Below are 56,490 nucleotides of genomic sequence, written 5' to 3' on the forward strand. Positions count from 1 at the left end.
GCTCTCCGGCATCACCCTGAGTGTTCCGGTCGCCGGCACCTGGCTGCACTGGCTGATCTTCGGTGGCGACTTCCCCGGCACCCTGATCATCCCGCGTCTGTACGTCGCGCACGTCCTGCTGCTGCCCGGCATCATCCTGGCCCTGATCGCCGCCCACCTGGCGCTGGTCTGGTACCAGAAGCACACGCAGTTCCCCGGCCCCGGCCGCACCGAGAAGAACGTCGTCGGCGTTCGCATCCTCCCGGTGTTCGCTCTCAAGGGTGGCGCGTTCTTCGCGTTCACGTTCGGTGTCCTGGCCCTGATGGGCGGCCTGCTGCAGATCAACCCGATCTGGAACATCGGCCCGTACAACCCGTCGCAGGTCTCCGCAGGCTCGCAGCCCGACTTCTACATGATGTGGACCGACGGTCTGGCACGTCTGTGGCCGGCATGGGAGCTGTACTTGTTCGACCGGTACACGGTCCCCGCGGTGTTCGCCGTCGCGGTGATCATGGGCCTGGTGTTCGCACTGCTGATCGCCTACCCGTGGATCGAGAAGAAGTTCACGAAGGACGACGCGCACCACAACCTGCTGCAGCGTCCGCGTGACGTCCCGGTCCGCACCGGCATCGGCGCGATGGCCATCGCGTTCTACCTGGTGCTGACGATCTCGTGCATCAACGACATCATCGCCTACCACCTGGACATCTCGCTCAACGCGATGACCTGGATCGGCCGCATAGGCATGGTGATCCTGCCTCCGGTCGCGTACTACGTCACCTACCGGTTCTGCCTGGGTCTGCAGCGCAGCGACCGCGCGGTGCTCGAGCACGGCATCGAGACGGGCATCATCAAGCGCCTGCCGCACGGTGAGTACGTCGAGATCCACCAGCCGCTCGGCCCGGTCGACGATCACGGCCACCCGATTCCGCTGGAGTACCAGGGTGCTGCGATCCCGAAGAAGATGAACAAGCTCGGCTCCGCCGGCAAGCCCGGCTCGGGTAGCTGGGTCACCCCGGACCCGGTCGAGCAGAGCCAGGCGCTCGAGGCAGCCGATCACAAGGCTGAGCACGAGCAGCTGAAGATGCTCACGGAGTACCAGGACCGCATCCGCGGAAACGGCTCCGGCAACGGCAACGGCGAAGCGCACTAGTTCGCCGAGACCGACGAGGAAGGCCCCGAACCGATATCGGTTCGGGGCCTTCCTCGTTCCGGATCCGCCCGGAAACCACCCGGGTACCCCGACGTGCCTCTACTGTCCTCGACAACGACGATGTTGCGGGGGGATTCGATGGTGGCGAGCTATGTCGACGAACGGTATGCACCGGTGCGCGCCGAGGTGACCGAGTTCGACCTTCCGGTGCGGGGCACGATCCCGGAGTGTCTCGACGGCCGCTATCTGCGCAACGGCCCCAACCCGATCGCGCAGGTGCGTCCGGACGAGTACAACTGGTTCACCGGCGACGGCATGGTGCACGGCATCCGGATCAGCGGTGGACGCGCACTGTGGTACCGCAACAGGTGGGTCGACTCGGAGGTCACGTCGAGGGCGCTGCACCGATCCGCTCCCCCGGAGCACGGTCGCTCACCCCTGCACGGGCCGTCGGCGAACACCAACGTCATCGGCTTCGCGGGGCGCACCCTCGCCCTGGTCGAGGCGGGCGTCGCCTGTGCCGAACTCTCCTACGACCTTGACACGGTCGACGTGTGCGACTTCGACGGCACGGTGCGCGGCGGCTACACCGCCCATCCGATCGAGGAACCGGGTACCGGTGAGCTCCACGCCGTCTCCTACCACTTCGGTCGGGGCGACACCGTCCTCTACACCGTCATCGGACCGGACGGCCGTCTCCGCCGCAAGCTCCCGATCCGGGTCGGGGGCAGCCCGATGATGCACGCCTTCTCGCTCACCCCTGACTTCGTGGTGATCTACGACCTGCCGGTCACGTTCGACGTTCGCAGCGCCGTCACCGCCAACATCGCCCGCCCGCTGCGTCCCTTCGCCGCGCTCGCGCTGAGTGCCACGATCGGACGCGTCCGACTGCCGCCTCCGGTCCTGAACCGCGTGCCTGCGACCCGCGCCGGGGGCTTCCCGTACCGCTGGGACCACCGCTATCCGCCCCGTGTGGGGCTCGTCCCCCGCCGCGGTGATCCGACACCGATGTGGTTGGACGTCGAGCCGTGCTACGTCTTTCACCCGGTCAACGCCGCCAGCGAGGGCGGGAAGGTGGTCGTGGATCTCGTCGTGCACGAGCGGGTGTTCGACGCCGACCGCACCGGTCCGTCCGAGGGGCGCCCGCGACTCGAGCGCTGGCATCTGGACCCGCTGGTCAGCAGCCGCGTCCGCCGCACCCGACTCGGCGACGAGAACGTCGAGTTCCCGCGGTTCGACGAGCGCCACACCGCCTCGCTCCATCACGACTGCTGGCTCGTGGTCGGCTCGGACGACCTCTCCGGCGAGCACCGCCTCGTCCGGTCCGATCGCGCCCACGGCATCCAGGCCATGCGCGATTTCGGCCCCCGATCGGCGGTGGGCGAGTTCGTGTTCCACCCGGAGGCTCCGGACTCCCCGGAGGGGCACGGCGTGGTGATGGGATTGGTGACGAATCTCGCGGAGAACTCGACCGAGCTCAGGATCCTCGATGCGCGGACGCTCGAGGATCAGGCGTCGATCGCGCTCCCCCGCCGGGTTCCCGCCGGGTTCCACGGGAACTGGGTGCCGGACGCCGCAGCGACCCTGTGACAAGCCCCGAGAACGGCGAAGGCGCCGAACCCGGCTGGGGGTTCGGCGCCTTCGGCGTCGTTCTGAGGTGAGCGCTAGTGCTTCTCGGGTCCGAGGTGGTACTCGAAGACCAGGCCGGCGGCGGCGGTGAGAACCAGCACCACGGCCACGACGATCATCCACGGCTGGAAGAACGCCAGCGAGATGGCCGCGAAGGCGGCCGCACCGGCCAGCAGGATCGGCCAGAAGCTGCCGGGGCTGAAGAAGCCCAGGTCGCCCGAGCCGTCGGAGATTTCGGCCTCTTCGTAGTCCTCGGGGCGGGTGTCGAGACGACGCGCCACGAAGCGGAAGTAGGTCCCGACGATCAGGCTCAGGCCTGCCGACAGGATGATCGCGGTGAGGCCGGCCCACTCGATTCCGGTCCGCGACATCGCGGTGAAGACACCGTAGACGATCGCGACGAGAATGAAGAACACCGTCAGGATCTCGAAGAGCTTGGCTTCGATCTTCATATCAGTTCTTGTCCTTGGTCAGTGGTTCTCGGGCGTCAGTTCCCGTTGGCCGATGCCTCGCGCACGGTGCGATCGGTGTAGAACGGGGAGGTCGAGGTCGCGGTGGGCGACTCGCCGATCGACGCCAGCGCCTCGCCGGTGTTCATGCCCTTGCCGCCCTCTTCGACCGACTTACGGGCCTGGATGTACTGCTCGAACTTCTCCGGCGTCACTGCACGGACCTCGAAGTTCATCATCGCGTGGAAGGTGCCGCACATCTCGGCGCAGCGGCCCACGAACGCGCCTTCCTTCTCGATCTCACTGATCTGGAAGACGTTGTCCGAGTGGTTCTCCTTGGGGTTCGGGTTCACGTCACGCTTGAACAGGAACTCCGGGACCCAGAAGGAGTGGATGACGTCGGAGGACGCCAGGACGAACTCGATACGCTTGCCGGTCGGCAGCACCAGGATCGGAACCTCGTTGCTGGTGCCGACGGTCTCGATCTTGTCGTACGCCAGGTAGGACAGGTCCTGCGGGTTCTTGCCGTGGATCGCGCCGATCTTCTCCTTGCCGTGCTCGTCGACGCCTTCGGGCTTCGACGCAGCCAGCGCGGCCTCGGTAGCGGCCTGGTCGATGCCGTCGTACTTGGCGGCGCCGTCACCGAGATCGATGCTGCGGTAGCCGAACTTCCAGTTCCACTGGTAGGCCGTCACGTCGACGACCACGTTCGGGTTGTCCTTCTTCTCGGTGACGTAGTTCTGCACCACGACAGTGAAGTAGAAGAGAACAGCGATGATCACGAACGGAACTGCCGTGTAGAACAGCTCCAACGGCACGTTGTATGCCGTCTGACGGGGGAACTCGGGCGAGTCCTTCTTCTTGCGGTGGAACACGACCACCCAGAAGGTGAGGCCCCACACGATGACACCCATGACGAGGGCGGCGATGACCGACCACGTCCACAGTTCGCGCATGCGTTCTGCCTGCGGGGTAACTCCCGAGGGCCACCCGAAGCGAAGCACCGAGTTGTCGATTGAACATCCCGACAACAGCATGGCAGCTATGCCCAAAGAGCCTGCCAGCCCGGCTCGCCGAAGGATCCGACCTTGCGCCACGTTCACGCCTTCCTGATCGCCGCAATTCCACTAGGGCACACCCGATGGGAAGGCCCAATTACTACGCAGCGTAGACCAAAGGCGCCGATCCTCCACTGTCGGGTCGGCGCCCGTGTTGCAGTCGGGACCAATGGCCCTCCACGCTACGCGCCCTACCTGGGATTCAGCTGAGATCGCGGCCACCTCCCGCGGTCCGGCGACGGTCCCCCTCCGGAAACTGCGGCATACTTTCCTGGGAAATCGGCGAGCCCCCGCGGACCACCGGTCTCCGCCCGACAACCGACTCTGAATCGAGGTACTGGACGCCGTGTGCGGACTGCTCGGACTACTCACCACCGACGGCACCAGCGACGACGCCGTCGCCCGCGTCGATGCGGCCATGCACTGCCTGCGCCATCGCGGCCCGGACGAGCACGGCACGTGGCACGACGACGACCTGATCTTCGGTTTCAACCGGCTGTCGATCATCGACATCGAACACTCGCACCAGCCGCTGCGGTGGGGTCCGCCGGAGAACCCCGAGCGGTACGCGCTCACGTTCAACGGTGAGATCTACAACTACCTCGAGATCCGAGCGGAGCTCGCGAAGGACCACGACGCGCAGTTCCGCACCGAGGGCGACAGCGAAGCCATCGTCGCCGCCTTCCACTACTGGGGCGCCGACGCCGTCCGCCGGCTGCGCGGGATGTTCGCGTTCGCGGTGTGGGACACCGAGACCCGCGAGCTGTTCGTGGCGCGCGACCCCTTCGGCATCAAGCCGCTGTTCATCGCGACCGGCGCCGCCGGCACCGCGTTCGGCAGCGAGAAGAAGAGTCTGCTCGAGCTGGCCGACGTCATCGGCATCGACACCGATCTCGATCCGCGCGCGACGGAGCACTACACGGTGCTCCAGTACGTCCCGGAACCCGAGACGCTGCACGCCGAGATCCGCCGACTGGAATCCGGGTGCTACGCGCGCCTGACGCCGGGCAAGGCGCCCGAGACCACGCGCTACTTCACGCCGACCTTCCCGGCGGTCCCGTTCGCGCCCGGCAGCGAGGCGTCCCGCTATCGCGAGATCGCGGAGGCCCTCGAGGACTCGGTGGCCAAGCACATGCGCGCCGACGTCACCGTGGGCTCGTTCCTGTCGGGCGGCATCGACTCCACCGCGATCGCGGCGCTCGCGATGCGGCACAACCCGAACCTGATCACCTTCACCACCGGGTTCGAGCGCGAGGGCTACTCGGAGGTGGACGTCGCGGCCGAGTCCGCGGCGGCGATCGGTGCACGGCACGTGGTCAAGGTCGTCTCCCCCGCCGAGTTCGCGGCCGCGATCCCCGAGATCATCTGGTATCTGGACGATCCGGTCGCCGACCCCGCCCTCGTTCCCCTCTGGTTCGTGGCGAAGGAGGCGCGCAAGCACGTCAAGGTGGTGCTGTCCGGCGAGGGCGCGGACGAGCTGTTCGGCGGCTACACCATCTACCGGGAACCGCTGTCGCTGAGGCCGTTCGACTATCTCCCGGCCCCGCTGCGCAAGGCGGCCGGCAAGCTGTCCGAGCGCATCCCGGACGGCACCCGCGGCAAGAGCCTGCTGAGCCGAGGCTCGATGACGCTCGAAGAGCGCTACTACGGCAACGCGCGCAGCTTCAACGACGCCCAGCTGCGGGCGGTGCTGCGCGACTTCCGCCCGGAGTGGACGCATCAGGACGTCACCGCGCCCATCTACGCGCAGTCACGGGACTGGGATCCGGTGGCGCGCATGCAGCACCTGGACCTGTTCACGTGGCTGCGCGGCGACATCCTGGTCAAGGCCGACAAGATGACGATGGCGAACTCGCTCGAGCTGCGGGTTCCGTTCCTCGACCCCGAGGTGTTCGACGTCGCTTCGCGTGTGCCGCTGGATCAGAAGATCACGAAGACCACGACGAAGTACGCGCTGCGGCAGGCGCTCGAGGGCATCGTGCCGCCGCACGTGCTGCACCGCGCGAAGCTGGGCTTCCCGGTGCCGCTGCGGCACTGGCTGGCCGGCACCGAGCTGTTCGACTGGGCGCACCAGCAGATCGCCGAGTCGGGTACCGATCACATTTTCGACAAGGCCGCCGTCACCCGGATGCTGAACGAGCACCGCGCGGGAACGTCGGATCACAGCCGCCGGCTGTGGACGGTTCTGTGCTTCATGGTGTGGCACGGGATCTTCGTCGAGAAGCGCATCGTGCCGCAGATTCAGGAGCCGGTGTACCCGGTCAGCCTGTAGGCGCTCCGCGCCCGTGCGCCTTTTCGGTAGCTGGTACTACCGAAAAGGCGCACGGGCGGCGTGGCCGCCTTACGGGAGCAGCGCCGCGATGTCGTCGGCGGCGTCGCGGCCGTACGCCTCGGTGAGGCGCTTGAGGGCGTCGTCGCGCTGGAACGTCCATTCCTGCGTGCCGACGGTCTCGAGGACGTAGACGGCGACGAGCGAGCCCAACTGCGCGGACCGCTCGATGCTCAGGCCCGCGGAGTGCGCCAGCAGGAAGCCTGCACGGAACGCGTCGCCGACGCCGGTCGGGTCGACCTTGCCGCGCTCGGGCACGACGCCGACGCGGACCCAGTTGCCGTCGGCGTCGACGATCTCGACGCCCTTGGCGCCGAGCGTGGTGACGCGCAGTCCGACCTGGGAGCGGATCTCCTCCTCCGACAGCCCGGTCTTCTGCTGCAGCAGACCCCACTCGTACTCGTTGGTGAACAGGTACTTGGCGCCCTGGATGAGCTTCTTGGCGTCGTCGCCCGACAGGCGCGCGAGCTGCTGGGACGGGTCGGCGGCGAACGGGATGCCGAGCAGTCGGCACTCGTCGGTGTGGCGCAGCATGGCGGCGGGGTCGTTGGCGCCGACGAGCACCAGGTCGAGGTCGCCGGCAGCCTTCGCGACGGCGGCGATCTCGATCTCACGAGCCTCGCTCATGGCGCCGGGATAGAACGACGCGATCTGGGCCATGTCCTCGTCGGTGGTGCACACGAAGCGGGCGGTGTACGCGCTGTCGGACACGCGAACCGCGCTGCAGTCGACACCGTTGGATTCGAGCCAGGTGCGGTACTCGGCGAAGTCGACGCCCGCCGCACCGACGAGCAGCGGCGAGCCACCCAGCACACCCATCGCGTATGCGATGTTGCCGCCGACGCCGCCGCGGCGGATCACCAGGTCGTCGACCAGGAAGCTCAGCGAGATGTGCGCGAGCTGGTCGGCGAGCAGCTGCTCGGCGAAGCGGCCCGGGAACCGCATCAGATGGTCGGTGGCGATGGATCCGGTTACCGCAATGGTCACGCGGGTGCCTTTCAGCTCGGGTGGCGCCGTCGGTCAGGACGCCAGTCGGGGGCGCAACGCAGTCTGACGCGGAGCCCGCCGGTGAGGCAGACTCCGCGTCAGAGTGCGTCGAGAAGGTTGTTCGGGACTCAGTTGAACGAGTCGCCGCAGGCGCAGGACCCCGTGGCGTTCGGGTTGTCGATCGTGAAGCCCTGCTTCTCGATGGTGTCGACGAAGTCGATGGAGGCGCCCTCGACGTAGGGGGCGCTCATGCGATCGACGGCGAGGTTGACGCCACCGAAGTCGACGACGAGGTCACCGTCGAGGCTGCGGTCGTCGAAGAACAGCTGGTACCGCAGGCCGGCACAGCCACCGGGCTGCACGGCGATGCGCAGCGCGAGGTCGTCGCGTCCCTCCTGATCGAGCAGCGCCTTCGCCTTGGAGGACGCGGCCTCGGTCATCGTGACGCCGTGCGTGGCCGTCTCGTTCTGCACAGTCATGGGCTCTCCCTGTCGCTCGTATCAAACCCGTGATCGCTTCAACGGTACTCTCCGCGCTGCTATTCCTCATGTATCGGGGCGATCCACACAGCGCTCGACGGGCCGCGCCATCGGTCGGCGACGCACGACGTCAGAGCCTCGAGCCGGCTGGCGGCCTCTGTCATGGCTCGCTCGACCGAGCCCGCGAACTCCGCCACCGAGAACGCCGCGACGATGCCGGCCTCGGCTGCGGTGTCCGGATCCACCGCGACCTGCCCCGCGAGAACCACCGTCGGCACTCCCCCGCGCCGGGCCGCGGCGGCGAGCGTGGTGACGAGTTTGCCGCGCAGGGACTGGTGGTCGAACCGGCCCTCACCGGTCAGCACGACGTCGGAATCCGCGAGCTGATCGGCCTGACCGGTGCACGCGGCCACCACCTCAGCCCCCGATTCGCGCACGGCGCCGAGCGCGAGCAGCGCCGCGCCCAGTCCGCCGGCCGCACCGGCACCGGGCAGGTCGGCGACGTCGCGCCCGCAGGCCCGCGCCAGTTCTCCTGCCCAGACGGCGTTGCGCTGCTCGAGGAGCTCGATCGCGGACGCGTCGGCGCCCTTCTGCGGGCCGAACACGTGGGCGGCCCCGTGCTCGCCGAGCAGGGGATGCTCGACGTCGGTGGCCGCGACGAGTTCCACATCCCGGAGTCGGCGCGCAGCCTCGTCCGGACCGCCGAGGGCGGCGATCATCCCGCGCCCGCCGTCGGTACAGCAGGACCCGCCGAGTCCGACAACGATCCGGCGCGCGCCGGCGTCGACCGCCGCCGCGATCAACTCGCCGACGCCGCGGCTGTGCGCCTCGAGGGACGTCGTCCGGGTGGGCGGCCCAGCGAGCAGCCCGAGCCCCACCGCCTGGGCCGATTCGATGTAGGCGGCGTCGTCGGCGAGGACCCAGCGCGCCTCGACCGCCTGCCCGAGCGGCCCTGACACGCGCGCGGATCGCATCCCCCCGGCAGTAGCCGAAATCACATCGGCGAACCCGGGGCCGCCGTCGGACTGCGGTGCGAGTACGACGGTGTCCGAGGGCCGTGCGGCCGACCATCCGGCCGCCATCGCCTCGGCCGCCTGTACCGCAGTGAGGGTTTCACCGAACGAGTCGGGGGCGATGAGCACGCGCATCAGCGCAGTGTATGGCGGCCATCCGACCTCGGCATTTCGGAAGGCGTCCTGGCGGTTCGACGGGTGGTCGGTTTCGACTGCACGGCAGTTATCCCATAGCCTGGTGACGTGAAGCTGCTACGCCGAGGCGACTCCGACAATTCCGACAAGCGCGACGTCGAGGTCATCGAGTCGACCGCGGAGACCACCACTGACGAGCCGGGAACGGCCGATGCCGCCGGCGCATCCACGCCGGGCAAGGGCCGCCCGACCCCGAAGCGGCGCGAGGCCGAGGCCAAGAAGCGCGGTCCGGTGGCGCCCGCTCCGCTCACCTCCAAGGAAGCCCGCGCCCGCCGCAAGGCCAATCGCGGCAACAAGGAGGAGCGCAAGGCCGCGGCCGCCGAGCGCCGCGCCGAGTCCGCGAATCGCCGCGCCCGAATGCTCGCGGGCGAGGAGAAGTATCTGCTCCCGCGTGACAAGGGTCCGGTCCGCGCCTACACGCGCGATCTCGTCGACAGCCGCCGCAACCTCGTCGGCCTCTTCATGCCGCTGGCCCTCGTACTGATCATGGCGATGTTCCTGAGCCCCGTCATCCAGAACTACGTGACACTGGCGATGCTCGTGATGATGCTGTTCATGGCGGGCGAGGGCTACTTCCTCGGCCGGATGATCAACAACAAGGTCCGCGAGCGGTACCCGGACAGCGTCGACGGGGGCTTCAAGCTCGGCTGGTACGCCTTCGTCCGCGCGTCACAGATCCGGAAGATGCGCGCACCGGCACCCCGGGTCAAGCCGGGCGACGCCGTCTGATCCACCTGCGTCTCGGGCCGGTCCTCGCACTGCGGGGACCGGCCCGACGCGGTTGGTAGCGTCTACCCTCGTGCCCTCCCCCGATTCGTCCCGCGCCCGGCGCACCCTCGTGCTCGGAGGCGCGCGGTCCGGCAAGTCGGCACATGCGGAGGGCCTGCTCGACGACCTCGCCCCCGGCACGCACGTCCGGTACGTGGCCACGGCACGCCGCTACGCGGACGACCGGGACTGGGACGCCCGCATCGATCAACATCGCCGACGCCGCCCCGATGCGTGGTCGACGGTCGAGACCGGGCACGACGGCAGCCTCGTCGCCGTGCTGAGCGCCCCCGGACCACACCCCCCGACGTTGGTCGACGACCTCGGGACGTGGATCACCGGGGAACTCGACGACGCCGACGCCTGGGAGGCTCCCCGCGGGACGATCGCGAGTCGCACCGACGGACTCGTCGACGCGGTCGCGTCGTACGGAGATCGGCTGCTGCTGGTGAGTCCCGAGGTGGGCATGGGCGTGATCCCCGAGCACCGCTCGGGGCGGTTGTTTCGCGACGAGCTCGGCGCCCTCAACGCCCGCCTGGCCGATGTGTGCGACGACGTGATCCTCGTGGTCGCCGGCCTCCCCCTGATCCTCAAACGACCCGCGCCGATACGAAAGGCTTAGCGTGACAAGCGAACCCGTGAGCCCGTCCGCTCCACTCTACGAGCCGCTCACCCCGCCGGACGCCGGGGTGCGGGAGCAGGCACTGGCCCGTCAGTCGATGCTGACGAAGCCGACCGGCGCCCTCGGCCGCCTCGAGGAACTGTCGGTGTGGGCCGCGGCCTGCCAGGGCGTGTGCCCCCCGCATATCTTCGCCCGTCCACGCGTGGTGGTGTTCGCCGGCGACCACGGCATCGCCCGCGGCGGGGTGTCCGCGTACCCGCCCGAGGTGACCGCGCAGATGGTCGCGAACATCCAGGGCGGCGGTGCGGCCGTGAACGTGCTCGCGGATGTCGCGGGCGCGTCGGTGCGCGTCGTCGACCTGTCCGTCGACGCCGACACCGATCCGGTCGTGTCGGCGTACAAGATCCGCCGCTCGTCGGGGTCGATCGACCGCGAGGACGCGCTCACGCACGAGGAGACGCTGCGCGCCGTCGCGGCCGGACGCGCGATCGCCGACGAGGAGATCGACTCGGGCGCGGACCTGCTCATCGCCGGCGAGATGGGCATCGGGAACACCACGCCCGCAACGGTCCTCATCGCCGCGCTCACCGACACCGAGCCCGTCGCCGCGGTCGGTCGCGGCACCGGCGTCGACGACGCCGGGTGGATGCGCAAGACCGCCGCGATCCGTGACGCGCTGCGTCGGGCGCGCCCCCACGTCCGCGACGCGGTGGGACTGCTCCGCACGGTGTCCGGCGCCGATCTGGCCGCCATGGCCGGCTTCCTGGCGCAGGCGTCGGCGCGCAGGACGCCGGTGATCGTCGACGGCCTCGTCGTCACCGCCTCCGCGGTGGTCGCGGAGGCGCTCGCCCCCGGTGCGCGCGAGTGGTGGGTGGCCGGTCACCGCTCCACCGAACCGGCACATTCGATCGCGCTGCGGCACCTGGGTCTCGATCCGATCCTCGGCCTCGACATGCGTCTCGGCGAGGGCTCGGGCGCCGTCGCGGCGCTGCCGATCCTGCAGGGCGCGGTCGCGACCCTCGCGCACATGGCCACCTTCGATTCCGCCGGGGTGAGCAACAACACCGAACTCGAGCCCGAACCCGACGGCGCTGCAGCGGAATCGAACTGATCGTGCGCGCCGCGGTCGCCGGGCTGTCGACGGCACTGTCCTGGCTCACGGTGCTACCGGTGCGCGGCCCGCGCGAGATCGGCCGCGCCGAAGGGCGGGCGGCCATCGGCGCGGCGCCGGTGGTCGGGGCGCTGCTCGGTGCGGGCGCCGCCGCCGTGCTGTGGGTGCTGGTGTGGGCCGGACTCGACCCGGCACTGGCGGGACTGCTCACGGTCGGCGCGCTGGCCGTGTCGACCCGCGGGATGCACGTCGACGGTCTCGCCGACACCGCCGACGGCCTGGGCTGTTACGGCCCGCCGGAGCGGGCGCGCGAGGTGATGCGCAGCGGGGGCGCCGGACCGTTCGGGGTGGCCGCGTTGATCGTCACCATCGGCGTGCAGGCGCTCGTGTTCGGTTCGCTGGGCGCGGGCGGCGCCTGGATCGCGGTGGCCGTCGCCGTCGCGACCGGACGCGTATCGGCCGTCTTCGCCTGTCGCCGCGGCATTCCCGCGTCGAGCCCGAGCGGTTTCGGCGCGTTGGTGGCGGATTCGCAACCGGCGTGGACGGCCGCGGTGTGGGGCGCAGCGGCAGCGGTCGCGGCGCTGTGGGCCGTCCCGGACCGGTGGTGGCAGGGCCCGCTCGTGATCGTCGTCGCCCTCACCGGGGCGATACTGCTGGTTCGGCACTGTGTCCGCCGCTTCGCGGGCGTCAACGGCGATGTGCTCGGGGCTGCGATCGAGTTCACGGTCGCCGCGACGGCCGTAGGATTCCTGATCGGTCCCTGAGCCCGGATGCACTCGGGCCCTCCCGCCGGAAGCGGAAGGGCCCGAGACGAATCGGTGTGCGGACTCAGCGCAGCTTGGTCATCCAACCGTGGGTGTCGGCGAAGGTGCCGCGTTGGATGCCGGTGAGGGTGTCGCGCAGCGCCATCGTGATCTTGCCCGGCTCGCCGTCGGCGATGGTGAACTCGCCCTCGGCGGACTTCACGCGGCCGACCGGCGTGATGACGGCGGCGGTACCGCACGCGAACACCTCGGTGATCTCCCCGGATGCGGCCTTCTCGCGCCACTCGTCGGTGCTGATCTTGCGCTCCTCGACGGCGAAGCCGGCGTCGGCGGCCAGCGCGAGCAGCGAGTCGCGGGTGATGCCCGGCAGCAGCGAGCCGGACAGCGACGGCGTCACCAGACGCGCGTCCGGGCCCGAGCCGAAGACGAAGAACAGGTTCATCCCGCCCATCTCCTCGACGTACTTGCGCTCGATCGCGTCGAGCCACACCACCTGGTCGCAGCCCTCGTCCGAGGCCTGCGCCTGCGCCAGCAGCGACGCGGCGTAGTTGCCGGCGAACTTCGCGGCGCCGGTACCACCCGGGGCCGCCCGCACGTACTCCCGCGAGAGCCACACGCTCACGGGCTTGACGCCGCGCGGGAAGTACGCGCCGGCCGGGGACGCGATCAGCAGGTAGCGGTATTCCTTGGCCGGGCGAACTCCGAGACCGGCCTCGGTGGAGAACATGAAGGGCCGCAGGTACAGCGAGTCCTCGCCACCGGCGGCGGGGACCCACGCCTCGTCGACGTCGAGCAGCGCGTCGATCGAACGGACGAACAGGTCGTCGGGCAGCTCCGGCATCGCCAGACGGCGGGCCGACTGACGCAGACGCTCCGCGTTCGCGGTGAGACGGAACGACGAGATGCCGCCGCCCGGCTGACGGTAGGCCTTCAGACCCTCGAAGATGGCCTGCCCGTAGTGCAGCACCATGCCGGCCGGGTCGAGTTCGATCGGACCGTAGGGCAGCACCTCGGCGTCGTGCCAGCCGCGGCCCTCGGTGTACATGATCGAGACCATGTGATCGGTGAAGAACCGACCGAATCCGGGCGCCTCCAGAATCTCGCGCCGCGCCTCTTCGGTCGCGGGAGAAGGATGCTGGGTGCGCGCGAATTCGAGGCCGTCTGTCATAAGCCGTAATCCTATCTAACGGAGTTTCGCCGCTTTTTCCCTGGTGCCGAGCGTTACCTGGTGTGGACCGGCACGAACGGCGGCGTGACGACCTCGCATCGGAGGCTACGCCCGCGCACGTCGACGGAGATCTCGTCGCCCGCCGCCACCCCGGAGGCAGTGTCGAGCAACGCCAGAGCGATCCCCACCTTGAGCGTCGGCGAGAAGGTGCCCGACGTGGTCTCGCCGATCGACGCACCGTCCTTCGACACGGTCTGTCCCTGCCGCAGAACGCCGCGGTCGAGCGCCTTGATGCCCCACATCCGCCGGGCCGGACCCGCGGCCTTCTCCGCGGTCAGCGCGTCGCGACCCCAGAACTGCGGCTTGGCCCAGGCGATGGCCCAGCCGCAACGCGCCTGCAAGGGCGAGATGTCGAGCGAGAGTTCGTGTCCGTGCAGCGGGTATCCGGCCTCGGTACGCAGGGTGTCGCGGGCACCGAGCCCGGCGACCTCACCGCCCTGCGCGCGCACGGCATCGATCAGTGCCCGGAACAGTGCCTCGGCGTCGGCCCAGCGCGGCAGCAACTCGAAGCCGCGCTCACCGGTGTAGCCGCTCCGGCACACCCGGACCGGGACGCCGTGCCAGTCCATGTCCGCGAAACCCATGTAGTCGATGTCGGCGATCGCGATGTCACCGCGCAGGTCCAGCGCCGCGAGGACCTCGCCCGCCTTGGGTCCCTGCACCGCGAACACCGCGTAGTCGCGGTGCTGGTCGGTGATCTCGATTCCCTCGGGCGCGGCCGCCTGCAGTCGCGCGACGACGTCGGCGGTGTTGGCCGCGTTCGGGACGAGGAACACCTCGTCGTCGGCGACGTAGTAGGCGATCAGGTCGTCGACGACGCCGCCGGTCTCCGTGCAGCACAACGTGTACTGGGCCTGGCCGGGGCCGATCTTGCCGAGGTCGGCGGTGAGTGTCGCGTTGACGAAGTCGGCGGCGCCGGCGCCCGCGACGAGCGCCTTGCCCAGGTGGCTGACGTCGAACAGGCCGACCGCCTCGCGGACCGCGGTGTGCTCGGCGACGGTGCCGGCGTACGAGACGGGCATCTCCCAGCCGCCGAACGGGGCGAAGGTGGCGCCGAGGTCGACGTGAACGGAGTGGATGGGTCCCTGCAGCAGCTGCTCGTCGCTCATGGGCGACAACGCTAGCCGACGCCGCCTGCACGTCCGTACCGCATTCCGGGCACTAACATCGGATTTCGGCAAGCCCCTTTTTCTTCCTTCCCCACCGCAGGAGATGCCCGTGCCCGCAACCTCGTCCCCCATTCGCCCCCTGGGCCCCGAACTGGCTCCGGTCGGATCGATCGGAAAGCGGGCCGACGTGCTCGTGATCGGTCTGACGGCCGGATCCGACGGACCGGAGGCGCTCGTCGGCGCCGGCGTGGACGAGGAAGTGTTGGCCGGGCTCCTCGACGACCTGCAGGCCGTCGGCGCGACCGGCAAGGCCGAGGAACTCACTCGCGTCCCCGCCCCGGCCGCACTGGCGGTGTCGAGCGTGCTCGCCGTCGGACTGGGCGCAGCCGACAAGATCGACGGCGAGCAGGTCCGCAAGTCGGCCGGCGTGGCCGCTCGTGCACTGACCGGTGTCGCAACCGCCTCCACCACGCTGTCGGCCGTCGACCTCGGTGCCGCCGCGGAGGGCTTCTACCTGGGGGCGTACAGCTACAGCGAATTCAAGGCGAAGTCGGCGCCGGGCGCCGGCGCGCAGCCGCTCGCCCGCGTCGAACTGCTCGTCGAGGCACCGCGGGCGAAGTCCACGAAGGACACGCTGGCCCGCTCGATCGCCGTCGCCGAGGCCGTCGCCACTGCGCGTGAGCTCGTCAACACCCCGCCGAGCCACCTGTTCCCGGCCGAGTTCGCCGCCCGCGCCAAGGCCCTCGGCTCCGCCGCCGGGCTGACCGTCAAGGTCCTCGACGAGAAGGCACTCGCGAAGGCCGGTTTCGGTGGCATCGTCGGTGTCGGTCAGGGCTCGTCCCGCCCGCCGCGCCTGGTGCAGATGACGTACTCGTCCGGCAAGCGCCGCGGAGTCAAGAAGGTCGCACTGGTCGGCAAGGGCGTCACGTTCGACACCGGCGGCATCTCCATCAAGCCTGCTGCCGGCATGGAGAACATGACCTCCGACATGGGCGGTGCGGCCGCCGTCGTCGCCACGGTCGTGCTGGCCGCCAAGCTGCGCCTGCCCGTCGACGTCACGGCGTGGGTGCCGATGGCGGAGAACATGCCGTCGGCGACGGCGCAACGTCCCGGCGACGTGCTCACCCAGTACGGCGGCACCACCGTCGAGGTGATCAACACCGACGCCGAGGGCCGCCTGATCCTGGCCGACGCGATCGCCCGCGCCTGCGAGGACGAGCCCGACTACCTGATCGACACCGCGACGCTGACCGGCGCGCAGATGGTGGCCCTGGGCAACCGCACCGCGGGCGTCATGGGCACCGACGACTTCCGCGACCGCGTCGCCACGATCTCGCAGGAGATCGGCGAGAACGCGTGGCCGATGCCGATGCCGTCGGAGCTGCGCGCCGACCTGAACTCGCGGGTCGCCGACCTCGCGAACGTCACCCCACACCGGTGGGGCGGCATGCTCGCCGCCGCCATCTTCCTGAAGGAGTTCGTCGCCGACGACGTGCAGTGGGCGCACATCGACGTCGCCGGACCGGCGTTCAACACCGGCGGCCCGTTCGGCTACACCGGCAAGGGCGGCACCGGTGTCCCGGTTCGGACGATGATCTCGGTGATCGAGGACATCGCTGCCAACGGCTAGGCGCTCCGCGCCCGTGCGCCCTTCTGGTAGCCGCGACTACCGAAAAGGCGCACGGGTGGCGCAGCCGCCTACAGTTCGCGCTGCCGTTCCCGCTTGCGTTCGATCCGGCGCCGGTTGTCGTAGTCGCGCATGCGCTGCGGGTATCCGGTCTTGCGCACGTCGTAGACGGGGATCTTCAGGTCCTGGCCGAGTTTGCGGGCGCCCCGCTCGCCGCCGACCTTGCGCCGCGTCCATTCGCCGTCGTACGCGACGAGCACGACGGTCAACTCGGTCACCGTGGTCTCGGGTTCGATGTAGGCCTCGACGCCGCGGTGCGAAGCCGCCCAGTCCGCCAGGTGACGCGCGTCGGACTCGACCCCCGCCCTCGGACGCGCCCCACCCCGGCGCGTGAATCGGTCGAACAACCCCACGTGAACTCTCCTCCCGGCGCTTCGCGGACGACTCCGCAGCGATCTGTCCGATTTTGCCAGCCCGTGACAGCAGCGACGAGGAAATTCACGTGACACGCCCCTCGCACGACGCGCCCAGGGCATCAATGAAAGGATGGGCGGAGGCGCCGCACGACGGGTCCGAAGCGCAGCACACCGCCGGAGTGAGGCGCCTCGGAAACGTCGTACAACGCCGCCGGAACCGTGCTTCTCGAGCACAATGGTTTTCGACCACAAGTCGACAAAACTCAACAAACCCGAACACAACCGTCGAGGAGTCAAAAGAAATGGCCTTCTCCGTCCAGATGCCAGCCCTGGGTGAATCCGTCACCGAGGGAACTGTCACGCGGTGGCTCAAGCAGGAAGGGGACACGGTCGAAGTAGACGAGCCGTTGCTCGAAGTCTCCACCGACAAGGTCGACACCGAGATCCCGTCGCCCGCTGCCGGCGTCCTGACGAAGATCGTCGCGCAGGAGGACGACGTCGTCGACATCGGTGGCGAGCTGGCCGTGATCGGTGAGGCCGGCGAGGCGCCTGCCGCCGAGGCCACTCCCGCTCCCGCCGCCGAGGAGACTCCGGCCCCCGCCGAGGAGACTCCGGCTCCCGCCGCCGAGTCTGCACCGGCTCCGGCCGCCGAGCCCGCCGCTGCTCCTTCCGACGGTTCCTCGTCCGGCACCCCGGTCACGATGCCGGAGCTGGGCGAGTCGGTCACCGAGGGCACCGTCACCCGCTGGCTCAAGGCCGTCGGTGACGAGGTTGCCGTCGACGAGCCCCTCCTCGAGGTCTCGACGGACAAGGTCGACACCGAGATCCCGTCGCCCGTCGCCGGTGTGCTGCTCGAGATCAGCGCGCAGGAGGACGACGTCGTCGACGTGGGCGGCCAGCTCGCCGTCATCGGCTCCGGGGCTCCGGCGGCCGCTGCCCCGGCCGCTCCGGCTCCCGCACCCGAGCCCACCCCGGCTCCCGCACCCGAGCCCACCCCGGCACCGGCACCCGAGCCCACCCCGGCTCCCGCCGCTGCTGCTCCGGCTCCGGCTGCCGCACCGGCCGCCCCCGCTGCTGCTCCCGCCCCGGCCGCCGCACCGACCCAGTCGACCGACAACGCGCCGTACGTCACCCCGCTCGTGCGCAAGCTCGCCGCCGACAACAACGTCGACCTGTCGAAGGTCTCGGGCACGGGCGTCGGTGGACGCATCCGCAAGCAGGACGTCCTCGCGGCCGCCGACGCAGCCAAGGCTCCCGCCGCCGCTCCGGCTGCAGCCGCCCCCGCTGCCGCTGCTCCGGCCCCCACCGCGACCGCGGGTGTGCGTCCGGAACTCGCGCACCTGCGTGGCACCACGCAGAAGGTCAACCGGATCCGTCAGATCACGGCCGTCAAGACCCGCGAATCGCTGCAGAGCACCGCTCAGCTGACCCAGACCTTCGAGGTCGACGTCACCCGGATCGCGGCGCTGCGTGCGCAGGCGAAGGCCGACTTCGCCGAGCGCGAGGGCGTCAACCTGACGTTCCTGCCGTTCTTCGCGAAGGCCGTCGTCGAGGCCCTCAAGGTTCACCCGAACGTGAACGCGAGCTACAACGAGGACGCCAAGGAGATCACGTACCACGCTGCCGAGCACCTGGGCATCGCGGTCGACACCGAGCAGGGCCTGCTCTCGCCGGTCATCCACAACGCTGGCGACCTGTCGCTGGCCGGCCTGGCCCGCGCGATCGCCGACATCGCCAAGCGTGCCCGCACCGGTGGCCTCAAGCCGGACGAGCTGTCCGGTGGCACCTTCACGATCACCAACATCGGTAGCCAGGGCGCCCTGTTCGACACCCCGATCCTGGTGCCGCCGCAGGCTGCGATGCTGGGCACCGGCGCGATCGTCAAGCGCCCGGTCGTGGTCCAGGACGAGAACGGCAACGAGTCCATCGGCGTCCGCTCGATGTGCTACTTGCCGCTCACCTACGACCACCGCCTGGTCGACGGCGCGGATGCGGGTCGTTTCCTGACCACCATCAAGCAGCGCCTCGAGGAGGCGTCGTTCGAGGCCGATCTGGGCCTGTGAGGTCCCGCGGATCGCGAACGCCACACGAATGACCGCCGAGGGGCACCACTTCCACACGAAGTGGTGCCCCTCGGCGTATCGGCAGGAGCCGTCGAAGGAGGAGAACACATGCGGATCGTCGTCGCCGGGTCGTCGGGACTGATCGGGAACGCGCTCGTCACATCGCTGCACGCGGACGGCCATGAGGTGACCCGACTGGTGCGCAGACGGCCGTCGAGTCCCGACGAGTCCCAGTGGGATCCCGGACGTGGGCAGCTCGACGACGAGGTGCTGCGCGGCACCGACGCGGTCGTCAACCTGTGCGGCGCCGGGATCGGCGACAAGCGCTGGTCGGGGGCCTACAAGCAGGAACTGCGCGACAGTCGGCTCACCACGACGGACGTGCTCGCCCACGCGGTCGCCGAGGCCGGCGTTCCGGTGCTCCTCAACGGCAGCGCGATCGGCTACTACGGCGACACCGGTGACCGGATCGTCGACGAGCGTTCACCGGCCGGCGGCGGGTTCCTCGCAGATCTCTGCCGGGACTGGGAGGCCACTGCGCGGGCGAGTGCGGCCGGTGTCCGCGTCGTGAACCTGCGGACCGCGACGGTGCTCTCCCCCACCGGGGGCATGCTCGGCAAGTTGCGTCCACTGTTCTCGCTGGGCCTCGGTGGACGTCTGGGCAGCGGCCGGCAGTACCTGTCGTGGATCTCCCTCGCCGACGAGGTGGCCGCGATCGAGTTCGCACTCACCCACGACGACGTTCGCGGGCCCGTGGACCTGTGCGCGCCCGAACCGGTCACCAACACGGCCTTCACGTCGGCGATGGGTCACGCACTGCACCGGCCGACCCCGTGGATCGTGCCGGGCTTCGCAGTGTCCGCACTGGTCGGCGAGTTCGCGCGGGAGGCCGTCCTGACCGGACAGCGGGCGGTCCCGAAAGTGCTGACGGACGCCGGTTTCGACTTCCGGCACCGCACGATCGAGGACGCTCTCGGATACGCATTCGGTCAGGCGTAACGTCTTCGATCATGAGCAGTGTCTTCGCGGCGGCCACGAGCACGGCCCGCTCCAGTTCCCAGCCGATGGTCGTCGAGCAGCTCGGGCGCATCGACTACATGGAGGCGTGGGATCGCCAGCGCGTGATCGCCACCGCGCGGGCGGACGACGAGGGTGCCGACACGCTGCTGCTGCTCGAGCATCCCGCCGTGTACACCGCGGGTAGGCGCACCGCGCCGGAGGACCGTCCCGCCGACGGCACACCCGTCATCGACGTCGACCGCGGCGGCAAGATCACGTGGCACGGTCCGGGTCAGCTGGTCGGCTATCCGATCGTCAAACTCGCCGAGCCGGTCGACGTCGTCGGGTACGTCCGCCGGATCGAGGAGGCGCTCATCGCGGTGTGCACCGACCTGGGCCTGACGTGCGGACGGGTCGAGGGCCGATCCGGGGTGTGGCTGCCCGCGGCGCTGGTCGACGGCAACTGGCTGCCCGAGCGGAAGGTGGCCGCGATCGGGGTGCGGGTGCAGCGCGGCGTCACGATGCACGGTTTCGCCCTCAACTGCAACGCCGAACTCGACGGGTTCGACAACATCGTCCCGTGCGGCATCACCGACGCCGGGGTGACGACCCTGTCGCGGGAGCTCGGGCGCGACGTGACCGTCGACGACGTCGCGCCCGCCGTGATCGCGGCAGTACAGGCGGCGCTCGACGGCGCCTTGCCGGTGACCGCCCACGACATCGAACGGGTGACCTTCGACACGGGCGCGGCGGCCCCCGAGTTCACGACCGTGCGGTTCGGTTGAGGCCTGCCGCCCAGCCCGGAGCGACGGTTCGGTCAGGCGTACGATCGACGGCGTGACTGTCGCCCCAGAAGGACGGAAGCTGCTCCGCATCGAGACCCGAAATGCGGAAACTCCGATCGAACGCAAGCCCAACTGGATTCGGACCCGCGCGAAGATGGGCCCGGAGTACACCGAGCTCAAGGGCCTGGTGAAGAACGAAGGCCTGCACACGGTCTGCGAGGAAGCCGGCTGCCCCAACATCTACGAGTGCTGGGAGGACCGGGAGGCGACGTTCCTCATCGGCGGCGAGCAGTGCACGCGCCGTTGCGATTTCTGCCAGATCGACACCGGCAAGCCGGCCGCGCTCGATCGTGACGAGCCGCGCCGGGTCGCCGAGAGCGTCAAGGCGATGGGTCTGCGCTACTCGACCATCACCGGTGTGGCCCGCGACGACCTGCCCGACGGCGGCGCCTGGCTGTACGCGGAGACCGTGCGTCAGATCCACGCGATGAACCCGGGCACCGGTGTCGAGAACCTGATCCCCGACTTCAACGGCAAGCCCGATCTGCTGGCCGAGGTGTTCGAGTCCCGTCCCGAGGTGCTCGCGCACAACCTGGAGACCGTGCCACGCATCTTCAAGCGGATCCGCCCGGCGTTCCGCTACGAGCGCTCACTCGGCGTGATCACGGCGGCCCGTGAATTCGGCCTGGTGACCAAGTCGAACCTCATCCTCGGTATGGGCGAGACCCCCGAGGAGGTCCAGCAGGCGATGGTCGACCTGCACGAGGCGGGCTGCGACATCATCACGATCACGCAGTACCTGCGCCCCTCGCCGCGGCACCATCCGGTCGAACGGTGGGTCAAGCCCGAGGAGTTCGTCGAGCACTCGCGGGCCGCCGAGGAGATCGGATTCGCCGGTGTGATGGCCGGTCCGCTGGTGCGTTCGTCGTACCGGGCCGGCCGCCTGTACGCGCAGGCGATGGCCCGCCACGGCCGCGCCCTGCCCGAAGGCCAGGCCCACCTCGCCGAGGAGGGCAGCGCTTCCCAGGAGGCGAGCTCGGTGCTCGCGAGGCTCGCCGCCCGCGCCTGACGTGTTCTCCCCCTCACCGCGCGCGCGATAGGGCACGGTGAGGGTCGTATCCTGTGAGGTATGGCGAACGGCAGTAAGTCCGGTAAAGCGGGCAAACCAAGCAAGGAAGCGAAGGCTGCGGCGAAGGCGGCCCGCAAGCAGGCGTCCAAGGAACGCCGGACTCAGCTCTGGCAGGCGTTCCAGATGCAGCGCAAGGAAGACAAGCTGCTGCTGCCGATGATGATCGGCGCACTCGTCGCGAGTGCGCTCGTGTTCTTCCTCGTCGGGCTGATCTTCGGCATCGAGTGGTTCCTGCTGCCGATCGGCGTCCTGGTGGGCGTCCTGCTGGCCTTCATCATCTTCGGCAAGCGGGTCCAGAAGACGGTGTACGGCAAGGCCGAGGGCCAGGCCGGTGCGGCCGCGTGGGCACTCGAGAACATGCAGGGCGCGTGGCGGGTGAAGAACGCCGTCACCGGCACCGCTCAGCTCGACGCGGTGCACCGGGTGATCGGCCGTCCCGGCGTCATCCTGGTCGCCGAGGGTTCGCCGCAGCGGGTCAAGGGCCTGCTCGCGCAGGAGAAGAAGAAGACGGCCCGCCTCGTCGGCGACACCCCGATCTACGACATCGTCGTCGGCAACGACGAGGGCCAGGTTCCGCTGTCGCAGCTGGTCAAGTACCTCAACAAGCTGCCGCGCAACATCGACACCAAGCGCATGGACTCCATCGAGTCGCGTCTGGCCGCGCTCGGCAGCCGCAGTGGTGCGGCCATGCCCAAGGGTCCGCTGCCGCCCGGCGCACGGATGAAGGGCATGCAGCGCACCATCCGTCGTCGCTGATCCTTCCCACGCACGAACGCCGAATGTCACATCGGTTCAGTCGGACTGAACCGATGTGACATTCGGCGTCAACGGGCTACCTGGACAGTGACGAATCAGCGCGTGCGCACCAACGCGGTGCCGGTGGCACGGTCGTGCATGCCGCGGCCGTCGACGTCGGTGATGACCGCCGGCGCGATGAAGACGATCAGGGCCTGACGGGCCAGGGCGCGCAGGAATCCGACGGGCACGGGGCCGTCGACGCGGGCCACCTGCAGTCCCATCGCGTACTGCCCCGGAGTGAACGAGAACAGGGTGACGCAGACGAGGCCGACGACGAACCACAATCCCAGCGTGTACGTCGAGACGTAGGAGTCCCACGGCGCCTGCTGCATGAACAGCATGACCACGCCGGCCGACATGAACCAGTCGATGACGAGGGCCCCGATGCGGCGGCCGGTGGTCGCGAGCGACCCGGGGCCGTCGGCCGGAAGCCCGAGAAGTTCGCCTCGGTACGCCTGCGCCTCGGTCTGGTCCTTCGGCAGCGCCGCGGACGGTCCGGAGAGCCAGGAACCCATCATTCGTGCCATAGCGTCCAGGATAGGCGTCGACGTGCGGGTTCCGACCGGCCGTGGCACCCGGGGTGCCCTCCGTCACACTGACGGAAGTTGGCCGACCGGTGGGAATGGTCACATTCACACCCGGTCCACGGGCCGAATCCCGACGTGTAACACTGGCGAAACATAGGCTTGATTAGCGGGCAACACCGGCTCTCTACCGTCTTGCCTCGACGAAGCCGCCGCAACCCGACCGGCAGGTAACCGACTTAAGGAGCACCAACGTGGCGTTCACCACGGCCGATGAGGTCATCAAGTACATCGCCGAACAGGACATCGAGTACGTCGACATCCGATTCAGCGACCTGCCGGGCGTCCAGCAGCACTTCTCCATCCCGGCCTCCGCGTTCAACCAGGACGTGTTCGAGGACGGCCTCGCGTTCGACGGCTCTTCGGTCCGCGGCTTCCAGTCGATCCACGAGTCCGACATGATGCTCCTCCCCGACGTCGCGACCGCGCGGATCGATCCGTTCCGCAAGGCCCGCACCCTGAACATGGACTTCTTCGTCCACGATCCGTTCACCCGTGAGGCCTACAGCCGCGATCCCCGTAACGTCGCCCGCAAGGCGGAGGAGTACCTGAAGTCGACCGGCATCGCCGACACCGCGTTCTTCGGTGCCGAGGCCGAGTTCTACATCTTCGACTCGGTCCGCTACGACTCGCAGATGAACGGCGCGTTCTACGAGCTGGATTCGGTCTCCGGCGCCTGGAACACCGGCAACGACGTCAACGCCGACGGCTCCCCCAACCTCGGCTACAAGGTTCGCCCCAAGGGCGGCTACTTCCCCGTCGCACCGTACGACCACTACGTCGACCTGCGTGACGCGATCTCCACGAACCTGACGAACGCGGGCTTCGAGCTCGAGCGCGGCCACCACGAGGTGGGCACCGGTGGTCAGCAGGAGATCAACTACAAGTTCAACACCCTGCTTGCCGCTGCCGACGACCTGCAGCTGTTCAAGTACATCGTGAAGAACACCTGCTGGCAGTACGGCAAGTCGGCCACCTTCATGCCGAAGCCGCTGTTCGGTGACAACGGCTCGGGCATGCACGTGCACCAGTCGCTGTGGAAGGACGGCAAGCCGCTGTTCCACGACGAGGCCGGCTACGCGGGCCTGTCGGACATCGCTCGTTGGTACATCGGCGGCATCCTGCACCACGCGCCGTCGCTGCTGGCGTTCACCAACCCGACGATCAACTCGTACCACCGGCTGGTGCCGGGTTACGAGGCCCCCATCAACCTGGTCTACAGCCAGCGCAACCGCTCCGCCGCGGTCCGCATCCCGATCACGGGCAACAACCCGAAGGCCAAGCGCATCGAGTTCCGCGCCCCGGACTCCTCGGGCAACCCGTACCTGAACTTCGCCGCGCAGATGATGGCCGGCCTGGACGGCATCAAGAACAAGATCGAGCCGATGGCTCCGGTCGACAAGGACCTCTACGAGCTCCCGCCGGAGGAGGCCCGCAACATCCCGCAGGCGCCCACCAGCCTGTCGGCCGTCATCGACCGCCTCGAGCAGGATCACGACTACCTCACCGAGGGCGGCGTGTTCACCACCGACCTGATCGAGACCTGGATCGCGATCAAGCGCGAGCAGGAGATCGCCCCGGTCAACCTGCGTCCGCACCCGTACGAGTTCTCGCTGTACTACGACTGCTGAGTCGAATGAACCGCTGACGCCGTCGCGTCGGTAGTTCGTCGAATCGACCCGCTCCCCGATCACCGAAACGATCGCGGAGCGGGTCGATTCGTTCATGTCGGCCCAGAACCGGGCGACGTCGATCCGAGTGATGTTAGATCGGAATCATGTGGTCCGATCGGTCCACATGGAGAGGATGCCGTGCCTGCCCCCATTGCCACCGCAACTCCTGCCGCGCACGCGGCCCTCCTGGGCCTCGGCGTGTACCGGCCCCGACGTGTGGTCCCGAATTCCGAGATCGTCGACCGCATCGATTCGTCCGACGAATGGATCCGGACTCGTTCCGGCATCACGGCTCGCGGCTGGGCCGAGCCCGACGAGACCATCGTCTCGATGAGCGTCGCCGCCGCCCGCGACGCGCTCGCCGCGGCGGGACTGGTCGCCGAGCAGATCGACGCCGTCGTGCTGGCCACCTCGTCACAGATGGTGCTCGGCCCGTCGGCCGGAGCGGTCGTGGCGACGGAACTCGGCATGCAGGACACCGCCGCCTTCGACGTCTCCGCAGGTTGTGCCGGCTTCTGCTACGCGCTCGGCAACGCGGCGAGCCTCGTCCGCGCAGGGCAGGCCCGGCACGTCCTGATGATCGGCGTGGAGCGGCTGTCCGACCTACTCGATCCCACCGACCGGACGTGCGCGTTCATCTTCGCCGACGGCGCCGGTGCGGTCGTCGTCGGTCCCTCCGATTCCGAGGGGATCGGTCCGGTCGCGTGGGGTTCGGACGGGAGCCAGACCAAGGCGATCAAGCAGGACAAGGACTTCATGCAGTATTTCGCCGAGGTCGCGGCCGCCGAAGCCGCGGGTGGCAGTACGGAGCGGCCGTACATCCGGATGGACGGCCAGGCCGTCTTCCGTTGGGCCATCACTTTTCTGGAGAAGGCGTGCCGCGACGCGCTGGAGAAGGCCGGGGTCACCGCGGACGACCTGGACGCGTTCGTGCCGCACCAGGCCAACAGTCGCATCACCGACGCGCTGATCCGCACTCTGGGGCTCCCCGATTCCGTCGCGGTGGCGCGGGACATCGCCGAGAGCGGCAACACCAGCGCTGCATCGATCCCCATGGCGATGGAACAGCTCCTCCGCTCCGGCGAGGCCCGCCCCGGTGACACCGCGCTGCTGCTCGGCTTCGGCGCCGGCCTGGCCTATGCCGGGCAGGTGGTCCAGCTCCCCGCGATTTCGTAGGCAGGACAGGCAACAAAACGAGCCCGTCACTCCCTCGGGAGTGACGGGCTCGTCGGTGTCGGTGCCGAGCGCTCGACTCAGTAGCGGCTCGCGCCGGAGAAGGTCATCGAGTCCAGCGGCGAGATCTTCACGTTCTCGCCCTCGGTGGGGGCGTGCACGACACTGCCGTTGCCGATGTAGATGCCGACGTGCTCGGCGCCGTAGAAGGCGACGACGTCACCGGGCTGCAGGTTGGCCTTGGACACCGAGGTGCCGCCGCCGACCTGGTCGTAGCTGGTGCGCGGGACCGACTTACCGGCCTGCTTGTAGGCCCACTGGACCAGACCGGAGCAGTCGAACGAGCTGGGGCCGGTGGCGCCCCACACGTACGGCGAGCCGACCTTCGACTGGGCGGCGTTCGCGACGGCCTGGTTCGACCCGGCGACCGGGGTGGCCTCGATGGAGCTGCTGCCCCAGCTGGGCGCCGTGAACGGCTGCGCCATGGCGGGGGCGGCGGGAATCATGACGGCGCCGGCGGCGACAGCGCCGAGCAGCAGGCCGCGGGTGGTACGGGTCAGGCGGGTGTTCTTCAGGGCCATTCGAGGGTCCTCCGAGTCTTGCTGTGGTCCGACACTTGGTCTGGCATCGGTGTTCGGGCACAACCCAGAGTTCCGTCGTTATGGATTCGATACATCCGTAGAAGTACGCGAAGGGGTACCTGTTCAGGTAACCGGGTATACGTGGTCCGCGCCGGAGCGGCGGTGGACATCCGGCGGAAATAGAGCGCTGACCAGCAAAGAGAGGCAGGAGATCAGCCGTCTCCCACAGCTCGGAGTGACTGTGCGGTTCGTGACTCACGCGACAATACGGGCAGTGTGATCCGGACCGCGATCACCCGAGACGCACCCGACAAGCGTCGAAGTAACGGCTCGAATGTCACGCTTACATCTCCGCGGCCGACGATCGTGACGGTATCTCGACGTTGTCTCAGCCCGGTAATTTGCTCGCCAGCACGTCGACCTTGGTGATGGTGGGGTGCGCGACGAACAACTCGTCCGCGCGCGCCATGAGAGCCTGCGCGACCTTACCGGCGAGGTGCGCCTGCCGCCCCGCATCGTCGGGGAACGCGTCGAAGATGCCGAACGTGGCCGGGCCGAAACGCAGCGCGAACCACGCGGTGGTGTCCGGTTCCTCCTCAACCAGCGACAGCGCACTCTCGAGGAACTCGGCGACGGCAGCCTCCTTGCCGCGTTTCGCCTCCACTCGTACCAACAGTGCTGCGCGAACCATTCGGCACCTCCGAAGATCGTTCCCGGTACCACTCACTGTTCTCGCGCGCGCAGGCCGAGTCAACGAGGAGCGGGCGCCGCGACAAGGAGGTCACGACGCCCGCTCGCGGGTTGTCTCAGTCGAGGTCGGCGAACCGCGGAATCAGGTGCTCGGCCACCTGCTTCGCCTCGTCGATCAGCGGCCAACCGGCCAGGATCAGCGACGTCAGCCCCGTCCGCTGCTTCAGCACCCGGACGTGGTCGGTGATCTCGTCGGGGGCGCCGACGTAGTACACGGCCGACGACCCCGTCGCGAAGATATCGAGCGGCGACCACGCGGTGATGCCGGCGTACAGGCCGTCCCCGAGGTAGAGATCGTTCGGTTCGGGGAGCTTTCCGGCCACGATGGTGTCGACCCACCCCTGCCGCTGGGCGTCACGCGCGGTGAAGGTCTTCAGGTCCTGTTGCCCACCGGTCCGACGCCGCACCGCCTTGTCCAGGACGTCGGTGATCTGGTCGATTCCGGCCTTCTCGAACAGCGACCGGAACCGGTCCATCGCCTCGTCCCGGGACGGGCGGACGATCACGCCGGACAGCGCGCCGAAATCGGTGAACTCGCGTCCTGCGGCGGCCGCGGCAGCCCGCGCACCGGCGAACTTGTCCTCGATGAACGACGTCTCGCGGAGCATCACCAGGTACGCATCGAGCACCTTGCCCGAGTTCGCCAGGCCGGCCGGGGAGTCGCCGGTACCCCACAGTGGAACGTCGTGGTCGGCCAGCCCGTCGATACGCAGCGGCGTGTTCGGGAAGTTCGACTCGGTGCCCTCACGGTAGTACCGCCGGAAGTCCGCCCAGTACTGTTCCCCCAGTTCGTAGCGGCGGTCGTGTTCGACGTTCATGTCGTACTTGGTGAGGATGTTGTCGCGTCCGTTCACCGAGTTGATCATGAGGCGGCCACCGGTGAAGGCGTCGAACGTGAGCGCCTTCTCGGCGAGCAGGCGCGCCGGGATCATGTTGGCGTAGATCGCGACGAGGAACTTCATCCGGCTGGTGTGCGAGGCCGCCCATGTCGCGGAGGCGAACGGATCGTTGGACCAGGTGGCGACGAGGGCGCCGTCGAAGCCGCCGTCGTCGATGGTCTTCGCGAGTTCGATCTGACGCGCCCCGTCCACCGGGTAGAGGCCGCCGGGGCTCCACGGGAAGTCGCCGTCGGCCTGCGTGAGGTACCAGAAAGTCTTGATGCTCATCGATTTCCACCCACGATCGCCGGATCGATCGACTCGACGAGGGCACGCTCGGCGAGCGTGGCCGCGTCGACCGCAGCCAAGGCGTCGAGGTACTCGACCGCGAACGAGCCGGGGCCCGAGGACTTCTCGGCGGCGATCTCCGACGCGACCGCGACGTGCGCGTGCGCGGCGGCGAGGCCGACGAGCGGGCTGGGTGCGACCGCGAGGTAGGCCGCGACCAGGCCACCGAGCGAGCACCCGGTCGAGGTGACCCGGGGCAGCAGGTCACTGCCACCGCCGATCCGGACCCCGACGACAGCGCCGTCGGCGTCGCGGCCCACCAGGTGGTCCACCGGGCCCGAGGCCGAGACGGCGTCGGCGTGCGCGAGCAGGGCGACTGCCGCGGGCACCGCCGCGGCGGGGTCGTCGGAGCTGTCGACGCCACGGGTGTCGCCGCCGAGACCGGCGAGGGCGATGATCTCGGAGGCGTTGCCACGGATCGCGGTGGGCCGGTGCTTCAGCAGATCGACCGCCAGTCCACTACGCCACGGCAGGCCGCCGACCCCGACGGGGTCGAGCACCCACGGGGTGCCGGCATCGTGCGCGGCCTCGGCCGCGAGCGTGAAGGCTGCCGCGGTGCCGTCGTCGGGCGTGCCGAGGTTCACCAGCACGCCACCGGCGATGCGGGCGAATCCTGCTGCCTCGTGGGCGTTGTCGATGTGGGCGTTGCTGGCCCCGGCAGCGAGGACCACGTTGGTGAGGAAGTTCGCGGACACGATGTTGGTGAGCGAGTGAACGAGTGGCACCTGGGTGCGCAGCGCGTCGAGGGCGCCGGCGAGATCATCGCCGGTGATGGTGCGGTTCATGGAAATCCTTGGGGAGTGGAACGATTCGGGTGGGAGGAATCAGGACCGACGACATCGGGTCACGGTTCACCGCCGGGCAGGGTCACGAGTGGCAACGCCGGGTCGGCGGTCCACTCCTCGAGGGATCCGTCGTAGATCCTGATGTCGTGGTGGCCGGCGAGGACCAGTCCGAGGGCGGACAGGCACGCCGAGATGCCGCCACCGCAGTAGAGGACCACCGGATCGTCGGCGCCGGCGAGCGCCGCTGACGCGAGGGACCGGAGTTCCTCGACCGGCCGCAGTCGGCCCGTCTCGTCGAGCAGGCTCTTCGCCGACAGGTTCCGGCTGCCGGGGATGTGTCCGCGGCGCGAGTACCGGGTCTGCTCGGCACCGGAGAACTGGGCCGGCGCAAGCGCGCAGACCAGCGTCCCCGGCGCGCTCCCCTCGACGATCGCGACCGCATCGTGCCGGTCCGCCCATGCCGGCCGGTATTCCGTCACGTCGAGCGGCGCCGCCGCCGGGCGGACCGGAGCATCGTCCCCGACCGCGACCGGCAGATCGAGTGTGCGCCAGCGGGCCAGACCACCGTCGAGGACGCGCGCGTGAAACCCGATGCTGCGGAGCAACCACCACACCCGCGCCGCCCACGTCGTCGTGCCCTGGTCGTACAGGACGACGTCGGTGTCGGCTGTGATGCCCAGCCCGGCGAGGTCCTCGACGAGTTGCCCGACGCGGGGACGGGAGAAGTGGAGGTCGCTACCGCCGTCCGAGAGCACGGCGAGCAGATCGACGTGCCGCGAGCCCGGCACATGCGCCTCTCGCCACGCCGATGCGCCCGACGCGGGCCGGTAGTCGCCGTCGAAACGGGCAGGAGCCAGGAGGACTGTGACGTCCAGCACGACGGGCGCCGACTCCTCCCCGAGTAGGGCGGCGAGTTCCTCCGCCTGGATCAGGGCCCACGCAACGCTCGACAACTTGTACATCCTCACTACGACGATCAGCGCCCACGAACCTAAATGACGACGTGCGTATACGCAAGTATCCGACCGGCGTCGATGGCATAATCAGCGAGTCCGAAGCACAAACGACAGATGGGGCACCGATGGCACACGGGGACGACCTGACGGAACTCGGCGCACTCATACCCACCGACGCCGCCGGCCGATCCGATCAGACGTCCAGGCAGTACCTCCACCTGCGCGCCGACATCCTCGCCGGCAAGTTCCCACAGGGTGCGGCACTGCACGAGACGCAGCTGAGTGAGAAGTACGGCGCGTCCCGCACGCCGATTCGCGAGGCCTTGAACTGGCTCGCACACGACGGCCTCCTCGAACGCGCCGCGCGTGGTTTCCGAGTCCGCTCCGGCACTCCCGAGGACGTGATCGAGATCTACGCGGCGCGCGTCGCCCTCGAGTCGGAAGCCGCCGGCGCTGCCGCGATCCGGCACACCGACCTGGACATGGCCCGCCTCGACCGACTGCACAACTCCTGCTGCGGAGCCAAGGACGACAACGAGATCCGCACCGACAACTTCCGTTTCCACGAGGCGCTGTGGCAGGCCGCCCACAACACGACGATCATGACGCTGCTGGTCCGACTGACGACGCAGCTGCGGATCTACGACAGCGGACCGCCGTCGAACTACGGCGAACCCGATCTCCTCAATGCCGAGCACAGCAACATCCTCGAGGCGATCCGCGCTCGGGACGAACGGTCCGCACGGGAGCACATGCGCACCCACCTCGAGCGCAGCCGCGAGCAGCGGATCCACCTCTTCGCGAACGGCTGAGGCCGGTACGCCTCCACGGGTCCGCGGACGGTTTCGTCCGCGGACCTCGTCGTTTCGAAACCAGGCGGGGTTCCAAAACCCGACAAAGGGTACTCAGGTACGCCTTACTTTATTTATTGTAGGCTTACCTGACCTTCCGATCCCGGAAGGTTGCTGCCGTTCCTCGAACGGCCACCGAGCCAACGACTTCTGCCTGCGGAGCCCCATGTCGACCCCTCCCCGTTCCTCGAACTTCACCGCCGCGATCACCCGCCGAGACCTCATGCGCTCGATGGGGGTCGCAGCGCTCGCGCTCGGCGCCCTCGGCGTCACCGCATGCTCGAGCCGCGAGACCGTCTCCGCGACGGCCGCCGACGCCGCCACCGGCGGCGGTCCCGTCACGATCGTCGACCAGTACCGGAACACCGTCACGTTCGACACCCCGGTGGGCCGGATCGCGTCCGCCATCATCCCGGTGCCGTCGATGATCATCGGGTCGGATCAGTCCACCGCCCGCAATGTCGGCGTCAATCAGGTCGCGATCTCGATGGCTTCGAAAGGCATGCTGGGCACGATGTTCCCGCAGTTCCTCGACACCCCGGTGGTGGCGGGCAACGACTTCGTGCCGAACGTCGAGCACATCCTGAGTCTGAACCCGGACGTCGTGATCCAGTGGGGCGACAAGGGCGACGACATCGTCGCGCCGCTGCGCAACGCCGGCCTGAAGGTGATCCTGCTCAAGTACGGCACGCAGGAGGATCTCGAGGCCTGGATCCGGATCTTCGGCGAACTGCTGGGCAAGAAGGCCGAGGCCGACGCGGTGCTCGCGAAGATGGCCGACGACCGCGCGCTGGTCGAGAAGACCGCCACTGCACACGCGGCCGCGGCACCGCGGGCGCTCTACCTGTACAACGCGCCGGAGATCAAGGTCGGCGCCGACAACAGCTACATGGACTTCTGGATCGACCTGGCCGGCGGCCGGAACGTGGCATCGGGCGCCGGTAGCGGCTCCAGCCTGGGGGTCACCCGCGAGCAGGTGCTCGGCTGGGACCCGGAAGTGCTGATCCTCGGCAACTTCGAGCCGACCACCCCCGCCGACGTCTACGCCGACCCCAAGTGGGCGTCGCTGTCGGCGGTGAAGAACAAGCGCGTCTACAAGGCCCCGATCGGCGGCTTCTCGTGGGACCCGCCGTGCAATGAGTCGAACCTCATGTGGCTGTGGGTGAACTCGGTGTTCTTCCCGGACGTGAACCACGGACTGCGCGAGCGCATCCGGGAGACGTACCGCGCGCTGTACGCGTACGACGTCACCGATGCGGACGTCGACCGGGTCCTCCAGATGCCGGCCAACTCGGGTAGCGCGGGCTATGACGCCTTCCGTGCTTGAGACCGCAACCGAGCAGCGGGCGCGGCGGTCGTCGCGCTTCGTGGTGCCGGTGGTCCTCACCGTCGGGATCGTCGCAGTCGGACTGATCTCGCTGTCGGTGGGCCGGTACACCGTGCCGGTCAACGAGGTGGCCCGCATCCTGATCAACGAGGTGATCTCACTCCCCCGCACGTGGACCGACGCCGAGTCCAACGTCGTTCTCGGCGTGCGCCTTCCACGAGTCCTGCTGGGGATGCTCGTCGGCGGCGGCTTGGCGCTGGGCGGTGCCGCACTGCAGGCCGCGTTCCGCAATCCACTGGTGAGCCCGCAGATCCTGGGCGTCTCCTCGGGCGCCTCGTTCGGCGGCGTACTGGCCCTGATGTTCGGCCTGGGCTCGACGTTCCTCGTCGGCGGCGCGTTCCTGTTCGGACTCGCCGCACTCGGCATGGTGCTGCTGATCGGCCGGAGCCGGGCGGGTGGCGCGATCCTCATGATCGTCCTCGGCGGCGTGGTCACCAGCGCGTTCTTCTCGGCCCTGGTGTCGTTCATCACCTACGTCGCGGATCCGTACACGACGCTGCCGTCGATCGTGTTCTGGCTCATGGGATCCCTTGCGACCGCGGACATGGCGAAGGTGCTCGTCGCGGCGGTCCCGATCCTCGCGGGATCGGCCGTGATCATCGGACTGCGCTGGCGAATCAACATTCTCTCGCTCGGTGACGACGACGCCGCCTCGCTCGGGGTGAATCCCGGACGGCTGCGTGCCCTGCTGCTGACGATGGTGGCGCTCATGACCGCGGGCGCCGTCGCCGTGGCCGGCGTCATCGGGTGGGTCGGCCTGGTGGTTCCGCACATCGCCCGGCTGTGGGTCGGACCCGATCACCGGATCTCGATGCCCACGACGTTCGTGCTCGGTGCCGCCTACCTGACGATCATCGACACCCTCTCGCGCACGGTGAGTTCCGGCGAGATTCCGCTCGGCATCCTCACCGCGATCATCGGTGCGCCGGTATTCGTTCTGCTGCTGCGGAACTCGCGTAGACAGGCCTTCATCGATGCTTGAGATTCAGGACGCAGGTTTCCACTACCCGCGCCGGGACTGGGTGTTCCGGCACGCGAACCTGCGGATCGAGGGCGGCATCACGTCGATCCTGGGGCCCAACGGCCAGGGCAAGACGACGCTGCTCCGGTGTATTGCGGGGCTCACGCCGTTGCGCGAGGGGCGGGTGGAGCGGGACACCGCGATCGGATACGTCCCACAGGCCGCGCTGTCGAGCTTTGCGTACTCGGTCTTCGACATGGTCCTGATGGGCCGGGCGAAGAAGGTCTCGGCCTTCGCGGTGCCCGGTAGGGCCGACATCGCCCGTACCCGCGAGGTCCTGGACCGGGTCGGCATCGGCAATCTCGCTCGGCGCAGCTTCGCCGAACTGTCCGGTGGCCAGAGGCAACTGGTGCTCATCGCGCGGGCGCTCGCCTCGGACGCCACGTTCATGATCCTCGACGAGCCCGTGTCGGCCCTGGACCTGCGCAACCAGGCGAGGGTGTTGGAACTGCTGCGCGACCTCGCCGCGGACGGCATGGGCGTCCTGCTCACGACGCACCATCCGGATCATGCGCTGCACCTCGGTGGGCGCGCGGTCGTGATGTGCTCGCCCGAGGACATCCGCATCGGCGCCGTCACCGATCTCGTCACCGACGACATGCTCAGCGAGCTGTACGGCATCGACGTCGTGAGCGCCACCGTCCACGACCGCGGGGCTCCGCGCACCGTCCTCTACACCCGCTACGACACATTCACGGCCGCCGACCCGGCGGCCACCCTGCAGAAGGCTTCACGATGACTCTCGACACGACTGCGCCGCAGTCACTTCCACCGGTCCTGCACCTGGTGATGGGCACCAACACCGGCATGTCCGGCGGCACCACCGCTGCCCTCCGGGTGCAGCCCGTCGACCTGTACGACCTCGACACTCTCGACCTCGTCTCGGTGCGCGGCTTGCTGGTGAACGGCAACTGCGACCAGATCTTCCTCGAGCGCCGACGCGACCTGCTCACCGGCTTCGTCACCGGCGGCGGCCGCATCGCGATCATGGGTCACCCGCTCACCGACTTCCTGCCAGGCCTCGGCCAGTGGCGCAAGCTGCAGTACTCGGGCCCCAAGGATCTGGCGATCACCGCCGGTGAACCGCACCCGGTGTGGGAGGGTGTCGACCGCGCCGACGTCAGCTTCCGGCGCGGGGTGTCCGGCTTCTACGGTCGCGGCTACAGCCAGAAGCTGCCCGACGGCGCCGTCGTGACCAACCGCATCGGACGGCACGCGCTGCCCGTGGACTACGTGTATCCGCTCGGCGCCGGCGAGGTGCTGGTGCACGGCGGCATCGATCTGGCCGTGTACCAGGAGGATCCGAACACCTCCGCCCGCATCTTCCCGCAGCTGCTCACGTGGCTGGCCCAGCAGGAGGCACAGGCATGACCACCATCGAACCCTTCGCCCGCACCGATCGAGCCCCCCGCTCCCGGCGTCGACTCGCACTGGTACACGGTGGATCGCACTTCCACCTGCAGACGCTGAAGGACCCGGCGGTGATCGCACACCAGCCCGAGTTCCTGTACCTCGCGGACCTCGCCGACGGTGACCTCGATGCGTTCGACACCGTGATCCTCGCCGACCGCCTGCACCCCGAGTTGTTGTGTCGGCACACCGCGCAGATCCTCGCGGTCGCCGAGCGCGGCGGAACGCTCGTCGTCCTCGGCGAGAACGCGGCGCACACGTGGCTGCCCGGCGTGACGTGGACGGCGCGACCCACCAACTTCTGGTGGTGGCTCGAGGGCGAGGATCCGCTGATCCGCACCCGCAGCCCCGAACACGAGGCGTGGGAATACCTTTCGACGAAGTCGGTGATCTGGCACCACCACGGGCTGCTGCACACCGACGCGGATGTCGTGCCGCTGCTGGTGTCGGAGGAGCCCGACGAGAACGGCGACCTTCGCGACGCCGGGATGATGCTGTTCGAGGACACCGTCACCACGCCGGGCCGGATCATCGCGACCACGCTCGACCCGACGTACCACCACGGCAACAACTTCATGCCGGGCTCGACGCGCTTCCTCTACGCGCTGCTGCGCTGGCTGGACAACACCGGCAGCTGAGGCAAGCCCCCCCCCCCCACACAGCTGAAGGGTCCCTTCGTGCGCTCGGAGGCACCGAAGGGACCCTTCAGCTGTCGGAGGGGAGTTTCTCAGTCGACGTCGTAGACCTCGGTGGCCGGCACCGCCAGCAACCGGTCCGTCATCTCCTGCTTCAGCACGACCAGGCGGGACTCCTCGGCGTCGTTGCGCCCACTCCTGTTCACCAGTTCGATGAACTCGTCCGCCACGAATCCGTCGCGCACCTGCAGCGTCACGGAGGAACCGCGGTAGTCGAGCCGAAAGACGTAGTTGGCGAGTGTGCTTCCGCGCTCCGGCCGGGCCAGCGCCGGATCCACGACGTACCGACCGCCCGAGACGGCGCGCGTCACCATCTCGAACGCGTCCCGCACGCCCGGTCCGCCGTGCGCCGTGGCGATCTCCACCTCACGACGCTCGATCGGGTGCCCCTCGTCCAGCAACGGCAGCGCGCGTTCGAGCACCTTGAACGCGTGCGCCACACCGCCGGGCGCGCTGGGCCCGTGGTATCTCATCAGATCGCCGAACGTGTAGACGAGCGGTACCCCGCCCTCGACGACCGATACCTCGGACACTTCCGACCTCACGATCACTCCCCTCCGAACACCCTCTGCACCACGGCCTTCGCCCGCCGGGTGACCCGCAGGTAGTTGTCGAGGAACTCGTTGGCGTCGCCGCCCGGCCAGCCGGCCACCTGCGCGACGGCGGCGAGCACCTTGCCCGGTCCGGGCAACTGGTCGGTGGGCTTGCCGCGCACCAGCACCAGCGCGTTGCGTGCCTTGGTGGCGAGCAGCCAGGCGTCGCGCAGCAGCTCGACGTCGCTCTCGCTCAACAACTCCGCCGCACCGATGGCGTCCAGCGTCTCGAGGGTCGACGTGTTGTGCAGTGACGGGATCTCGTGCGCGTGCCGCAACTGGATCAGCTGCACGGTCCACTCGATGTCGGCGAGGCCGCCGCGACCGAGCTTGGTGTGCGTGGCCGGGTCGGCGCCGCGCGGCAACCGCTCCGAGTCGACGCGGGCCTTGATCCGCCGGATCTCCCGCACCGCCTGCTCCGACACCCCACCCTCGGGGTATCGGGTCTTGTCGATCATGTGCAGGAACCGCAGCCCGAGCTCGGCGTCCCCCGCGACCGCGTGGGCCCGCAGGAGCGCCTGCACCTCCCAGGCCTGCGCCCACTGGGCGTAGTACGCCTCGTACGACGTGAGTGTCCGCACCAGCGGGCCGCTCCGTCCCTCGGGCCGCAGGCCGATGTCCACCTCGAGCGGCGGGTCGGTACTGGGAGCGCCGAGCAGGGTCCGCACCCGGTCGCCGATCAAGTTGGCCCACTTCACCGCCCGCGTCTCGTCGACGCCCTCGTGCGGCTCGCACACGAACAGCACGTCCGCGTCGGAGCCGTAGCCGAGTTCGCCGCCGCCGAGGCGACCCATGCCGATCACCGCGAACCGCGCCGGTGCGGGCTCTCCCGCCTCCGCCTCGTGCGCGCGGATCACCGTCGCGAGCGCGGCATTGAGTACCGCCGCCCACACCGACGACAACGCCTTGCACACCTGCGGGACGTCGAGCATGCCGAGGATGTCGGCGCTCGCGACGCGCGCCAGCTCGTAGCGGCGCAGCGAGCGGGCGGCACCGATGGCCCGCACCGGGTCGACGTACCGCGCCGACGACGACAGGATGCCCCGCGCGACATCCTCGGGCTGCGGCTCGAGCAGTCGCGGACCGGACGGGCCGTCCGCGAACAGCCGGATCACGTCGGGGGCCTTGATGAGCAGGTCCGGGATGTACGCCGAGGACCCGAGCACCGTCATGAGACGCTGCGCCACGGACGCCTCGTCCCGCAGAAGCCGCAGGAACCACGTGGCGTCGACCAGGGCGTCGGACAGGCGCCGGTACGCGAGCAGGCCGGCGTCCGGATCCGGTGTGTCACCGAGCCATTCGAGCAACGTCGGCAACAGCAGGGCCTGGATGCGTCCCTTGCGGGACGCCCCACCGGTGAGGGCGGTGAGGTGGCCGAGCGCGTTCTGCGGCGCCGAGTAGCCGAGCGCGGCCAACTGGCGGACCGCGGCGTCCGGGCTCAGCCGCAGGGCTTCCTTGTCGATCCGCGCCACCGACTCGAGCAGCGGACGGTAGAACAGCTTGGCGTGCAGGCGCCGCACCCGGTGCGAGTTGCGCTTGATCTCCGCATTCAGCACCCCGAGCGCGTCGTTGCGCCCGTCGGGGCGCATGTGCGCGGCGCGAGCGAGCCAGCGCAACGCTTCCTCGTCGTCCGGCGGCGGCAGCGTGTGGGTGCGCTTGAGCTTCTGCAACTGCAGGCGGTGCTCGAGCAGGCGCAGGAACTCGTACGAGGCAGTGAGGTTCGCGGCGTCGTCGCGACCGACGTATCCCCCGGCGGCGAGAGCCGTCAGGGCGTCGACGGTGCTCTTGACCCGCAGCGACGTGTCGGCCCTACCGTGCACCAATTGCAGGAGTTGGACGGCGAATTCGACGTCCCGCAGGCTCCCGCGACCGAGCTTGAGTTCCCGCTCACGCAGTTCCGGCGGCACCGAGTTCTCGACCCGGCGGCGCATCGCCTGCACCTCCGGCACGAAGTCCTCGCGCTCGGCCGCCGTCCACACCATCGGGCCCAGGGCCTCGGTGTACTGCCGCCCCAGGTCGAGATCGCCGGTCATCGGCCGGGCCTTGAGCAGCGCCTGGAATTCCCACGTCTTGGCCCACCGCTTGTAGTACGCGATGTGCGAGTCGAGGGTGCGGACCAGCTCGCCCCGCTTGCCCTCGGGACGCAGGGCTGCGTCGACCTCGAAGAAGGCCGCCGACCCGATACGCATCATCTCGCCCGCGATGCGGCTCGAGACCGCATCGGACGGTTCCGCGACGAACACCACGTCGACGTCGCTCACGTAGTTGAGTTCCCGCGCACCGCACTTGCCCATCGCGATGACGGCGATCCGTGCCGGGCACGGCTCGTCGGGAGACACCGCGGTGACGGCGACCGCCAGGGCCGCGGTGAGCGCGGCGTCGGCCATGTCGGAAAGCTGGTGCCCCACGGTCTGATACGGGACGACGGGCTCGTTCTCGACGGTGGCGGCGAGGTCCGCAGCCGCCAGCACCATCATCTGGTCCCGATAGCACTTGCGGAGAGCGGCAATCGCTTCCGGCCCGGTGAGCTCGGCGCGGTACAGCATCGACGACGCGTTCGGGCCGGTCTCCGGGACGGCGCCGACGCACGCGAGCAGCCGCCGCGTCAGCTCTTCCTTCGACGGCAGCGTCATCTCGCCCGCCAGCAGCTTCCACGACGACGGGTCCGCGACGAGGTGGTCACCGAACGCGCTGGACGCACCGATCAGCCCGAACAGCCTGCCGCGCAGGCCCTTGTCGGTGTGCAACGCGCTGTCGAGCTCGGCCCACGCGTCGCCGAGCCCCTCCTGGATGCGCACCAGCGTGCGGAGGGCCAAATCGGCATTCGCGGCCCGCGACAAGGACCAGAGCAACTCGACCGAGTCGAGGTCGGACCAGCCGATCGCCTTCAGCTCGTCCGGAGCCGTGGGCTCCACGAGCCCCAGTCGGCCGACCCCGGGGACCGCCGAGCGAGCATACGGAGGCTTCACCGGAGCACCCCCGTCCGGACGTCGTCACCAGCGGAACATGGACCGGCCGGACGGGGCACGCGCGTCACCTCTCGGGATCTTCCTGGTCGGATCGGCCCTACAGGCCGAGGTAGGCCTTCAGCTCGAAGGGAGTGACCTGGCTGCGGTACTCCTCCCATTCGCGTCGCTTGTTGCGGAGGAAGAAATCGAACACGTGCTCACCGAGCGCCTCGGCGACGAGTTCCGACTTCTCCATCTCGGCCAGGGCTTCGGCCAGGCTGCCGGGCAGCGGCTTGTAGCCCATGGCGCGACGCTCGGCACCGGTGAGCGCCCACACGTCGTCCTCCGCCTCGGGCGGCAGCTCGTAGCCCTTCTCGATGCCGCGCAGTCCGGCGGCGAGCAGGACGGCGAACGTCAGGTACGGGTTGCATGCCGAGTCGGGGCTGCGGACCTCGACGCGCCGCGACGACGCCTTGTTCGGCGTGTACATCGGCACGCGGATCAGCGCGGACCGGTTGGACGGGCCCCATGTCGCGGCCGTCGGCGCCTCGCCGCCGTGGACGAGCCGCTTGTAGGAGTTCACCCACTGGTTGGTGACGGCACTGATCTCGTTGGCGTGCTCGAGGATGCCGGCGATGAACGCCTTACCGGTCGCCGACAGCTGGTTGGGGTCGTCCGGGTTGTGGAAGGCATTGGTGTCGCCCTCGAACAGGCTCATGTGCGTGTGCATCGCCGAACCGGCCTGATCACCGAAAGGCTTGGGCATGAACGACGCCCGCACACCCTCGTCGATGGCGACCTCCTTGACGACGTACCGGAACGTCATCACGTTGTCGGCCATCGAGAGCGCGTCGGCGTAACGCAGGTCGATCTCCTGCTGGCCCGGCGCGGCCTCGTGGTGGCTGAACTCCACCGAGATGCCCATCGACTCGAGCGCGTCGATCGCGTGGCGACGGAAGTTCGGTGCCCGATCGTGCACGGCCTGGTCGAAGTAGCCGCCGCTGTCCGCGGGGACCGGTGGGCTGCCGTCGATCGGCCCGTTCTCCAGCAGGAAGAACTCGATCTCGGGGTGCACGTAGCACGAGAAGCCGAGGTCACTGGCCTTCGCCAGCTGGCGGCGCAGCACGTGCCGCGGATCGGCCCAGGACGGGGTGCCGTCGGGCATCGCGATGTCACAGAACATGCGCGCCGAATGCTGGGCGCCGTCCTTGTGTGCCCACGGCAGGATCTGGAAGGTCGAGGCATCCGGCTTGGCGACCGTGTCCGCCTCGGAGACCCGCGAGAAGCCCTCGATCGCGGAGCCGTCGAAGCCGATTCCCTCCTCGAAGGCGCCCTCGAGTTCGGCGGGCGCGATCGCCACCGACTTCAGGTAGCCGAGGACGTCGGTGAACCACAGCCGCACGAACCGAATATCTCGCTCTTCGAGGGTGCGTAGCACGAACTCCTTTTGGCGATCCATGCTCGCGAGCGTAAGCACATCGCGTTAAATCTGTGTTACATCGTGAAATCGGTCTCGTCGGCGCAGCTCAACACGTCAGGTCCGGATCGGGAACCGTGAGGTCCACGAAGTACCGCGTGAGCGGATCGTCGATGCACGCGACACCGTCGAACGACGCGGTGTGCTGCGCGCCCCGGTACGTCACCAGCGCGGCGTCCAACTGTTTCGCCAGGTCCACGCCCGCCTGGTAGGGGGTGGCGGGGTCCTGCGTCGTCGACACCACCACGAGCGTCGGCAACCCCTCGACCGACGCCGGGTCGATCGCGTGCGGCGCACCGGTGTTCGGCACGGGCCAGAACGCGCACGCGTCGAGCGGTGCGTTGCCGGTCCCGCGCCCGTCGTCGAGGAACGGGGCAGCCTCCCGGTACCGCATGTCGGCCTCCCCGGCCACAACCCGGTCGGTGAGCGGCGGATCGTCGACACACCGGATCGCGTTGAACGCGTCGTTGATGTTCGAGTAGCTGCCGTCGTCGGCTCGCCCCTCGTACAGGTCCGCCAGCAGCAGGAGCGTGTCGCCGTTGCCTTCCGCGAGACTCGACAGCCCGCCGCGCAGCGAACTCCACAGGCTCGGCGAGTACAGCGCCTGCGTCACACCGGTGATCGCGTCCGAGTAGCTCAGGCCCCGCGGGTCGGTGGTGGCGGCCGGTCGCGCGACCAACGGATCGACGAGGGCCCGGAAACGCGCGTTCGCGGCGCTCGGATCGGTGCCGAGTGGGCAGTTCGACGTCTGCGCACACTCCGCGGCGAACGCGTCGAACGCCTGCTGGAAGCCCGCTCCCTGGAGCACGACCTCCTCGACCGGATCTTGCTCGGGGTCGAGAGCGCCGTCGAGCACCATCGCCCGAACGTTCCGGGGGAACGTCTCCGCGTACTGCGTGCCGATCCGAGTGCCGTACGAGAATCCGAGGTAGTTCAGCTTCGCGTCGCCCAGCACCGAGCGGATGACGTCCATGTCCCGCACCACTTCGCGGGTACCGACGTGCGCGAGCAGGGGCAGCCCCGAGCGTTCCGCGCAGCGGGCGGCATACGTTCGGTTCTTCTCCTCGACGTACGCGATCCCCGCGGGGCTCATGTCGACGTCCGCGTCGCGCCGCTCGGCGTCGCTCTCCTGCGGGGTCAGGCAGCGCACCTGGGGTGTGGACGCGCCGATCCCCCTCGGATCGAAGCCGATCATGTCGAACCGCTCGGCCAGTTCGGTGCCCTCGGTGATCGACGCCGAACTCAGTCCGGACGCACCCGGGCCACCGGGATTGACGAGGATGGAACCCAGCCGGGCCCCGGTCGCCGGCGCACGCGAGATCGCGATCTGTGCGGTGTCCCCGGCGGGCGCGGCGTAGTCGAGCGGGACCGTGACCTTCGCGCACTCGAGCGACGGGCTCAACTCGTCCCCGTCGGTGGCGAAGCCGTCGCACGACCCCCACGTGATCTGCTGCGTGTAGAACGCCTCGAGTCCGGGCGGCACCTCGCCCGCGCCGGCGACGGCCTCGGCCACAGGCGTCCCGACGACGGTGTCCGATCTGTCCGCCGAGCTGCAGCCGGCCGCCAGGACGGCCACCGTCCCGATCGCAGCGGCCACGAACAAGCGGGGTCTGGACTGCATACCTAGATCGTGCCACGCGACCCTGAACCCCCGGTCGAGCCACTGAACGCGGGAGAGGGGCGCGGCCGGGTGTGACGAACGGCACCGAAACAGCCCTACGAGGCTTCGCGACGCGGTGGCAGACTGAGACGCGTCAGCATCCCACCCGGGGACCCGCACGGCGGGCCTCGAGGCCAGAAAGGGACAACGATGTCCGAAAACGCTGTCTACGGCTCCGCCGCACCCGCGGCCCCCAAGCGCAAGACCCGCATCCATCACCTGCAGGCGATGAAGGCCGAGGGCACCCGCTGGGCCGAACTCACCGCATACGACTACTCGAGCGCCCGACTGTTCGAGGAAGCCGGCATCCCGGTCCTCCTCGTCGGCGACTCGGCCGCGAACGTCGTCTACGGATACGACACCACTGTGCCGGTCACGATCGACGAGATGCTTCCCCTGGTGCGCGGCGTGGTGCGCGGCGCACCGCACGCCCTGGTAATCGCCGACCTGCCCTTCGGCAGCTACGAGGCCTCCCCGCAACAGGCGCTCGAGACCGCGTTCCGCTTCATGAAGGAGGGACAGGCGCACGCCGTCAAGCTCGAAGGCGGCGAGCGTGTGGCCCCGCAGATCGCGGCGCTCACCGCGGCCGGCATTCCCGTGCAGGCCCACATCGGCTTCACTCCGCAGTCCGTCAACAGCCTCGGCGGATTCCGGGTGCAGGGCCGCGGCGACGGCGCCGAGCAGCTGGTCGCCGACGCGATCGCGGTCCAGGAGGCCGGTGCGTTCTCCGTCGTCATGGAGATGGTCCCGGCGGAACTCGCCGGACAGGTGACCCGCAAGCTCACCATCCCGACCGTCGGCATCGGCGCCGGTAACGAGTGCGACGCCCAGGTGCTGGTGTGGCAGGACATGGCCGGGTACACCAGCGGTAAGACCGCGAAGTTCGTCAAGCGCTTCGGCGAGGTCGGAACCGCTCTGCGCGACGCGGCGGCCGCCTACGCCTCCGAGGTGGAGTCCGGGGCCTTCCCCGCCGCGGAGCACAGCTTCTGACGCTGCCCACACGACAGACGACGGGAAGGCCGGCCGACGAGATCGGACGGCCTTCCCGTTTTTTGGCACACTCGACATTCCGGACTGCGCAGCAGCCACCCCCGATCAGAACCGAGGTGCATCCATGACCGCACGCCGAGGACGCCTCGCGGCGACCGCCGCCGCGACCGCCGCACTCGCCGCCCTCGTCGGCGGGTGCAGCAGCACCGGCGATTCCCCGACGCCCGGTAACAGCGCACAGACGTCCGCGCTGACGTCGGTCCCGCAGCCCTCGGCCACAGCAGGCGGGAACAGCGGTTCCGTCACCGGTGTCACCGACGCCCAGGCTGCGCAGCTGTGCTCGGACATCGACGAGCAACTGCAGAACTGGCGCACCTACACGCCGACGATCGGCAAGGGCGGGCTCAACACCGTCGTGATCTCGTGGGCCACCACGAACGGCGTCGACCTGCTGAAGCTCGCCGGTGACCGCGGGCAGGTCGACGCGATCACCAGCGCGCAATGTCCGCAGGTGCGCGACGGTGCGCTGTACGCGCTCGAGATCCCCGATCTCGCGTCCGCGCTGATCGGCTTCTGAACCGTGCGGACACCGTACTCCCCGATCGCGCCGCACCGCACGGGATTCCTGTCCGTCGGTGACGGGCAGAGCGTCTACTGGGAGGTCAGCGGAAATCCCGACGGCAAGCCGGTCGTCTTCCTGCACGGCGGTCCGGGCGGCGGCACCGATCCCGCGCACCGCAGCTTCTTCGATCCCGCGGCCTACCGGATCGTGCTGTTCGACCAGCGCGGCTGCGGGCGGTCCACGCCCCACGTCGCCGACGGCGCGGACCTCTCGGTGAACACCACCGATCACCTCGTCGCCGACATCGAAGCGCTCCGAGAGCATCTCGGCGTCGACCGCTGGCAGGTCTTCGGCGGCTCCTGGGGATCGACGTTGGCCCTGACCTACGCGCAGCGATACCCCGAACGCGTCACCGAACTGGTGCTGCGCGGCATCTTCCTGCTGCGCCGCACCGAAATCGACTGGTACTACAACGGCGGCGCCGGGAACCTCTTTCCCGAGCGATGGGAGCAGTTCCTCGCGCCGATTCCGCCCGAGCAGCGCTCCGGCGACCTCGTCGAGGCGTACCACGAGCTGCTGCACTCCGACGATCCCGATGTCGCCGTGCGAGCGGCGATCGCGTGGTCCGGTTGGGAGGGCGCCACCAGCACGCTGCTCCCCCGCCCCGAACGGATCGACGAGACGTCCGAGCCGCGATTTGCCTTGGCATTCGCGCGGATCGAGAACCATTACTTCCGCAACGCGGGCTTCATCGACGAGGGCCAACTGCTGCGCGATGCCGCTGTTCTGGAATCCGTCCCGGGTGTGATCGTGCAGGGCCGCTACGACGTCGTCTGCCCCGCCACCAGCGCGTGGGAGCTGCACCGGGCGTGGCCCGGCTCCGAACTGCACATCGTCGACGACGCCGGCCACGCGGCCGCCGAGCCCGGCATCACCCACCACTTGGTCGAGGCCACGGACCGCTTCCGCGCCTGACGGTTTCGGTCGACGCGTAGCCACCGGCACTGGTAGACCTGAAGCGTGGCCGCACAGAAGCACGGGCGTGGAGATTCGGTGCCCGACGTGATCGTTCCCGCGGCGCGGGGACACTACGAGCGACTGGTGTCGCTCGCCGTCGACGTGCGCGCGGACGCCGACGATTCCGTCCACCAGATGCGCGTGTCCACCCGCCGCCTGCGCAGTCTGCTCGGCTCGTACAAGCACGCGTTCCCGTCGGAGGCAACCCGCACGGCGCGCGCCGAACTGCGCTGGCTCGGATCGGTTCTCGGCAAGGCCCGGGACGCGGAGGTGCTCGCCGAGCGCTTCTCCGCCCTCATCGACGCACAACCCGGTGACCTCGTCGTCGGGTCCGTGCACCAGCGGCTGGTCGGGACGCAACAGGACCTGTACCGGGCCGCCCACGCGAGCGCGGTGGAAAGCCTCGACGAGCCGCGGTTCGCGGCGCTGTGCGCGCTGCTCGACGAGATCACTTCCGGCCGGCACCCCGTCCCCGCGGAGGTGACCCTGCGCTCCGGCCTCGACAAGGCCCACCGCCAGCTCCGCAAGGCTGCGAAGAAGGTCCGCCGGCTCCTCGACGACGGCGCCGAGGCGGGGCCGGCACTGCACCGGGTTCGCAAGCGGGCCAAGAAACTCCGGTACGCCGCCGAGGCCGTCGCGGTGGCCGAGCCGTCGGCGGCCGATGTCGGCAGTGCCGCAAAGGCTCTGCAGACGGTCCTGGGCGATCACCAGGACGGCGTGCTTGCCCGCGCGTGGATCATCGACACGGTCGCGCAGGCCCGCGAGGACGACGAGGACACCTTCACGTACGGGCTGCTGTACGCCACCGAGGAGCAGCGGGCCGATCGTGCCGTCGACGCCCTGCCGCAGCACGTCAAGGCGATTCGGCGCGCCTACCGACGGCTCGAGCGGAAGTCCTGAGGCAGCTCCCGCGCAACACCCCGGGCGTCCCCGGCCGCCGGCGCGAGCCGCGCCGACGGTCCGAGGCGGGTCAGGTCAGGCGTTCCACTCGTCGTCCGCGTCGTCCGCGGCCTTGTTCCGTTCGGCCGCGGTCTGCAGCGCCCGCTCGGCGCTCTCCCGGTCCGGATACGGTCCCATCCGGTCGAACACGTTGGCCGCCTTACCCTGGCTGACCGATCCGTCGCTGAGGCTGAAGTACCACTGCTTGTCGTCGTCGCTCATACCCCACAGTGTGCCCCGCCGAACGCACGGCCACCACGCCATCCGGGACCGGCGTGTGACGGCCGCGTGACATCACGGTGAAGTCGTGGACGTGGGTCTGTGACAAAACGCTGCCGACTGCTAATCTCTGCGCGTACCGCGCATTCTCGCCGACGCCTCGCGTCACTGGATTCTCGACGCGCTGGCGTCACAGATCGGAGCCCCGCATGTCCTACATCATCTTCGACACGCTTCTTCCCTACCTCGGCCAGACCGGCGCCGAGTACTGGGCCAAGCTGCTCATGATCAACCCGATCGGCGGCTACTTCCAGTAGGACATGCAGCCGAAGGCCCCCGGTGTGCACCGGGGGCCTTCGTCGTATCGGCGTGTGGGCGGACGAGTTGGCGTGTAAGCCGGATCCTGTCCCCTGCGCTCGCGCGCCGGGTGGCGACCATCCATCTGGGCACACCGTCGCCGGGTACCTCGAGCAGTCCACCCGCAGGCTCGGGCGAGCAGCCCTCGAACACCTGCGCAGCCGCACCCGTGGTCCCGGAGGACACCGGTGCGGCCTTCGACCTTGCTCCGGGCGGGGTTTACCTAGCCGCCCCGGTCACCCGGGGCGCTGGTGCGCTCTTACCGCACCTTTTCACCCTCACCGACGCCTGAGCGTCGGCGGTCTGTTTTCTGTGGCACTGTCCCGCGAGTCACCTCGGGTTGCCGTTAGCAACCGCCCTGCTCTGTGGAGTCCGGACTTTCCTCGGCCCCGGGCCTGACACCTCGAGGATGTCGGTTCCCGTAGCCGCGGCCGCCCGGCCAACTCGTCCGCACGACAAGACTACTGGGTGCGGTCGCCGTGTCCGAACCCGCGGTGTCGGTGCTCGGCACTATCGTCGCGCCATGACGCGTTACGTGGCACTTCTGCGGGGAATCAACGTCGGCGGGATCAACATCAAGATGGCCGACCTGCGGCAGGTCTTCGTGGACCTCGGGTTCGACGAGGTGAAGACCGTCCTCGCGTCGGGCAACGTCCTGTTCTCCTCCGACCAGGTGGACGTCGCCGGCCTGAAGGCCACCATCGAGACCGCACTCCGGAAGGTGTTCGGGTACGAGGCGTGGGTGTTCGTGCTCGAGACGGCGACGCTGGCCCGGATCGTCGACGCCTACCCGTTCGATCCCGAACGCGCCGGCTGGCACCCGTACGTGATGTTCACCGCCGAGCCGTCGGTGCTTGGCGGACTGCTCGAGGTGCAAGACCGGCTCGACCCGGACATCGAGCGCATCGCGGGCGGCGACAATGTCCTGTACTGGGAGGTCGAGCGTGGGCGCACGCTCGACAGCACCTTCGGGAAGAACACGGGCAAGCCGAAACTCAAGTCGGTGACCACCACTCGCAATCTGCGCACCCTGGTAAAACTGCTGAAGTAGCCGCTGCGTGACATCATTCGTCGGTGACGATTGTGGCGGTGCTGCTGGTAGCCGCTGTGCTGATCTTCGCCGTCACACGCCCGCGCGGGCTGCCGGAGATAGTTGTCGCCGGCCCGGCCGCCCTCGTCGCACTCGCTGTCGGCGTGGTCACGCCGAGCCAGGCATGGGACGAGATCACCGCCCTGGCACCGACGGTCGGATTCCTCGCGGCGATCCTCGTGCTCGCCCACCTCGCCGACGCGCACGGGGTGTTCACCTGGGTCGCGGGTGTCCTGACGCGGACGGGCGGGGGTCATCCCCGACGCCTGCTCGCGCTCGTCTTCGCGGTCGCCGCCGCAACCACTGCCGTCCTCAGCCTCGACGCGACCGTCGTACTGCTCACACCGGTCGTCATCCGGGCGGCGCGGGCACTGCGCGTCTCGGTGCGTCCCGGCGCGCATGCGACGGCCCACCTGTCGAATTCGGCGTCGACGCTGCTGCCCGTGTCGAATCTGACGAATCTGATCGCGTTCTCCGCGACGGGGTTGACCTTCGTCCACTTCACGGCGGTGATGGCGCTGCCGTGGCTGGTCACGGTGGTGATCGAGTTCGCGATCTTCCTGGTGTTCTTCCGCCGCGAACTGACCGGCCCGGACGGCCCCCTCCCCACAGCGACGACGGCGGCGGAGCCCGCTCCGGTTCTGGCGTTGGCGGTGCTCGCCGCGACGCTGGCCGGATTCGCGCTGGGCGGGCTGGTGGGTGTCACGCCGGGGTGGATCGCGGCGGCGGGGGCCGCGGTGCTCGCGGTGCCGGCGCTCAGGGACGGACGCACGACGCCGAAGCGCATCGTCTACGCCGCCGACGTGTGGTTCTGCGCGTTCGTCCTGGCGCTCGGTGTGGTGGTGGCGGGTGTGGCCGCCGGACCGATCGGCGAGTGGATCGGCGAACGTCTGCCCGACGACGCCGGTCTCGTCGGCATGCTGGCGACCGCCGCGATCGCGGCCGTCGCCGCGAACCTGCTCAACAATCTCCCGGCGACGCTGCTGCTGCTCGCAGCGCTGGGGCCGGGCGCGCCGACCGGACTGGTGCTGGCGCTGCTGATCGGGGTCAATCTCGGGCCCAATCTCACCTACGTCGGTTCGCTCGCCACGATGCTGTGGCGCCGCGTCGCAGCGGCCGGCGGGTGCCGGCCCGAGCTCGGCACGTTCACCAAGCTCGGGCTGGCCACCACACCACTGACGATCGTCGCGGCGACGACGGCGTTGTGGTTGGTCCTGTGACCGCGGTCAGCGGGCCGGTTCGAGCGATTCGTCCGCGAACGGATCGCCCTGGCGCGGTGCGTTGTACAACTCCTCGTCGAGGATGCCCTCCCGCTTCGCGACGATCGTCGGAACCAGCGCCTGGCCGGTGACGTTGAGCGCGGTGCGGCCCATGTCGACGATCGGTTCGACCGCGAGCAGCAGACCCACACCGGCGAGCGGCAGGCCGAGGGTCGACAGCGTCAGCGTCAACATCACGGTGGCGCCGGTGGTGCCCGCGGTGGCGGCGGAGCCGATCACCGACACCACGACGATGAGCAGGTAGTCGGTGATGCTCAGATCGATGCCGTAGAACTGGGCCACGAAGATCGCCGCGATCGCCGGGTACACCGCCGCGCAGCCGTCCATCTTCGTGGTGGCACCGAGCGGCACCGCGAACGACGCGTACTCGCGCGGCACACCGAGGTTGCGTTCGGTGACGCGCTCGGTGAGCGGCAGCGTGCCGATCGAGGACCGCGAGACGAAGCCCAACTGGGTCGCCGGCCACACACCGGAGTAGAAGTTCTTCACCGACAGGCCGTGCACGCGAATGATGATCGGGTACACGACGAAGAAGACGATGGCCAGGCCGATGTAGATGGCGATGGTGAACACGCCGAGCTGGCCGATGGCATCCCAGCCGTAGGTCGCGACGGCCTTGGCGATCAACGCCGCGGTCCCGATCGGGGCGAGGCGGATGATCCACCACAGCACCTTCTGCACGATCGCGAGCAGCGCGGCGTTGAAGTTCAGGAACGGCTCGGCCTTCTCACCCACCTTGAGGGCGGCGATGCCGATAGCGATCGCGACGACGAGCAGCTGCAGCACGTTGAAGCTCAGCGACGTGGTCGCGGAGAATCCGGAGGCCGCGTCGCCGGTGACGGTGGTCTTGGCGCCGAGCCCGAGGAAATTCTGCGGTACCAGGCCGGTGAGGAACGCCCACCACGAGCCGCCGGTCTTGGGCTCGGTCGCCTTGGTGGCGTCGACGGTGGTGTTCGACCCGGGCTGGGTGATCAAGCCGACGACGATGCCGATCAGTACCGCGATGAACGCAGTGATCGCGAACCACAGCAGCGTCTGCACTGCGAGACGGGCCGCGTTCGCGACGTTGCGCAGGTTCGCGATGGAACTGACGATCGCGGTGAAGATCAGCGGGATGACCGCGACGGTCAGCAACGCCACGTAGCTCGAGCCGATCGTCTTGACGGTGCCGACGAGCCAGTTCTCGTTGCCGTCGGCCGCGTCGGGCATGGCGCGGGCGATCAGTCCGAGGACGACGCCGAGGATCAGACCGGCGACGATCTGCGGGCCGAACGAGGTTGCCCACTTGGGCAGGGCGCGCCGGGAGGGCGCGTCGAGGGTAGGGGCCGACATTTTGGCCTTTCGGGTGAAGATGTGGAGACGGCGGCGCACGACGACACGCGCGCGACCGGGATGGACGCACGGAAGGCTCGGAGATGGAGAGCCGTCCCGGGACTCGAGTGGTCGACCGGGTGTCAGCAGTGACAGACCGCGCTCGCCTGCAGACAGTTGTCGACGTAGCGGCGACAGGTCAGCAGGGCGTTCACAACGGTCGAGGCTACGCCTGCCGTCCATCCGTAATCCAATCGGATGCCCACCGCGTGGGAGTGCTGGGAGAATGGGTAACCGGGAGTCGAGCAACCGTGCTGCCACCGGAGGTGGAATCGATGGACGAGCCCGAGGGCCTCGCCCGGACGACGACCCAACTCGCCACGACCGTCGTCGCGGCCGCGCTGCTGGCCACCGGGCTGCTCGGTTTCGTGCCCGGTGTCACGTCGGGTGTCGACGACATCGCGTTGGCCGGCCCCGGAACGGGCGCGCGCATGTTCGGGCTGATGGAGGTCTCCGTCCTGCACAACCTCGCCCACATCGTCACCGGGGCGATCGGAATGGCGATGTCGCGCAAGCTGGCCACCGCGGAGATGTTCCTCATCGCCAGCGGCCTGGCCGCCGTGATGCTCGCCGTGTACGGGCTGGTGATCCGGCCCGACACGGCATCGAACTTCATGTCGATCAACTACGCGTCGAGCTGGCTCCACCTCGTGGCCGGCGTGGTACTGGTGTTCCTCGGCGTCGCGTTGCCGAGGCACGACGACGGCCCTACAAGTGCGACGTATCGTTGACCAGCCGGACCGACGAACCGCCGTCCGGGTAGAACTCGGCGATGCTCAGCGACGCCAGATCCAGATGCAGGCGATACAGCAGCGACGGTCCGACGTCGAGCGCCAGTTGGAGCAGTGTCTTGATCGGCGTCACATGCGTCACGACCAGGATGTTGGCGCCGGGATAGGACGCCGTCAGGTCGTCCCGGACCGTCTCGATCCGGGCCCGCACCTCGTCGAAGCTCTCGCCTTCCGGCGGGCGCACCGACGTGTCCGACAGCCAGCGGGTGTGAACGTCGGGGTCGAGCTGCTGGGCCTCGGCGAACGTCAGCCCCTCCCACTTGCCGAAATCGGTCTCGATCAGGCCGTCGTGGACGGTGACCGGCAGTCCCAGCGCCTCAGCCGCCGCGGCGGCGGTCTCGCGGGCCCGGCCGAGTGGTGAGCTCACGACCGCGGCGATCGCGCCCTTGTCGGCGATCCGCTGCGCCGCCGACCGCGCCTGGGTACGCCCGAACGCGGTGAGCGGCGGGTTGCCGCGGCCCGAGTACCGGCGTTCGACGGACAGTTCGGTCTGGCCGTGGCGCAGCAGCAGCATGCGGGTCGGCGCACCGACCGCGCCGGTCCAGCCGGGGGACGTCGCGGCGGCGGACTCGGTGTCGGTCGCGGGGGAAGTCTCGGAGCCGGTCGCCGGGTCGGTATCCGCGAACCCGGACGTGATGGCGTCCTCCCCGTCCATCGCCTCGTTGGCGAGGCGATCGGCGTGCGAGTTCTCGGCTCGCGGGATCCACGTGAAGTCCACCCGGGCGAACCCGTCGGCCAGCTCCCGCGCGCGCTGTGCGAGCGGGATCATGTCCGGGTGCTTGACCTTCCAGCGTCCCGACATCTGCTCGACGACGAGCTTGGAGTCCATCCGGACGTCCACCTCGTGGGCACCGAGGTCCCGGGCCGCGGCCAGACCGGCGATCAGTCCGCGGTACTCGGCGACGTTGTTCGTGGCCACCCCGAGGAACTCCCGACGCTCGGCGAGCACCCGGCCACGGTCGGCGTCGAACACCACCGCGCCGTAGCCTGCCGGGCCGGGATTACCGCGGGATCCGCCGTCGGCCTCGACGACGACACGATCCGAGGTCACAGACCGGACTCCTTGGTGCGCACCATGATTGCGCTGCACTCGGGGCATCGGACGACGACGTCGGCGGGGGTGGCGGCGATCCGGGCCAGCTCACCCCGGTCGATCTCGATGCGGCACGCTCCGCAGCGGCGGGCCTGCAGCAACGCCGCACCGACACCGCGCTCGGCGCGCTGCTTCTCGTAGATCGCCAGCAGCTCGTCGGGGAAGAGCCCGACGAGGCCGGAACGATCGGCGTCGCAGCGCTCCTGCGCCTTGTCGAGGTCGGCGACGGCGTCGTCGCGGCGGCGTTCGGCGTCGATGAGTTCGTCCTCGACCTGGGTCAGGCGTGCGCCCGCGTGGTCGTGGTCGGCCTGCGACGCCTCACGGCGCTCCATCACCTCGAGCAGCTCGTCCTCGAGGACGAGCTGCCGGCGCTCCAGGCTGCCGAGTTCGTGCTGCAGCTCGGACAGCTGCTTCGGCGCCAGCGTGCCGCCCTCGAGCAGCTTCCGGTCCCGGGTCTCACGCTGGCGGACGGCGTCGACCTCACCCTCGAGCTTCTTGATGTCGCGATCCAGGTCGTCGAGCACGATCTCCACGGCCACGGCGGCGTCCTTGCGGGAGAGCCGCTCGGCCTCGAGCCGCTCCACTTCCTGCTGCTCGGGCAGGGCGGAGCGACGGTGCGCGAGCCGTGCCAGCTCGGTGTCCACACCGGCGAGCTGGAGAAGCTTGGACTGCACTGAGGGATCGACGTTCACGCGTGGAAGCTCCTGCTGTGTTCTTGTTGGTCACGAGTTCTCGAACGGGCCGAGATCAGGTGTCAACCGTACCCCCGACGGCGCGGTGTACCGACCACATCGGGCACCCCGCCGCCGCCTGCGTCAGTGGCAGGCGACCGTCCACGGGTCGGTGCGCAGTTCGGTGACCCGCACGTCCCACCCGTCGACGCTTCCGAAGCGGCCGTCGAGCACTCCCTTGGCCTGCGCACACCACGGCTGTTCGCTGGCCCAGTGCGCCACGTCGACGAGGGCCGGCCCGCCTCGGCGCAGGTGCTCGTCGGCCGGATGATGTCGCAGATCCGCGGTCACGTAGACGTCGGCACCGAGCCCGGACACCGTGTCCAGCAGCGAATCGCCCGAGCCACCGCACACCGCGACGGTCCGAACGACGCGGTCGGGGTCGCCGGCCGCCCGCACGCCCCACTCCGTCCGGGGTAGCGCCGCGGCGACAAGGGCGGTGAACTCCCGCAGGGTCTGCGGTTCGGGTAGTTCGCCGATACGTCCGAGCCCGCGGCTGCCGGGGAAGTCCGCCGTCTCGAACACGTCGAACGCCGGTTCCTCGTACGGATGCGCGGCCCGCAACGCGGCCAGGATCCGGGTCCGCGACCGGCGCGGTGCGATCACCTCGACACGGTCTTCGCGCACCGCCTCGACCTCCCCGACGACTCCGAGCGTCGGGGCCGCCCCGGGCAGCGGGCGGAACTGACCGTCGCCGGTCACCGTCCAACTGCATTCGCGGTAGTCGCCGAGCTCGCCGGCCCCCGCCGCGAACAACGCCTCGCGGACCCGAACGGTGTCGGTGGTGGGGACCATCACCACCCACTTGTCGGTGGCGGTGTCCGGAATCGGGACCAGCGGGCGCGTCGCGACGAGGCCCAACGCGCCCGCGAGCGCGTCGGAGACTCCCGGGTCGGCGCGGTCGGCGTTGGTGTGGGCGCTGTAGAGCGCGCAGCCACCGCGGATCAGGCGGTGCAGCAGCGCGCCCTTCGGCGTGTGTGCGCCGACGGTGTCGACGCCGCGCAGCAGCAGCGGGTGGTGCACCAGCAACAGCTGGGCACCGCTCGCGAGCGCCTCGTCCACCACGGCGGCGGTCGCGTCGACCGCGACGACCACCTTGCGCACCTCGTCGGCGGGGTCGCCGGCCACCAGGCCCACCGAGTCCCAGGACTCGGCGAGCGCCGGGGGGTACGCCGTCTCGAGTGCGCCGATCACGTCCGCCAGGGTCGGGACGGTCGTCGAGGTTGCGGTCACAGAATCTCCCTCATGGTCGTGATCAAATGTTCGGTCATCGCTCGCGGCCGAACCGCAATGCGCAGGAAATCGGGGCCCAGGCCCGGGAAGGTGTCACAGCGGCGCACCGCGACGCCCCTCCCCCGCAGGTGGGTGCGCATGCGTTCGCCGTCGGGCAGGTGCAGCAGCAGGAACGGCGCGGCAGCCGGGGTGTGCACCGCGATCCCCGCGTCCCGCAGCAGCGCCACCGCGGTGTCGCGGTCGGCCCCGATCCGCAGCGCCATCTGTCCCGCCTCGGCCACGGCGGCGGGCTCGCTGCACGCGGCGATCGCTTCGAGCTGCAGGCTCCCGACGGGCCAGTGCGGGCGCCCCACTGTCAGCCGGTCCAGGACGTCGGGATGGCCGAGGGCGTACCCGCACCGCAGTCCGGCGAGCGCCCACGTCTTGGTCAGGCTGCGCAGCACCAGGATGTCGGGCAGGGAATACCCGGCGACCGACGCCGCCTCGCCCGGGACGGCGTCCATGAACGCCTCGTCGACCACCAGGATCCGGCCCGGCCGCCGCAGCGCGAGGACGTCGGTCGCCGGGTGCAGCACCGACGTCGGGTTGGTGGGGTTACCGATGACGACGAGGTCGGCCGATTCCGGCACCGCCGACGGATCGAGCCGGTACGGCGCGTCCAATCTCACGTGCGTGACCGGGACCCCCGCCTCGCGCAGGGCGAGTTCGGGTTCGGTGAACGACGGGTGGATCAGCGCGGCCTCACGCGGCCCCAGTCGCGGCAGCATCGCGAACCCCTCGGCGCCGCCCGCCAGTGCCAGCACCTCGTCGGGCGCACGCCCGTGCCGGGCCGCGACCTGCTCCCGCGCCCGCCGGTCGGACGCCTCGGCGGGATACCGGCCCAGCCCGGCCAACGCGTCGGCGAGTCGGCGCCGCAGCCACTCGGGCGGGCCGTCTCCCTGCACGTTCACCGCGAAGTCGAGCAGTCCGGGAGCCGCCTCGGCGTCGCCGTGGTGCCGCAAGCGCGCGAGCGCGTCGAGCGCCGTTCCCGAACCGAATTCCATAGCCGTCGAGCCTACGGCGCGAGCCGGTGCGCACCGCCGCGGACGTCCGATCACAATGGATGGGTGACGACGACCGCTGCACCCCTCGCGCCAGTCCTGCTGTTCGACCTCGACGGCACCCTCACCGACTCCGCACTCGGCATCCACAACGGCTTCCGGCACGCGCTGGCCGCGGTCGGTGCGCCCGCCCCCACCGCGGAAATGCTCGGGACGGTCATCGGACCACCGCTGATGGATTCGATGCGCGGCATGGGGCTCGACGACGCGGCCACCGCGGCGGCCCTGGCCGCGTACTTCGAGCGGTACGACGCCGTCGGCTGGTCCGAGAACCAGGTGTACGACGGCGTCGAGGCGATGCTCGCGGCGGCCGGTGCCACCGGGGCGAGGATGGCGGTCGCGACGTCCAAGACGGAGAAGTTCGCGATCCGGATTCTCGAGCACTTCGGGTTGGCCGACTACTTCGAGGTGATCGGCGGCGCCAGCAGCGACGGGTCGCGGCGCGCCAAGGCCGACGTCATCGGACACGTCCTCGGCGGGCTGGGACTGCCGGCGACGACGGGCGGCACCGCCGACGTCGTCATGATCGGTGACCGCGAGCACGACGTACACGGCGCCGGGCACTGGGGTATTCCGACCGTGTTCGTCGAGTGGGGCTACGGCACCACCGCCGAGGCGGGACAGGCACGCTGGACGGCTCCGACGGTCGCCGACCTCACCCGGATCCTGACGGGGACGGCGTGACACGAGCATGATTCACGTCACTTTCGTGTGCACCGGAAACATCTGCCGCTCCCCGATGGCGGAACGCATCTTCGCCGAACACGTGCGCCGCGAGGGCCTCGGTGACCGGGTCCGGGTCACCAGTGCGGGCACCCACGGCTACCACGTCGGTGACGGTGCGGACCCGCGCACGGACAAGGTCCTCGAGGCCTCCGGATACCCGACCGGGCACCGCGCCGCGCAGGTCGGCGACGACCATCTGTCCGCCGACCTGGTGGTTCCCCTCGACACCGGCCACGACCGGATCCTCGCGCGACTGGGGGTGCCCGCCGAGCGGCGCCGTCTGCTGCGCAGCTTCGACCCCCGCGCCGACGGCGATTCGGTGCCCGACCCGTACTACGGCGACGTCACCGATTTCGAACTCGTCCGCGACCAGATCGAAGCCGCCGTGCCCGGCCTGCTGGACTGGGTGCGGGAGAACTGACCTGCGCGCGAGCCAGTACCGTGGTAGCCGTGCGTAGGCTGACGTTTCTGCTGCGACCCGGCTGGCTGGCATTGGCTGCCGTCGTCGCCGGTTTCGCCTTCATGTGCTTC

Annotated in this window: 55 protein-coding genes and 1 other RNA gene (2 of these 56 cut by a window edge); 31 read left to right on the top strand and 25 right to left on the bottom strand. The window is 69.5% G+C overall.

Translation table 11 applies throughout. The annotated features are described in order from the left end of the window. Both qcrB and C7H75_RS14920 read left to right on the top strand, forming a co-directional pair. Positions 1-1,132, top strand: the 3' portion of a protein-coding gene (gene qcrB, locus C7H75_RS14915) for a cytochrome bc1 complex cytochrome b subunit (protein ID WP_013416392.1). It extends 521 nt beyond the left edge of the window; 1,132 of the gene's 1,653 nt are visible here — the last part of the coding sequence; its start codon lies beyond the left edge, outside the window; it ends in the stop codon at positions 1,130-1,132. Between the two features lie 138 nt (positions 1,133-1,270). Then, positions 1,271-2,722 (top strand): carotenoid oxygenase family protein, encoded by a 1,452-nt coding sequence (locus C7H75_RS14920; protein ID WP_106851528.1) that lies wholly within the window; start codon positions 1,271-1,273, stop codon positions 2,720-2,722. 74 nt (positions 2,723-2,796) lie between these two features. Here the strand turns inward: C7H75_RS14920 and C7H75_RS14925 are convergent, their stop codons facing one another. Then, positions 2,797-3,213 (bottom strand): cytochrome c oxidase subunit 4, encoded by a 417-nt coding sequence (locus C7H75_RS14925; protein ID WP_005512476.1) that lies wholly within the window; start codon positions 3,211-3,213, stop codon positions 2,797-2,799. Between the two features lie 35 nt (positions 3,214-3,248). Continuing rightward, complete coding sequence (gene ctaC, locus C7H75_RS14930; protein ID WP_080561105.1) at positions 3,249-4,313, bottom strand: aa3-type cytochrome oxidase subunit II; 1,065 nt, start codon at positions 4,311-4,313, stop codon at positions 3,249-3,251. Positions 4,314-4,614: 301 nt separating this feature from the next. On the opposite strand from ctaC, the gene asnB reads away from it, so the two are divergent. Further along, positions 4,615-6,540: an asparagine synthase (glutamine-hydrolyzing) gene (asnB, locus tag C7H75_RS14935; protein ID WP_106851529.1), complete on the top strand. Its 1,926-nt coding sequence runs from the start codon at positions 4,615-4,617 to the stop codon at positions 6,538-6,540. A 69-nt stretch (positions 6,541-6,609) separates the two neighbouring features. Here the strand turns inward: asnB and C7H75_RS14940 are convergent, their stop codons facing one another. The 3 genes from C7H75_RS14940 to C7H75_RS14950 form a co-directional block, all read right to left on the bottom strand. Next, positions 6,610-7,584: a carbohydrate kinase family protein gene (locus C7H75_RS14940; RefSeq protein WP_013416396.1), complete on the bottom strand. Its 975-nt coding sequence runs from the start codon at positions 7,582-7,584 to the stop codon at positions 6,610-6,612. A 128-nt stretch (positions 7,585-7,712) separates the two neighbouring features. Next, positions 7,713-8,063 (bottom strand): HesB/IscA family protein, encoded by a 351-nt coding sequence (locus tag C7H75_RS14945; protein WP_005512470.1) that lies wholly within the window; start codon positions 8,061-8,063, stop codon positions 7,713-7,715. Positions 8,064-8,122: 59 nt separating this feature from the next. Then, positions 8,123-9,211, bottom strand: a complete 1,089-nt coding sequence (locus C7H75_RS14950) for a glycerate kinase family protein (protein ID WP_013416397.1) — start codon at positions 9,209-9,211, stop codon at positions 8,123-8,125. A 108-nt stretch (positions 9,212-9,319) separates the two neighbouring features. Between C7H75_RS14950 and C7H75_RS14955 the strand changes: the two genes are divergently transcribed. The 4 genes from C7H75_RS14955 (at position 9,320) to C7H75_RS14970 (ending at position 12,536) form a co-directional block, all read left to right on the top strand. Further along, positions 9,320-10,000: a DUF3043 domain-containing protein gene (locus C7H75_RS14955; RefSeq protein WP_005512468.1), complete on the top strand. Its 681-nt coding sequence runs from the start codon at positions 9,320-9,322 to the stop codon at positions 9,998-10,000. Between the two features lie 70 nt (positions 10,001-10,070). Continuing rightward, a complete protein-coding gene (locus tag C7H75_RS14960) occupies positions 10,071-10,661 on the top strand; it encodes a bifunctional adenosylcobinamide kinase/adenosylcobinamide-phosphate guanylyltransferase (RefSeq protein ID WP_013416398.1) in 591 nt (196 codons plus the stop codon). 1 nt (position 10,662) lies between these two features. Beyond that, on the top strand, positions 10,663-11,772 hold the full coding sequence (cobT, locus tag C7H75_RS14965) for a nicotinate-nucleotide--dimethylbenzimidazole phosphoribosyltransferase (protein ID WP_041674300.1): 1,110 nt from the start codon (positions 10,663-10,665) through the stop codon (positions 11,770-11,772). Positions 11,773-11,774: 2 nt separating this feature from the next. Further along, entirely contained in the window at positions 11,775-12,536 is a 762-nt protein-coding gene (locus C7H75_RS14970; RefSeq protein ID WP_106851531.1) for an adenosylcobinamide-GDP ribazoletransferase, read from the top strand. Between the two features lie 64 nt (positions 12,537-12,600). Here C7H75_RS14970 and C7H75_RS14975 read toward each other — a convergent pair whose 3' ends face one another. Both C7H75_RS14975 and gcvT read right to left on the bottom strand, forming a co-directional pair. Further along, positions 12,601-13,704 (bottom strand): branched-chain amino acid aminotransferase, encoded by a 1,104-nt coding sequence (locus C7H75_RS14975; protein ID WP_005512459.1) that lies wholly within the window; start codon positions 13,702-13,704, stop codon positions 12,601-12,603. A gap of 53 nt (positions 13,705-13,757) precedes the next feature. After that, the gene (gene gcvT / locus C7H75_RS14980) at positions 13,758-14,873 is read right to left on the bottom strand and encodes a glycine cleavage system aminomethyltransferase GcvT (RefSeq protein ID WP_106851532.1); all 1,116 of its coding nucleotides are present in this window, start codon (positions 14,871-14,873) and stop codon (positions 13,758-13,760) included. A 103-nt stretch (positions 14,874-14,976) separates the two neighbouring features. Between gcvT and C7H75_RS14985 the strand changes: the two genes are divergently transcribed. Beyond that, positions 14,977-16,503 carry a leucyl aminopeptidase gene (locus tag C7H75_RS14985; protein WP_041674301.1) on the top strand — a complete coding sequence of 509 codons (1,527 nt, stop codon included), beginning with the start codon at positions 14,977-14,979 and terminating at the stop codon, positions 16,501-16,503. 68 nt (positions 16,504-16,571) lie between these two features. Here C7H75_RS14985 and C7H75_RS14990 read toward each other — a convergent pair whose 3' ends face one another. After that, positions 16,572-16,913, bottom strand: a complete 342-nt coding sequence (locus C7H75_RS14990; protein WP_005512454.1) for a hypothetical protein — start codon at positions 16,911-16,913, stop codon at positions 16,572-16,574. A 305-nt stretch (positions 16,914-17,218) separates the two neighbouring features. Between C7H75_RS14990 and sucB the strand changes: the two genes are divergently transcribed. The 5 genes from sucB to C7H75_RS15015 all read left to right on the top strand — a co-directional run bounded on the left by sucB (position 17,219) and on the right by C7H75_RS15015 (position 22,648). Beyond that, positions 17,219-18,979 (top strand): 2-oxoglutarate dehydrogenase, E2 component, dihydrolipoamide succinyltransferase, encoded by a 1,761-nt coding sequence (gene sucB, locus C7H75_RS14995; RefSeq protein ID WP_106851533.1) that lies wholly within the window; start codon positions 17,219-17,221, stop codon positions 18,977-18,979. Positions 18,980-19,087: 108 nt separating this feature from the next. After that, complete coding sequence (locus tag C7H75_RS15000; protein ID WP_106851534.1) at positions 19,088-19,978, top strand: TIGR01777 family oxidoreductase; 891 nt, start codon at positions 19,088-19,090, stop codon at positions 19,976-19,978. Positions 19,979-19,989: 11 nt separating this feature from the next. Then, the gene (lipB, locus tag C7H75_RS15005; protein WP_106851535.1) at positions 19,990-20,763 is read left to right on the top strand and encodes a lipoyl(octanoyl) transferase LipB; all 774 of its coding nucleotides are present in this window, start codon (positions 19,990-19,992) and stop codon (positions 20,761-20,763) included. A gap of 52 nt (positions 20,764-20,815) precedes the next feature. After that, positions 20,816-21,832: a lipoyl synthase gene (gene lipA / locus C7H75_RS15010; RefSeq protein WP_013416407.1), complete on the top strand. Its 1,017-nt coding sequence runs from the start codon at positions 20,816-20,818 to the stop codon at positions 21,830-21,832. Between the two features lie 60 nt (positions 21,833-21,892). Beyond that, positions 21,893-22,648, top strand: a complete 756-nt coding sequence (locus C7H75_RS15015; protein ID WP_005512441.1) for a DUF4191 domain-containing protein — start codon at positions 21,893-21,895, stop codon at positions 22,646-22,648. Positions 22,649-22,743: 95 nt separating this feature from the next. Here C7H75_RS15015 and C7H75_RS15020 read toward each other — a convergent pair whose 3' ends face one another. After that, on the bottom strand, positions 22,744-23,217 hold the full coding sequence (locus tag C7H75_RS15020; protein WP_005512439.1) for an RDD family protein: 474 nt from the start codon (positions 23,215-23,217) through the stop codon (positions 22,744-22,746). A 251-nt stretch (positions 23,218-23,468) separates the two neighbouring features. Between C7H75_RS15020 and glnA (C7H75_RS15025) the strand changes: the two genes are divergently transcribed. Continuing rightward, positions 23,469-24,905 (top strand): type I glutamate--ammonia ligase, encoded by a 1,437-nt coding sequence (gene glnA / locus C7H75_RS15025; protein WP_005512438.1) that lies wholly within the window; start codon positions 23,469-23,471, stop codon positions 24,903-24,905. Positions 24,906-25,085: 180 nt separating this feature from the next. After that, positions 25,086-26,123 carry a beta-ketoacyl-ACP synthase III gene (locus C7H75_RS15030; protein WP_106851536.1) on the top strand — a complete coding sequence of 346 codons (1,038 nt, stop codon included), beginning with the start codon at positions 25,086-25,088 and terminating at the stop codon, positions 26,121-26,123. A 77-nt stretch (positions 26,124-26,200) separates the two neighbouring features. Here the strand turns inward: C7H75_RS15030 and C7H75_RS15035 are convergent, their stop codons facing one another. The 5 genes from C7H75_RS15035 to C7H75_RS15055 all read right to left on the bottom strand — a co-directional run bounded on the left by C7H75_RS15035 (position 26,201) and on the right by C7H75_RS15055 (position 30,424). Continuing rightward, the gene (locus C7H75_RS15035) at positions 26,201-26,701 is read right to left on the bottom strand and encodes a C40 family peptidase (RefSeq protein ID WP_005512434.1); all 501 of its coding nucleotides are present in this window, start codon (positions 26,699-26,701) and stop codon (positions 26,201-26,203) included. A 388-nt stretch (positions 26,702-27,089) separates the two neighbouring features. Further along, positions 27,090-27,392 (bottom strand): putative quinol monooxygenase, encoded by a 303-nt coding sequence (locus C7H75_RS15040; protein WP_005512431.1) that lies wholly within the window; start codon positions 27,390-27,392, stop codon positions 27,090-27,092. A gap of 115 nt (positions 27,393-27,507) precedes the next feature. Then, a complete protein-coding gene (locus C7H75_RS15045; protein WP_106851537.1) occupies positions 27,508-28,617 on the bottom strand; it encodes an LLM class flavin-dependent oxidoreductase in 1,110 nt (369 codons plus the stop codon). Continuing rightward, positions 28,614-29,462 carry a hydroxyethylthiazole kinase gene (gene thiM / locus C7H75_RS15050; RefSeq protein WP_005512428.1) on the bottom strand — a complete coding sequence of 283 codons (849 nt, stop codon included), beginning with the start codon at positions 29,460-29,462 and terminating at the stop codon, positions 28,614-28,616. The genes C7H75_RS15045 and thiM overlap by 4 nt, the downstream gene beginning before the upstream one ends. 59 nt (positions 29,463-29,521) lie before the next feature. After that, positions 29,522-30,424 carry a sulfurtransferase gene (locus tag C7H75_RS15055; protein WP_084922987.1) on the bottom strand — a complete coding sequence of 301 codons (903 nt, stop codon included), beginning with the start codon at positions 30,422-30,424 and terminating at the stop codon, positions 29,522-29,524. A gap of 119 nt (positions 30,425-30,543) precedes the next feature. Here C7H75_RS15055 and C7H75_RS15060 point away from each other — a divergent pair, with 119 nt between their 5' ends. The 6 genes from C7H75_RS15060 to C7H75_RS15085 all read left to right on the top strand — a co-directional run bounded on the left by C7H75_RS15060 (position 30,544) and on the right by C7H75_RS15085 (position 35,725). Next, the gene (locus tag C7H75_RS15060; protein ID WP_005512425.1) at positions 30,544-31,230 is read left to right on the top strand and encodes a GntR family transcriptional regulator; all 687 of its coding nucleotides are present in this window, start codon (positions 30,544-30,546) and stop codon (positions 31,228-31,230) included. A 205-nt stretch (positions 31,231-31,435) separates the two neighbouring features. After that, on the top strand, positions 31,436-32,596 hold the full coding sequence (locus tag C7H75_RS15065) for an ABC transporter substrate-binding protein (protein ID WP_106851538.1): 1,161 nt from the start codon (positions 31,436-31,438) through the stop codon (positions 32,594-32,596). Beyond that, complete coding sequence (locus tag C7H75_RS15070; RefSeq protein WP_106851539.1) at positions 32,577-33,638, top strand: FecCD family ABC transporter permease; 1,062 nt, start codon at positions 32,577-32,579, stop codon at positions 33,636-33,638. Before C7H75_RS15065 ends, C7H75_RS15070 begins: the two co-directional genes overlap by 20 nt. After that, entirely contained in the window at positions 33,631-34,416 is a 786-nt protein-coding gene (locus tag C7H75_RS15075) for an ABC transporter ATP-binding protein (RefSeq protein WP_064059002.1), read from the top strand. Before C7H75_RS15070 ends, C7H75_RS15075 begins: the two co-directional genes overlap by 8 nt. Next, positions 34,413-35,048 carry a hypothetical protein gene (locus tag C7H75_RS15080; RefSeq protein ID WP_106851540.1) on the top strand — a complete coding sequence of 212 codons (636 nt, stop codon included), beginning with the start codon at positions 34,413-34,415 and terminating at the stop codon, positions 35,046-35,048. Before C7H75_RS15075 ends, C7H75_RS15080 begins: the two co-directional genes overlap by 4 nt. Continuing rightward, the gene (locus tag C7H75_RS15085; protein WP_081205761.1) at positions 35,045-35,725 is read left to right on the top strand and encodes a hypothetical protein; all 681 of its coding nucleotides are present in this window, start codon (positions 35,045-35,047) and stop codon (positions 35,723-35,725) included. Before C7H75_RS15080 ends, C7H75_RS15085 begins: the two co-directional genes overlap by 4 nt. Before the next feature lie 89 nt (positions 35,726-35,814). Here C7H75_RS15085 and C7H75_RS15090 read toward each other — a convergent pair whose 3' ends face one another. The 4 genes from C7H75_RS15090 to C7H75_RS15105 form a co-directional block, all read right to left on the bottom strand. After that, positions 35,815-36,315 (bottom strand): hypothetical protein, encoded by a 501-nt coding sequence (locus tag C7H75_RS15090; RefSeq protein WP_106852021.1) that lies wholly within the window; start codon positions 36,313-36,315, stop codon positions 35,815-35,817. A 14-nt stretch (positions 36,316-36,329) separates the two neighbouring features. Continuing rightward, positions 36,330-39,344 (bottom strand): bifunctional [glutamine synthetase] adenylyltransferase/[glutamine synthetase]-adenylyl-L-tyrosine phosphorylase, encoded by a 3,015-nt coding sequence (locus C7H75_RS15095; RefSeq protein WP_013416419.1) that lies wholly within the window; start codon positions 39,342-39,344, stop codon positions 36,330-36,332. Between the two features lie 97 nt (positions 39,345-39,441). Further along, positions 39,442-40,782 (bottom strand): type I glutamate--ammonia ligase, encoded by a 1,341-nt coding sequence (glnA, locus tag C7H75_RS15100; protein WP_013416420.1) that lies wholly within the window; start codon positions 40,780-40,782, stop codon positions 39,442-39,444. A gap of 67 nt (positions 40,783-40,849) precedes the next feature. Continuing rightward, complete coding sequence (locus C7H75_RS15105) at positions 40,850-42,421, bottom strand: alpha/beta hydrolase (protein WP_081181856.1); 1,572 nt, start codon at positions 42,419-42,421, stop codon at positions 40,850-40,852. Positions 42,422-42,610: 189 nt separating this feature from the next. Between C7H75_RS15105 and panB the strand changes: the two genes are divergently transcribed. From panB to C7H75_RS15125, 4 genes are all read left to right on the top strand, one after another. Continuing rightward, positions 42,611-43,450 carry a 3-methyl-2-oxobutanoate hydroxymethyltransferase gene (panB, locus tag C7H75_RS15110; RefSeq protein WP_005512410.1) on the top strand — a complete coding sequence of 280 codons (840 nt, stop codon included), beginning with the start codon at positions 42,611-42,613 and terminating at the stop codon, positions 43,448-43,450. A 124-nt stretch (positions 43,451-43,574) separates the two neighbouring features. Continuing rightward, the gene (locus C7H75_RS15115; protein WP_081120466.1) at positions 43,575-44,027 is read left to right on the top strand and encodes a hypothetical protein; all 453 of its coding nucleotides are present in this window, start codon (positions 43,575-43,577) and stop codon (positions 44,025-44,027) included. Between the two features lie 3 nt (positions 44,028-44,030). After that, on the top strand, positions 44,031-44,987 hold the full coding sequence (gene pip / locus C7H75_RS15120) for a prolyl aminopeptidase (protein ID WP_081120467.1): 957 nt from the start codon (positions 44,031-44,033) through the stop codon (positions 44,985-44,987). Positions 44,988-45,032: 45 nt separating this feature from the next. Next, on the top strand, positions 45,033-45,929 hold the full coding sequence (locus C7H75_RS15125) for a CHAD domain-containing protein (RefSeq protein ID WP_005512405.1): 897 nt from the start codon (positions 45,033-45,035) through the stop codon (positions 45,927-45,929). Positions 45,930-46,004: 75 nt separating this feature from the next. Here C7H75_RS15125 and C7H75_RS15130 read toward each other — a convergent pair whose 3' ends face one another. Together C7H75_RS15130 and rnpB are read right to left on the bottom strand one after the other, a co-directional pair. Next, complete coding sequence (locus C7H75_RS15130; protein ID WP_005512404.1) at positions 46,005-46,190, bottom strand: hypothetical protein; 186 nt, start codon at positions 46,188-46,190, stop codon at positions 46,005-46,007. Between the two features lie 373 nt (positions 46,191-46,563). Next, positions 46,564-46,991: RNase P RNA component class A (gene rnpB / locus C7H75_RS15135), an RNA gene on the bottom strand. 76 nt (positions 46,992-47,067) lie between these two features. Here rnpB and C7H75_RS15140 point away from each other — a divergent pair. Together C7H75_RS15140 and C7H75_RS15145 are read left to right on the top strand one after the other, a co-directional pair. Next, positions 47,068-47,595 carry a DUF1697 domain-containing protein gene (locus tag C7H75_RS15140; protein WP_064079277.1) on the top strand — a complete coding sequence of 176 codons (528 nt, stop codon included), beginning with the start codon at positions 47,068-47,070 and terminating at the stop codon, positions 47,593-47,595. 23 nt (positions 47,596-47,618) lie between these two features. Further along, positions 47,619-48,854, top strand: a complete 1,236-nt coding sequence (locus C7H75_RS15145; protein ID WP_106851541.1) for an SLC13 family permease — start codon at positions 47,619-47,621, stop codon at positions 48,852-48,854. Positions 48,855-48,860: 6 nt separating this feature from the next. Here C7H75_RS15145 and C7H75_RS15150 read toward each other — a convergent pair whose 3' ends face one another. Then, a complete protein-coding gene (locus tag C7H75_RS15150) occupies positions 48,861-50,246 on the bottom strand; it encodes a dicarboxylate/amino acid:cation symporter (protein WP_069856512.1) in 1,386 nt (461 codons plus the stop codon). Between the two features lie 314 nt (positions 50,247-50,560). Between C7H75_RS15150 and C7H75_RS15155 the strand changes: the two genes are divergently transcribed. Then, on the top strand, positions 50,561-51,016 hold the full coding sequence (locus C7H75_RS15155) for a DUF4383 domain-containing protein (RefSeq protein WP_233281772.1): 456 nt from the start codon (positions 50,561-50,563) through the stop codon (positions 51,014-51,016). Here C7H75_RS15155 and C7H75_RS15160 read toward each other — a convergent pair. The 4 genes from C7H75_RS15160 to cobC all read right to left on the bottom strand — a co-directional run bounded on the left by C7H75_RS15160 (position 50,994) and on the right by cobC (position 55,176). Then, a complete protein-coding gene (locus C7H75_RS15160) occupies positions 50,994-52,127 on the bottom strand; it encodes a bifunctional RNase H/acid phosphatase (RefSeq protein ID WP_106851542.1) in 1,134 nt (377 codons plus the stop codon). The two genes, C7H75_RS15155 and C7H75_RS15160, sit on opposite strands and share 23 nt — an antisense overlap. Further along, positions 52,124-52,861: a zinc ribbon domain-containing protein gene (locus C7H75_RS15165; RefSeq protein WP_084847209.1), complete on the bottom strand. Its 738-nt coding sequence runs from the start codon at positions 52,859-52,861 to the stop codon at positions 52,124-52,126. Before C7H75_RS15165 ends, C7H75_RS15160 begins: the two co-directional genes overlap by 4 nt. 123 nt (positions 52,862-52,984) lie before the next feature. Then, entirely contained in the window at positions 52,985-54,133 is a 1,149-nt protein-coding gene (locus tag C7H75_RS15170; protein WP_106851543.1) for a Nif3-like dinuclear metal center hexameric protein, read from the bottom strand. Further along, positions 54,130-55,176 carry an Rv2231c family histidinol phosphate aminotransferase CobC gene (gene cobC / locus C7H75_RS15175; protein ID WP_106851544.1) on the bottom strand — a complete coding sequence of 349 codons (1,047 nt, stop codon included), beginning with the start codon at positions 55,174-55,176 and terminating at the stop codon, positions 54,130-54,132. The genes C7H75_RS15170 and cobC overlap by 4 nt, the downstream gene beginning before the upstream one ends. Positions 55,177-55,239: 63 nt before the next feature. On the opposite strand from cobC, the gene C7H75_RS15180 reads away from it, so the two are divergent. The 3 genes in view from C7H75_RS15180 to C7H75_RS15190 are tightly spaced (at most 29 nt apart) and all read left to right on the top strand, a layout consistent with a single transcriptional unit that may run on beyond the window. Continuing rightward, entirely contained in the window at positions 55,240-55,917 is a 678-nt protein-coding gene (locus tag C7H75_RS15180) for an HAD hydrolase-like protein (RefSeq protein WP_064059014.1), read from the top strand. Positions 55,918-55,924: 7 nt separating this feature from the next. Beyond that, the gene (locus C7H75_RS15185) at positions 55,925-56,380 is read left to right on the top strand and encodes a low molecular weight protein-tyrosine-phosphatase (RefSeq protein ID WP_064059015.1); all 456 of its coding nucleotides are present in this window, start codon (positions 55,925-55,927) and stop codon (positions 56,378-56,380) included. 29 nt (positions 56,381-56,409) lie between these two features. Continuing rightward, a protein-coding gene (locus C7H75_RS15190) for an SURF1 family cytochrome oxidase biogenesis protein (protein ID WP_106851545.1) crosses the window boundary here: on the top strand, positions 56,410-56,490 show its 5' end (the start). The gene runs 876 nt beyond the window's last position; 81 of the gene's 957 nt are visible here — the first part of the coding sequence; it begins with the start codon at positions 56,410-56,412; its stop codon lies off the right edge, out of view.

The organism is Rhodococcus (subgen. Prescottella) equi, from assembly GCF_003013675.1.
GTDB lineage: Bacteria > Actinomycetota > Actinomycetes > Mycobacteriales > Mycobacteriaceae > Prescottella > Prescottella equi.

Excerpts from the sequence above, each read along its gene's own strand:
- panB (WP_005512410.1), top strand. The coding sequence starts at position 42,611 with ATGTCCGAAAACGCTGTCTACGGCTCCGCCGCACCCGCGGCCCCCAAG.
- C7H75_RS14945 (WP_005512470.1), bottom strand. The coding sequence starts at position 8,063 with ATGACTGTGCAGAACGAGACGGCCACGCACGGCGTCACGATGACCGAG.
- sucB (WP_106851533.1), top strand. The coding sequence starts at position 17,219 with ATGGCCTTCTCCGTCCAGATGCCAGCCCTGGGTGAATCCGTCACCGAG.
- lipB (WP_106851535.1), top strand. The coding sequence starts at position 19,990 with ATGAGCAGTGTCTTCGCGGCGGCCACGAGCACGGCCCGCTCCAGTTCC.
- C7H75_RS15130 (WP_005512404.1), bottom strand. The coding sequence starts at position 46,190 with ATGAGCGACGACGACAAGCAGTGGTACTTCAGCCTCAGCGACGGATCG.
- C7H75_RS15040 (WP_005512431.1), bottom strand. The coding sequence starts at position 27,392 with ATGGTTCGCGCAGCACTGTTGGTACGAGTGGAGGCGAAACGCGGCAAG.
- C7H75_RS15155 (WP_233281772.1), top strand. The coding sequence starts at position 50,561 with ATGGACGAGCCCGAGGGCCTCGCCCGGACGACGACCCAACTCGCCACG.
- C7H75_RS15115 (WP_081120466.1), top strand. The coding sequence starts at position 43,575 with ATGACCGCACGCCGAGGACGCCTCGCGGCGACCGCCGCCGCGACCGCC.
- gcvT (WP_106851532.1), bottom strand. The coding sequence starts at position 14,873 with ATGAGCGACGAGCAGCTGCTGCAGGGACCCATCCACTCCGTTCACGTC.
- C7H75_RS15020 (WP_005512439.1), bottom strand. The coding sequence starts at position 23,217 with ATGGCACGAATGATGGGTTCCTGGCTCTCCGGACCGTCCGCGGCGCTG.
- C7H75_RS14920 (WP_106851528.1), top strand. The coding sequence starts at position 1,271 with ATGGTGGCGAGCTATGTCGACGAACGGTATGCACCGGTGCGCGCCGAG.
- C7H75_RS15055 (WP_084922987.1), bottom strand. The coding sequence starts at position 30,424 with ATGTACAAGTTGTCGAGCGTTGCGTGGGCCCTGATCCAGGCGGAGGAA.
- glnA (WP_013416420.1), bottom strand. The coding sequence starts at position 40,782 with ATGGATCGCCAAAAGGAGTTCGTGCTACGCACCCTCGAAGAGCGAGAT.
- thiM (WP_005512428.1), bottom strand. The coding sequence starts at position 29,462 with ATGAACCGCACCATCACCGGCGATGATCTCGCCGGCGCCCTCGACGCG.
- C7H75_RS15060 (WP_005512425.1), top strand. The coding sequence starts at position 30,544 with ATGGCACACGGGGACGACCTGACGGAACTCGGCGCACTCATACCCACC.
- C7H75_RS15065 (WP_106851538.1), top strand. The coding sequence starts at position 31,436 with ATGTCGACCCCTCCCCGTTCCTCGAACTTCACCGCCGCGATCACCCGC.
- C7H75_RS15105 (WP_081181856.1), bottom strand. The coding sequence starts at position 42,421 with ATGCAGTCCAGACCCCGCTTGTTCGTGGCCGCTGCGATCGGGACGGTG.
- C7H75_RS15080 (WP_106851540.1), top strand. The coding sequence starts at position 34,413 with ATGACTCTCGACACGACTGCGCCGCAGTCACTTCCACCGGTCCTGCAC.
- C7H75_RS14950 (WP_013416397.1), bottom strand. The coding sequence starts at position 9,211 with ATGCGCGTGCTCATCGCCCCCGACTCGTTCGGTGAAACCCTCACTGCG.
- C7H75_RS15045 (WP_106851537.1), bottom strand. The coding sequence starts at position 28,617 with ATGAGCATCAAGACTTTCTGGTACCTCACGCAGGCCGACGGCGACTTC.
- C7H75_RS15000 (WP_106851534.1), top strand. The coding sequence starts at position 19,088 with ATGCGGATCGTCGTCGCCGGGTCGTCGGGACTGATCGGGAACGCGCTC.
- C7H75_RS14975 (WP_005512459.1), bottom strand. The coding sequence starts at position 13,704 with ATGACAGACGGCCTCGAATTCGCGCGCACCCAGCATCCTTCTCCCGCG.
- C7H75_RS15015 (WP_005512441.1), top strand. The coding sequence starts at position 21,893 with ATGGCGAACGGCAGTAAGTCCGGTAAAGCGGGCAAACCAAGCAAGGAA.
- C7H75_RS15035 (WP_005512434.1), bottom strand. The coding sequence starts at position 26,701 with ATGGCCCTGAAGAACACCCGCCTGACCCGTACCACCCGCGGCCTGCTG.
- C7H75_RS15150 (WP_069856512.1), bottom strand. The coding sequence starts at position 50,246 with ATGTCGGCCCCTACCCTCGACGCGCCCTCCCGGCGCGCCCTGCCCAAG.
- C7H75_RS14985 (WP_041674301.1), top strand. The coding sequence starts at position 14,977 with ATGCCCGTGCCCGCAACCTCGTCCCCCATTCGCCCCCTGGGCCCCGAA.
- C7H75_RS15085 (WP_081205761.1), top strand. The coding sequence starts at position 35,045 with ATGACCACCATCGAACCCTTCGCCCGCACCGATCGAGCCCCCCGCTCC.
- C7H75_RS15185 (WP_064059015.1), top strand. The coding sequence starts at position 55,925 with ATGATTCACGTCACTTTCGTGTGCACCGGAAACATCTGCCGCTCCCCG.
- C7H75_RS15140 (WP_064079277.1), top strand. The coding sequence starts at position 47,068 with ATGACGCGTTACGTGGCACTTCTGCGGGGAATCAACGTCGGCGGGATC.
- C7H75_RS14925 (WP_005512476.1), bottom strand. The coding sequence starts at position 3,213 with ATGAAGATCGAAGCCAAGCTCTTCGAGATCCTGACGGTGTTCTTCATT.
- C7H75_RS15075 (WP_064059002.1), top strand. The coding sequence starts at position 33,631 with ATGCTTGAGATTCAGGACGCAGGTTTCCACTACCCGCGCCGGGACTGG.
- C7H75_RS15070 (WP_106851539.1), top strand. The coding sequence starts at position 32,577 with ATGACGCCTTCCGTGCTTGAGACCGCAACCGAGCAGCGGGCGCGGCGG.
- cobC (WP_106851544.1), bottom strand. The coding sequence starts at position 55,176 with ATGGAATTCGGTTCGGGAACGGCGCTCGACGCGCTCGCGCGCTTGCGG.